The organism is Bradyrhizobium nanningense, from assembly GCF_004114535.1.
GTDB classification, from domain to species: Bacteria; Pseudomonadota; Alphaproteobacteria; order Rhizobiales; family Xanthobacteraceae; genus Bradyrhizobium; species Bradyrhizobium nanningense.
The window spans coordinates 1-53,597 of the sequence record NZ_LBJC01000075.1; the positions used below are offsets into that span (position 1 = coordinate 1).

General features: G+C 64.1%; 47 protein-coding genes and 1 pseudogene. 29 read left to right on the forward strand and 19 right to left on the reverse strand.

Annotated elements, in window-relative coordinates:
• Nucleotides 1-743: 743 nt before the first annotated feature.
• Complete coding sequence (locus XH84_RS33775; RefSeq protein ID WP_128918289.1) at nucleotides 744-950, reverse strand: hypothetical protein; 207 nt, start codon at nucleotides 948-950, stop codon at nucleotides 744-746.
• 459 nt (nucleotides 951-1,409) lie between these two features.
• Nucleotides 1,410-2,633 carry a phenylacetate--CoA ligase family protein gene (locus tag XH84_RS33780; RefSeq protein WP_128918288.1) on the reverse strand — a complete coding sequence of 408 codons (1,224 nt, stop codon included), beginning with the start codon at nucleotides 2,631-2,633 and terminating at the stop codon, nucleotides 1,410-1,412.
• 86 nt (nucleotides 2,634-2,719) lie between these two features.
• On the opposite strand from XH84_RS33780, the gene XH84_RS33785 reads away from it, so the two are divergent.
• Complete coding sequence (locus XH84_RS33785) at nucleotides 2,720-3,871, forward strand: AGE family epimerase/isomerase (protein WP_164936109.1); 1,152 nt, start codon at nucleotides 2,720-2,722, stop codon at nucleotides 3,869-3,871.
• Between the two features lie 60 nt (nucleotides 3,872-3,931).
• On the opposite strand, the gene XH84_RS33790 is transcribed toward XH84_RS33785, so the two are convergent.
• The 6 genes from XH84_RS33790 to XH84_RS33815 form a co-directional block, all read right to left on the reverse strand.
• A complete protein-coding gene (locus tag XH84_RS33790) occupies nucleotides 3,932-4,771 on the reverse strand; it encodes an ABC transporter ATP-binding protein (RefSeq protein WP_128918286.1) in 840 nt (279 codons plus the stop codon).
• A 160-nt stretch (nucleotides 4,772-4,931) separates the two neighbouring features.
• Nucleotides 4,932-6,215 carry an ABC transporter substrate-binding protein gene (locus XH84_RS33795; protein ID WP_128918285.1) on the reverse strand — a complete coding sequence of 428 codons (1,284 nt, stop codon included), beginning with the start codon at nucleotides 6,213-6,215 and terminating at the stop codon, nucleotides 4,932-4,934.
• A 44-nt stretch (nucleotides 6,216-6,259) separates the two neighbouring features.
• Complete coding sequence (locus tag XH84_RS33800; RefSeq protein WP_128918284.1) at nucleotides 6,260-7,333, reverse strand: branched-chain amino acid ABC transporter permease; 1,074 nt, start codon at nucleotides 7,331-7,333, stop codon at nucleotides 6,260-6,262.
• A 3-nt stretch (nucleotides 7,334-7,336) separates the two neighbouring features.
• The gene (locus XH84_RS33805) at nucleotides 7,337-8,230 is read right to left on the reverse strand and encodes a branched-chain amino acid ABC transporter permease (protein WP_128918283.1); all 894 of its coding nucleotides are present in this window, start codon (nucleotides 8,228-8,230) and stop codon (nucleotides 7,337-7,339) included.
• A 286-nt stretch (nucleotides 8,231-8,516) separates the two neighbouring features.
• A complete protein-coding gene (locus tag XH84_RS33810; RefSeq protein WP_128918282.1) occupies nucleotides 8,517-10,448 on the reverse strand; it encodes a long-chain fatty acid--CoA ligase in 1,932 nt (643 codons plus the stop codon).
• Entirely contained in the window at nucleotides 10,445-11,266 is an 822-nt protein-coding gene (locus XH84_RS33815; protein ID WP_128918281.1) for an ABC transporter ATP-binding protein, read from the reverse strand. Before XH84_RS33815 ends, XH84_RS33810 begins: the two co-directional genes overlap by 4 nt.
• A gap of 336 nt (nucleotides 11,267-11,602) precedes the next feature.
• On the opposite strand from XH84_RS33815, the gene XH84_RS33820 reads away from it, so the two are divergent.
• A complete protein-coding gene (locus tag XH84_RS33820; protein WP_128918280.1) occupies nucleotides 11,603-12,277 on the forward strand; it encodes a Crp/Fnr family transcriptional regulator in 675 nt (224 codons plus the stop codon).
• 7 nt (nucleotides 12,278-12,284) lie between these two features.
• Here the strand turns inward: XH84_RS33820 and XH84_RS33825 are convergent, their stop codons facing one another.
• Entirely contained in the window at nucleotides 12,285-13,547 is a 1,263-nt protein-coding gene (locus tag XH84_RS33825; protein ID WP_128918279.1) for an MFS transporter, read from the reverse strand.
• Nucleotides 13,548-13,838: 291 nt separating this feature from the next.
• On the opposite strand from XH84_RS33825, the gene XH84_RS33830 reads away from it, so the two are divergent.
• Both XH84_RS33830 and XH84_RS33835 read left to right on the forward strand, forming a co-directional pair.
• Nucleotides 13,839-17,156, forward strand: coding sequence for an adenylate/guanylate cyclase domain-containing protein (locus XH84_RS33830; protein WP_128918278.1), 3,318 nt, complete (start codon nucleotides 13,839-13,841; stop codon nucleotides 17,154-17,156).
• A gap of 21 nt (nucleotides 17,157-17,177) precedes the next feature.
• Complete coding sequence (locus tag XH84_RS33835) at nucleotides 17,178-17,858, forward strand: redoxin domain-containing protein (protein WP_128918277.1); 681 nt, start codon at nucleotides 17,178-17,180, stop codon at nucleotides 17,856-17,858.
• A 17-nt stretch (nucleotides 17,859-17,875) separates the two neighbouring features.
• Here the strand turns inward: XH84_RS33835 and XH84_RS33840 are convergent, their stop codons facing one another.
• Complete coding sequence (locus XH84_RS33840) at nucleotides 17,876-18,715, reverse strand: uroporphyrinogen-III synthase (RefSeq protein WP_128918276.1); 840 nt, start codon at nucleotides 18,713-18,715, stop codon at nucleotides 17,876-17,878.
• Nucleotides 18,716-18,899: 184 nt separating this feature from the next.
• On the opposite strand from XH84_RS33840, the gene purU reads away from it, so the two are divergent.
• On the forward strand, nucleotides 18,900-19,763 hold the full coding sequence (gene purU / locus XH84_RS33845; protein ID WP_128918275.1) for a formyltetrahydrofolate deformylase: 864 nt from the start codon (nucleotides 18,900-18,902) through the stop codon (nucleotides 19,761-19,763).
• 61 nt (nucleotides 19,764-19,824) lie between these two features.
• Here purU and XH84_RS33850 read toward each other — a convergent pair whose 3' ends face one another.
• A complete protein-coding gene (locus XH84_RS33850) occupies nucleotides 19,825-20,109 on the reverse strand; it encodes a hypothetical protein (protein WP_128918274.1) in 285 nt (94 codons plus the stop codon).
• 527 nt (nucleotides 20,110-20,636) lie between these two features.
• Between XH84_RS33850 and XH84_RS33855 the strand changes: the two genes are divergently transcribed.
• The 6 genes from XH84_RS33855 (at nucleotide 20,637) to XH84_RS33880 (ending at nucleotide 26,486) form a co-directional block, all read left to right on the forward strand.
• Entirely contained in the window at nucleotides 20,637-21,815 is a 1,179-nt protein-coding gene (locus tag XH84_RS33855; protein WP_128918273.1) for an ABC transporter substrate-binding protein, read from the forward strand.
• A 164-nt stretch (nucleotides 21,816-21,979) separates the two neighbouring features.
• Nucleotides 21,980-22,849, forward strand: coding sequence for a branched-chain amino acid ABC transporter permease (locus tag XH84_RS33860; protein ID WP_128918272.1), 870 nt, complete (start codon nucleotides 21,980-21,982; stop codon nucleotides 22,847-22,849).
• Nucleotides 22,850-22,857: 8 nt separating this feature from the next.
• Nucleotides 22,858-23,886 (forward strand): branched-chain amino acid ABC transporter permease, encoded by a 1,029-nt coding sequence (locus tag XH84_RS33865; RefSeq protein WP_128918271.1) that lies wholly within the window; start codon nucleotides 22,858-22,860, stop codon nucleotides 23,884-23,886.
• A complete protein-coding gene (locus tag XH84_RS33870; protein WP_128918270.1) occupies nucleotides 23,883-24,638 on the forward strand; it encodes an ABC transporter ATP-binding protein in 756 nt (251 codons plus the stop codon). The genes XH84_RS33865 and XH84_RS33870 overlap by 4 nt, the downstream gene beginning before the upstream one ends.
• On the forward strand, nucleotides 24,631-25,347 hold the full coding sequence (locus XH84_RS33875; RefSeq protein ID WP_128918269.1) for an ABC transporter ATP-binding protein: 717 nt from the start codon (nucleotides 24,631-24,633) through the stop codon (nucleotides 25,345-25,347). Before XH84_RS33870 ends, XH84_RS33875 begins: the two co-directional genes overlap by 8 nt.
• Before the next feature lie 20 nt (nucleotides 25,348-25,367).
• Nucleotides 25,368-26,486 (forward strand): cobalamin-independent methionine synthase II family protein, encoded by a 1,119-nt coding sequence (locus tag XH84_RS33880; RefSeq protein ID WP_128918268.1) that lies wholly within the window; start codon nucleotides 25,368-25,370, stop codon nucleotides 26,484-26,486.
• 208 nt (nucleotides 26,487-26,694) lie between these two features.
• On the opposite strand, the gene XH84_RS33885 is transcribed toward XH84_RS33880, so the two are convergent.
• Nucleotides 26,695-28,413 (reverse strand): caspase family protein, encoded by a 1,719-nt coding sequence (locus tag XH84_RS33885; RefSeq protein WP_128918267.1) that lies wholly within the window; start codon nucleotides 28,411-28,413, stop codon nucleotides 26,695-26,697.
• A 173-nt stretch (nucleotides 28,414-28,586) separates the two neighbouring features.
• Between XH84_RS33885 and XH84_RS33890 the strand changes: the two genes are divergently transcribed.
• From XH84_RS33890 to XH84_RS33915, 6 genes are all read left to right on the forward strand, one after another.
• Nucleotides 28,587-29,942, forward strand: coding sequence for a hypothetical protein (locus tag XH84_RS33890; protein ID WP_128918292.1), 1,356 nt, complete (start codon nucleotides 28,587-28,589; stop codon nucleotides 29,940-29,942).
• Nucleotides 29,943-30,003: 61 nt separating this feature from the next.
• Nucleotides 30,004-31,200, forward strand: a complete 1,197-nt coding sequence (gene metK / locus XH84_RS33895) for a methionine adenosyltransferase (protein WP_128918266.1) — start codon at nucleotides 30,004-30,006, stop codon at nucleotides 31,198-31,200.
• Between the two features lie 123 nt (nucleotides 31,201-31,323).
• Nucleotides 31,324-32,745 (forward strand): adenosylhomocysteinase, encoded by a 1,422-nt coding sequence (gene ahcY, locus XH84_RS33900; RefSeq protein WP_128918265.1) that lies wholly within the window; start codon nucleotides 31,324-31,326, stop codon nucleotides 32,743-32,745.
• A gap of 159 nt (nucleotides 32,746-32,904) precedes the next feature.
• Entirely contained in the window at nucleotides 32,905-34,365 is a 1,461-nt protein-coding gene (locus XH84_RS33905; protein ID WP_128918264.1) for a flavin-containing monooxygenase, read from the forward strand.
• 142 nt (nucleotides 34,366-34,507) lie between these two features.
• Entirely contained in the window at nucleotides 34,508-35,170 is a 663-nt protein-coding gene (locus XH84_RS33910; RefSeq protein ID WP_128918263.1) for a ParA family protein, read from the forward strand.
• The gene (locus XH84_RS33915) at nucleotides 35,139-35,702 is read left to right on the forward strand and encodes a phasin family protein (protein ID WP_128918262.1); all 564 of its coding nucleotides are present in this window, start codon (nucleotides 35,139-35,141) and stop codon (nucleotides 35,700-35,702) included. The genes XH84_RS33910 and XH84_RS33915 overlap by 32 nt, the downstream gene beginning before the upstream one ends.
• A gap of 24 nt (nucleotides 35,703-35,726) precedes the next feature.
• On the opposite strand, the gene XH84_RS33920 is transcribed toward XH84_RS33915, so the two are convergent.
• The 3 genes from XH84_RS33920 to XH84_RS33930 are packed head-to-tail and all read right to left on the reverse strand — an operon-like array spanning nucleotide 35,727 to nucleotide 37,953.
• Nucleotides 35,727-36,959: a YbfB/YjiJ family MFS transporter gene (locus tag XH84_RS33920; protein ID WP_128918261.1), complete on the reverse strand. Its 1,233-nt coding sequence runs from the start codon at nucleotides 36,957-36,959 to the stop codon at nucleotides 35,727-35,729.
• 30 nt (nucleotides 36,960-36,989) lie between these two features.
• Nucleotides 36,990-37,226: a tautomerase family protein gene (locus XH84_RS33925; RefSeq protein ID WP_164936108.1), complete on the reverse strand. Its 237-nt coding sequence runs from the start codon at nucleotides 37,224-37,226 to the stop codon at nucleotides 36,990-36,992.
• Nucleotides 37,227-37,242: 16 nt separating this feature from the next.
• A complete protein-coding gene (locus tag XH84_RS33930) occupies nucleotides 37,243-37,953 on the reverse strand; it encodes an SDR family NAD(P)-dependent oxidoreductase (RefSeq protein WP_128918259.1) in 711 nt (236 codons plus the stop codon).
• 213 nt (nucleotides 37,954-38,166) lie between these two features.
• On the opposite strand from XH84_RS33930, the gene XH84_RS33935 reads away from it, so the two are divergent.
• The 5 genes from XH84_RS33935 (at nucleotide 38,167) to XH84_RS33950 (ending at nucleotide 42,423) form a co-directional block, all read left to right on the forward strand.
• Nucleotides 38,167-39,090 (forward strand): LysR family transcriptional regulator, encoded by a 924-nt coding sequence (locus tag XH84_RS33935; RefSeq protein WP_128918258.1) that lies wholly within the window; start codon nucleotides 38,167-38,169, stop codon nucleotides 39,088-39,090.
• 147 nt (nucleotides 39,091-39,237) lie between these two features.
• Nucleotides 39,238-39,393: a hypothetical protein gene (locus XH84_RS40220; protein ID WP_164936107.1), complete on the forward strand. Its 156-nt coding sequence runs from the start codon at nucleotides 39,238-39,240 to the stop codon at nucleotides 39,391-39,393.
• A 145-nt stretch (nucleotides 39,394-39,538) separates the two neighbouring features.
• Entirely contained in the window at nucleotides 39,539-40,468 is a 930-nt protein-coding gene (locus XH84_RS33940; RefSeq protein ID WP_128918257.1) for an aspartyl/asparaginyl beta-hydroxylase domain-containing protein, read from the forward strand.
• 11 nt (nucleotides 40,469-40,479) lie between these two features.
• Nucleotides 40,480-40,938 carry a YybH family protein gene (locus XH84_RS33945; RefSeq protein WP_128918256.1) on the forward strand — a complete coding sequence of 153 codons (459 nt, stop codon included), beginning with the start codon at nucleotides 40,480-40,482 and terminating at the stop codon, nucleotides 40,936-40,938.
• Between the two features lie 144 nt (nucleotides 40,939-41,082).
• Nucleotides 41,083-42,423, forward strand: a complete 1,341-nt coding sequence (locus tag XH84_RS33950) for an MFS transporter (RefSeq protein ID WP_128918255.1) — start codon at nucleotides 41,083-41,085, stop codon at nucleotides 42,421-42,423.
• Nucleotides 42,424-42,487: 64 nt separating this feature from the next.
• Here the strand turns inward: XH84_RS33950 and XH84_RS33955 are convergent, their stop codons facing one another.
• The 3 genes from XH84_RS33955 to galE form a co-directional block, all read right to left on the reverse strand.
• Entirely contained in the window at nucleotides 42,488-43,189 is a 702-nt protein-coding gene (locus XH84_RS33955) for a fumarylacetoacetate hydrolase family protein (RefSeq protein WP_128918254.1), read from the reverse strand.
• A 34-nt stretch (nucleotides 43,190-43,223) separates the two neighbouring features.
• Nucleotides 43,224-45,029, reverse strand: a complete 1,806-nt coding sequence (locus XH84_RS33960) for an ABC transporter ATP-binding protein (protein WP_128918253.1) — start codon at nucleotides 45,027-45,029, stop codon at nucleotides 43,224-43,226.
• A gap of 118 nt (nucleotides 45,030-45,147) precedes the next feature.
• On the reverse strand, nucleotides 45,148-46,161 hold the full coding sequence (galE, locus tag XH84_RS33965; protein ID WP_128918252.1) for a UDP-glucose 4-epimerase GalE: 1,014 nt from the start codon (nucleotides 46,159-46,161) through the stop codon (nucleotides 45,148-45,150).
• 126 nt (nucleotides 46,162-46,287) lie between these two features.
• Here galE and XH84_RS33970 point away from each other — a divergent pair, with 126 nt between their 5' ends.
• The 3 genes from XH84_RS33970 (at nucleotide 46,288) to XH84_RS33980 (ending at nucleotide 48,185) form a co-directional block, all read left to right on the forward strand.
• Nucleotides 46,288-47,325 carry a glycosyltransferase family 4 protein gene (locus tag XH84_RS33970; protein ID WP_128918251.1) on the forward strand — a complete coding sequence of 346 codons (1,038 nt, stop codon included), beginning with the start codon at nucleotides 46,288-46,290 and terminating at the stop codon, nucleotides 47,323-47,325.
• A gap of 180 nt (nucleotides 47,326-47,505) precedes the next feature.
• Nucleotides 47,506-47,802, forward strand: a complete 297-nt coding sequence (locus XH84_RS33975) for a type II toxin-antitoxin system HigB family toxin (protein ID WP_128948624.1) — start codon at nucleotides 47,506-47,508, stop codon at nucleotides 47,800-47,802.
• On the forward strand, nucleotides 47,802-48,185 hold the full coding sequence (locus XH84_RS33980) for a helix-turn-helix domain-containing protein (protein WP_347338727.1): 384 nt from the start codon (nucleotides 47,802-47,804) through the stop codon (nucleotides 48,183-48,185). Before XH84_RS33975 ends, XH84_RS33980 begins: the two co-directional genes overlap by 1 nt.
• Before the next feature lie 45 nt (nucleotides 48,186-48,230).
• On the opposite strand, the gene waaF is transcribed toward XH84_RS33980, so the two are convergent.
• Nucleotides 48,231-49,301 (reverse strand): lipopolysaccharide heptosyltransferase II, encoded by a 1,071-nt coding sequence (gene waaF / locus XH84_RS33985; RefSeq protein ID WP_128918249.1) that lies wholly within the window; start codon nucleotides 49,299-49,301, stop codon nucleotides 48,231-48,233.
• Nucleotides 49,302-49,455: 154 nt separating this feature from the next.
• Between waaF and rfaD the strand changes: the two genes are divergently transcribed.
• The 4 genes and pseudogenes from rfaD to XH84_RS34005 all read left to right on the forward strand — a co-directional run.
• Nucleotides 49,456-50,436: an ADP-glyceromanno-heptose 6-epimerase gene (gene rfaD, locus XH84_RS33990; RefSeq protein WP_128918248.1), complete on the forward strand. Its 981-nt coding sequence runs from the start codon at nucleotides 49,456-49,458 to the stop codon at nucleotides 50,434-50,436.
• Nucleotides 50,437-50,448: 12 nt separating this feature from the next.
• A complete protein-coding gene (gene rfaE1, locus XH84_RS33995) occupies nucleotides 50,449-51,933 on the forward strand; it encodes a D-glycero-beta-D-manno-heptose-7-phosphate kinase (protein WP_128918247.1) in 1,485 nt (494 codons plus the stop codon).
• A complete protein-coding gene (locus XH84_RS34000) occupies nucleotides 51,930-53,216 on the forward strand; it encodes an O-antigen ligase family protein (protein ID WP_128918246.1) in 1,287 nt (428 codons plus the stop codon). Before rfaE1 ends, XH84_RS34000 begins: the two co-directional genes overlap by 4 nt.
• Nucleotides 53,217-53,300: 84 nt before the next feature.
• A pseudogene (locus XH84_RS34005) lies at nucleotides 53,301-53,597 on the forward strand (capsular biosynthesis protein); the annotation flags it as partial.

Sequence of the window (53,597 nt, forward strand, 5' to 3'; positions counted from 1 at the left end):
TCAGTCTTCCGGCTATCGCCAGCTGACCGGCCCGGCTCTTGCCGGTGAACGCGGTGACCCGCCGCCAGCTACACCACGCCACGGGACACGATCGTCTCAAACGCGTGAAGCTGGACAACGGGTGAGGACCTTATGCGATGCTGCGGCCATATTTGCACCGATCTCGGCCGGCCGATGAGATCCCTCACTGGGCCCGATTCAAGTCTGAGGTAGGCTCTTTGGGTTGGTGGGCGACAGCAAAATAAGCCGGTGCCGGCTAGGCGTATCGAAAAAACCGAAATGGAACTTGCATCGTCGGGCAAAACACTGGTTTATGAGGTGCTGGTCCACTCGCAAATGGAGCCCAGCCAATGGCCGAGGAATGCAAGGTTTTATCGGATCTGCCGGAAATAGCGAAGCTCAACGGAGAATTTCGAAGGAACTACGGGAAGCTTCTCGGAGCATTCTTGTATCTGCGCTCTATTAGCGCCGTCCGTGGACGACCCTGGCTTTGGACTACCTTGCTTTCAGCTGCTTGCTCCGCAGCGCTGGCGTGGCTGGATAGGCGGGGTGTATCGTTGTGAACTGCAGACGACAGATCGGAAGGCAATTGGCCGTATCGACGCGCATGACTTCTGCAGCGTTCCCGCCGTTCTTGAAAAATCGCAAAGGGTATTGGGCCTCACGAGGGCTGAACAATTTTTTCGCTGCGGCTAGTTCTCGCGCGCAACGTACGGAAGCATCGTATCGATGGCGCAGCCGGCCTAAACCATTCCGCCGAAGTCTATGCCTTCCTTGGCGAGCTCCTCGGCTTCCTCGGCGGACGCGGCCGGCTTCGTATCAAGGTAGGGACGTTCGGAAGCCGGTAAGATGGTGCGGATGTTCTGGCCATCGGCTCGCGTGATACGGGCAGTCCAGCGCTTATGGCCGTGCTCAACTCGCTGGATGTGGTACTGTTTGTACGTAATCATGACCCTTGAACATCATGACCCTTGAACGCAACTGACTTTGAAGCTGCCCCCTTTTACCCAGAAGGGATGCCGCCGCACAATAGATCTTAAAATTTGGTTAAGACCCACCGATCCGGCTCCCCCCTTTGACCAAAGTTCCGGCAGTGCGCTGGACCTGAACGTAGGATACGCTCGGCGGGGCCTTCCGAAGGCTCACAAAGTCGCCACGGCTCTTGTTATCTTATAAATGAGTTCAGCCGCCGAGAGCGAGCAAGATCTGCCAAAGTTTGCCGAGCACCCAAATCGCAATGGCGAAACCGCCCAGCGCGACGACGAATGTTAGGGTCGAGTAGGCGCTTCTCACGCTCCTTGGGGGCCCCTGGTTGCCGGCTGGGAGGTCCGCCCACGCTGTCGTACGCTCTACTTCGCCGTTGAGCCGATCCTGGACCATCTCTGGAGGCGTTTTCAAAGCAAGTCTCCTCACCGTTCGTCCGCGATCACCTTGCCGTCATTCGGCAGCACGCCGGGGCTGAGCAGTTCGACGGTGCCACCGAGCTTCGTCACGGCGCGCAAAGTACCGGCGATCTCTTCGCGGAGCGCGTCGCTCGCGGTCGACGTTTCCGCTCTCAACGTCATCGCGTCGGTCTCGCCCTGTCGTGTGACGACGAGGCGCAGTCTTCCGAGCGAGGAATGACGCTTGCCGATCTCGGCGATCTGCTCGGGACGGACGAACATGCCCTTGACCTTGGTGGTCTGGTCGGCACGGCCCATCCAGCCCTTGATGCGCATATTGGTTCGTCCGCATTTGCTTGGCCCTGGCAGAGCGGCGGTGAGGTCGCCGAGCGCAAGACGGATCCAGGGATGATGCGGGTCGAGCGACGTCACCACGATCTCGCCGACGTCCCCGGGCGCTACGGGATCACCGGTGCCGGGCTTGACGATCTCCAGGATCAGGTCCTCGTTCACGACCATGCCCTCGCGCGCGCCGGTCTCGAACGCAATGAGGCCGAGATCGGCGGTGCCAAAGGCCTGGTAGGCGTCGATGCCGCGCGCCTTGATCTCGACCTGGAGCGACGGCGGGAACGCGGCACCCGAAACTAATGCGCGCTTGATCGAGGAGACGTCGCGGCCCGAGCTTGCTGCGGCATCGAGCAATATCTTGAGGAAGTCCGGCGTGCCGCTGTAGCCAACCGGGCGGTAGGCCTCGATCAGCTCGAATTGCTGCTCGGTATTGCCGGGCCCCGCCGGGATCACGGCGCAGCCGAGCGCTCGCGCGGACGCGTCGAAGATGAAGCCGCCGGGGGTGAGATGGTAGCTGAAGGTGTTGAGGACGATGTCATCGGGCCGGAATCCGGCCGCGAACAGCGCCCTTGCGCCGCGCCAGGGATCGGGCTGCCGTCCCTCCGGCTCGAAGATGGGGCCGGGCGAGGTGAAGAGGCGGGCAAATGAGCCGGGGGCCGCCGCCACGAAGCCACCGAAGGGCGTAGAGGCGTTGTGCAGAGCGGGCAGTTCCGATTTGCGCAACACCGGCAGGCCCGCCAGCGCGGTCCTGGAGGTCACGGAGGCGGGATCAAGACCGCTCAACCGCTCGGCGTAGGCCGGCGCGGCCATCGCGGCTCGCAGGACCTCCGGCAGGCGGGAGAACAGATCGGCCTCGCGGGCTGTCGGGTCACGCGTCTCGCGGGCGTCGTAATGGGCGGTCATGGCTGTTCTTTCCGTGTTGGCATCCGTTGCGCGCCGCCACCGGCATGGGTATCAGACCGCCATTGGTGAGGCCTGGAGAGGACCCGGTGGCGGACATGGGAAACATTGCGGCGGATGAAGCTGCGGACGTCGTCGCGCGCCTGAAGCGCCGCATGATCGACGAGGCGCTGCCGCTGTGGTCGACGGTCGGCTGGGATCAGGCCACGGGCGGCTTCATCGACCGGCTGCACCGCGACGGTACCGCAGATACAGCCGCGCCGCGGCGCGTGTTCGTGCAGGCCCGCCAGATCTATTGCTACGCCAAGGCGGCGCAGATGGGCTGGTATCCTGAGGGGCGTGCCATCGCGCTGAAGGGACTGGAACATCTGGTGGCCAAAGCCAAAGCGCCCGACGGCCGGCCGGGCTTCGTGCACCGGCTGTCGCCGGAGGGGACCGTGCTGGACGGCCGGCGCGATGCCTACGACCACGCCTTCATCCTGTTTGCTCTCGCGACCGTCTACGCGCTCGACCAGGACGCGCAGGTTCGAGCCGAGATCGACGCGCTGCTCGCTTTCCTCGACGGCCATCTCCGTTCGCCGCATGGGGGCGTGCACGAAGGTCTTCCGGTCTCGTTGCCGCGCCGGCAGAACCCGCACATGCATCTGTTCGAGGCGATGATCGCCTGTTTCGACGCGACCCACGATCTGGCGTTCCAGAACCGCGCCGGCGAATTCTTCGCGCTGTTCCTGGCCAATCTCTACGACAAGCAGAAGCGCATCCTGACGGAGTATTTCGAGGAGGACTGGTCGAAGATCGAGCCGGTCAGCGTCGAGCCGGGCCATCAGGCGGAATGGGTCTGGCTGCTGAAGGGGTTCGAGCGCATCACGGGCTGCCCGACCGGGCAGCGGCGCGCCGAACTCCTGGCGACCGCGCTGCGCTATCGCGATGAGGCTACGGGCTGCCTGATCGACGAGGGGGACGACAGCGGCAACATCCGCCGTCACTCGCGCCGGCTGTGGCCGCAGACAGAGATCGCAAAGGCGTGGATCGCGCAGGCCGAATCCGGCGAGACCGGCGCGCCCGACGAAGCGCGCGCGGCGCTGGCGCGGCTCGAACGGCATTATCTCAGCCATCCCGTGAGAGGCGGCTGGTACGACCAGTTCGATCGCGACGGCAAATCGCTGATCGACACCATTCCTGCGTCGTCGTTCTATCATGTTCTCTGCGCGGTCACGGAAGCGGAGCAGGTGTTGGGTTAGAGCCATCTTGCTTTGACGCGTTTTCTTCACGCGAACCGGTTCCCACTTCGCTTGAAAACGCTATAGCCACCGCTTGCGCCGCTTGAAGCTCTTGAGGTTCTTGAAGCTCTTGCGCTGGTCGCCGGCGCCGCCGAGATAGAATTCCTTGACGTCCTCGTTGTCGCGCAATTCGTCGGCGCTGCCGTCGAGCACGACCTTGCCCTGCTCCATGATGTAGCCGTGGCTCGCCACCGACAGCGCGGCGCGCGCGTTCTGCTCCACCAGGAGGATGGTGACGCCGAGGTCGCGGTTGATCTTCTGGATGATCGAGAACACCTCTTTCACCAGCAGCGGCGACAGGCCCATCGAGGGTTCATCCATCAGGATCATCTTCGGGCGGGCCATCAGCGCGCGGCCGATCGCGAGCATCTGCTGCTCTCCGCCGGAGAGATAGCCGGCGAGACCGGTGCGCTCCTTCAGGCGCGGGAAGTAGCTGAAGACCATTTCGAGGTCGGCATCGACCTCGCGGTCCCGTCGCGTGAACGCGCCCAGCCTGAGGTTCTCCAGCGAGGTCATGTCGGCGACGATGCGCCGTCCCTCCATCACCTGGAAGATGCCGCGGCGGACGATCTTGTCGGGGTCGATGCCGTTGATCCGCTCGCCTTCGAACAGGATTTCGCCACGCGTGACCTCGCCGTCCTCGGTCTTGAGTAGCCCCGAGATCGCCTTCAGTGTCGTCGACTTGCCGGCGCCGTTGGCGCCCAGCAGCGCCACGATCGCTCCCTTGGGCACCTCTAAGCTGAGGCCGCGCAGCACCAGGATGACGTCGTCATAGACGACCTCGATGTTGCGCACGGCGAGGAGGGGAGGCGCGGGCACGATGCTGGGGGAGGGACGAACGGCTTCTGCGGTTTCGGTCATGCTTTGTTACTCCGCTGTCGTGGCCCGGCTTGACCGGGCGACCCAGTATTCCAGAGACACCGAAGCATTACTGAGAAGCCACGGCGTACTGGATCCCCCGCTCCAGTGCGCGTTGCGCACAAGGCGGGGGATGACCGTTGTGTGTGGGGGACAGCGAGGCTCACCAGCCCAGCAGTTCCGGCTTGCGCGGCAGCTCGACGGTCTTGACCTTCTCGAGCTTGATCGTGCCCTTGGCCATGAGATCGTTGAGGTCGCCGTCGGTCGCGCCCGAGATCTTGGTGCGATAGAGATCGACCTTCAGGGTGCCGCGATGGTCCTTGTCGGTCCAGGTCGAGGGATTGCAGACGCCTTCCATTCCGGCGGGCACCCAATCCTTCTTCTGATAGAAGCCCTTGGCGACGTTCTCACCGGTGGCGCCGCCGTTCTTGGCAGCCCAATCGATCGCTTCCTTCATGTACAGCGCCGAGCAGACAGCCGCGACGTAGTGCACGGGGCGATAGACCTTGCCGGTCGGGTCGGAGATCTTGGAGATTTCCATCACCGTCTTCATGCCGGGCGCATCGCCGCCCCAGCTCACCGCCGTGCGCAAGGGGAAGATCACGCCGTTGGCGGCATCTCCGGCCGTCTTGGCAGCGTTCTCGTCCATGCCCCAGACGTTGCCGAGGAACTGGATTTCGACGCCGGCAGTCTTGCAGGCCTTCATCACGGAGATGTTCGAAGCGGCGGTATTGCCGAGATAGGCGTAGTTGGCGCCCGAGGATTTCAGGCTCAGGCACTGCGCGCTGTAGTCACCCGGCGTGAGCGCGAACACCAGCGGCGGCAGCACCTCGAAGCCGAGCTCCTGCGCCATCGCTTCACCGGCGGCCTTCGGCGCGTTCGGGTAGGGATGGTTTGCACCCATGTGCACGAATTTCGGCTTGCCGGACTTGCCCTTGGCCTTCCAGTCCTCGGCGGCCCACATCAGCATCGCGCGCAGCGAGTCCGAATAGCTCGGGCCATAGAAGAAATTGTAGGGCGCGGGCTTGGCCTTGCCGCTGACACCTTCGGGATCGGTGAGTGCGGCGGCATAAGAGCCGGACATGTCGGGGATCTTGTCCTGAGCGAGGAAGCCGGTCAGCGCCTCGGTGTCGGCGGTGCCCCAGCCCATGATCGCGGCGACCTTGCTGTCCGGCGCGGACCATTTCTTGTAGAGCGCGATCGCGCGCGGCACCTGGTAGCCATAGTCGTTGGTGTCGACGTTGAGCTGCTTGCCGCCGACGCCGCCGTTCTTGTTGACCCAGGCGAAGGTGTCGGCGACGGCCTGGCCAAAGGGCGTACCGACGTCGGAAGTGCCGCCGGAATAGTCGGCGAGGTGTCCGATCGCGATCTGCGCCTGCGCGCCGGCCGAAAATGCGGCGATCGCGAGCGCGAGCGATGCGGTGCTCAAAAGGGACTTCATCGTCATGGGTCGGTTCCTCCTGTTTATTGTTTAAGTGAAGTTGCCCGCGCTCAATGCGAGAACGGGTAGAGTTTCCAATACGCCTTGATCTGCCGCCAGCGATGCGCGAGCCCGTCGGGTTCGAACATCAGGAACGCGATGATGATCACCCCGATCGCGATCTCGCGCAGGAAGGTGATGTTGGTGTTGAGCGACAGCGCCTTGTCGATCGCGCCGCCCTTCAAATACAGGCTGATGAATTCCATGGATTCCGGCAGCAGCACCACGAAGGCGGTGCCCATCAGCGTGCCCATGACAGAGCCGGTGCCGCCGATGATGATCATGGCCAGGAACAGGATCGAGCGCTCGATGCCGAAACCTTCCTGCGACACCACGAGCTGGTAGTGCGCGTAGAGCGCACCGGCGATGCCGGCGAAGAAGGCGGCGAGCCCGAACGACAGCGTGCGGTACTTCGTCAGGTTGATGCCCATGATCTCGGCGGAGAGATAATGGTCGCGGATCGCCACCAGCGCGCGGCCGTCGCGGGTCCGCATCAGATTGGTGACGAGGATGTAGCTGAGAAGCACATAGGCCAGCACGACGTAGAAATACTGTTTGTCGCCGCGCAGCGTGTAGCCGAAGATCGCGAACGGCTCCGCGCTCGCCGGCACCGAGCCGCCCGAAAACCATTCGGCGCGGGAGAAGAAGTCGAGCAGGATGTATTGCGCGGCCAGCGTCGCGATTACGAGATAGAGGCCCTTCAGCCGCGCCGCCGGGATGCCGAAGATCAGGCCGACCAGCGCGGTGACAACGCCAGCGAGCGGGATTGCGAAGAACACCGGGATCGGTGCGTTGTTGGAGATGTAGGCCGAGGTGAAAGCGCCGAGCAGGAAGAACGCGGCGTGCCCGATTGAGATCTGGCCGGTGAACCCGACCAGGATATTGAGGCCGAGCGCGGCGATCGAGAAGATGCCGATCTGGATCAGGATGCTGAGCCAGTATCCGCTGAAGAATTGCGGTGCGAAGCACAGCAGCAACACGCCCGCGATGGCGAAGTTGCGGCTGGTCGCGGTCGGGAAGATCGTGGTGTCCGCCGCGTAAGAGGTGCGGAAATCACCAGCAGGGATGAGGGCAGGGCCGGCCATGGGTCAGATCCGCTCGATGTCGTGAGTGCCGAACAGCCCGTAGGGCTTGATCATCAGCACGATGATGAGGACGTAGAACGGTGCGATCTCGTAGAGATTGCCCCAGTGCAGATACTCGCTGTCGACATATTGGGCGACGTTCTCGAGCAGGCCAATGATGATGCCGCCGAGCACGGCGCCGCCGACGGAGTCGAGCCCGCCGAGGATCGCCGCCGGGAACACCTTGATGCCGTAGCCGGCAAGGCCCGACGACACGCCGTTCACGACCGCAACGACGACGCCCGCGACCGCCGAGACCGTCGCCGAGATCGCCCAGGCCATCGCGAACACGCTCTTGACGGAAATGCCGAGCGATTGCGCGACCTGCTGGTTGAATGCGGTGGCGCGCATCGCAAGACCATACTTGGAGGCACGGAAGAACCAGGCCATGCCGATCATCATGGCGACCGACACTACGAGGCTCATGACATAGACGGTCTGGATCTGCAGCCCGAACAGGCTGACCGACTGGCTCTCGAACACGCGCGGGAACGGCTGCGGATTGACGCCGAACATCCATTTCAGCGTTGCCTGCAGCACGGTGGAGAGGCCGATCGTCACCATGATCACCGAGATGATGGGCTCGCCGATCATCGGCCGCAGGATCAGGACCTGGACCGCGATGCCGAACACGAACATGAACACCAGCGTCATCGGCATGCCGATCCAGAACGGCACCTGGTATTTCGCAAGCAAGGCCCAACACACCCAGGCGCCGACCAGCAGCAGCTCGCCTTGCGCGAAATTGACGACCTGCGTCGCCTTGTAGATCAACACGAACGACATCGCGACCACGCCATAGAGCGTGCCGACCACGAGGCCGTTGACCAGGAGCTGGATGAGGAAGGCGGTGTTCATGTGATATGCTGTCCTTGGCCTCTCCCCGCTTGCGGCCGGGGCAGTTCGATATGACCTGACAATTTGAGCGGAAAAGCCTCCACGGCGTCATGGCCGGGCTTGTCCCGGCCATCTACGCTTAGCCACGCGGAACGAAGAACGTGGATGCCCGGGACAAGCCCGGGCATGACGACTTCTTGCCAAACCCCAATTGTAAAGGCCCTCACCCGGATCGCTGACGCGCTCCGGCCTCTCCCCGCAGGCGGGGAGAGGAGAAGGGCAGCAGCGTGCGCGGCGATAGACTGTATCACTCCGCAGCCTCCGCCATGTGCCCATGTCCGCCGAGATCCACCACCCGCAGTGTCGTCCGCACGCGCTGCGTGGTGCCGTCCTGGAAGCGGATCACGGTGTCGACGGGGATGTCGGAATCGCCGCGGTAGATGGCGTCGATGATCGCAGCATATTTCTCGTTGATGACGCTGCGGCGCACCTTTCTCGTGCGGGTGAGCTCGCCGTCGTCGGCGTCGAGTTCCTTGTAGAGCAGGAGGAAGCGCGAGATGCGCTGCGCCGGTGGCAGCGTGGCGTTGACGGTCTCGACCTCCTTGCGAAGCAGCGCATAGACCTCGGGCCGCGAGGCGAGATCGCTATAGGTCGTGAAGGAAAGGCGGTTCTTCTCCGCCCATTTCGAGATGATGGAGTAGCGGATGCAGATCATCGCCGCGAGCGCGTCGCGGCCGGCGCCCAGCACCACGGCTTCGGCGATATAGGGCGAGAATTTCAGCTTGTTCTCGATGAATTGCGGCGAGAAGCGCTCGCCGCGCGAGGTCTCGGCGAGGTCCTTGATGCGGTCGATGACAACGAGCTGCTGGTTGGCGTTGAAATAGCCTGCATCGCCCGACAACATCCAGCCGTCCCTGATGTCGGCGACGCTGGCCTCGGGATTCTTGTAGTAGCCGAGGAACATGTTGGGATGCCGCACTACGATCTCGCCGACGCCGTGGACGTCGGGATTATCGATGCGGATCTCGACATTGTTGGCCATCGGCACGCCGGTCGTGTCAGGATCGACCTTACCCTCGGGATGCAGCGTGTAGGCCCCTAACAGCTCGGTCTGGCCGTACAGCGTGCGCAGCGGCACGCCCATCGCCTGGAAGAACTTGAAGGTCTCGGGGCCGAGCGCCGCGCCGCCGGTCGCGGCCGAGCGCAGCCGGGTGAAACCGAGGCGATCGCGCAGCGCGCGGAACAGGATCGCGTCGGCAAGGCCCGAGCGCTTGCCCTGTTCGAGCGCGGCGAGGCCGCTCTTCATGCCGACGTCGAACAGGCGCTGCTTGAGAGGCGTGGCGTCCATCACCTTGGCCCGGACGTCGGCGGCAATGGATTCCCAGACCCTTGGGGCAAAGAGCACGAATGTCGGCGCGATCTCGCGCAGATCGTTCATCATCGTCTCGGGCTCTTCGACGAAGTTGATCTTCATCCGGCACAAGAGGCCTTTGCCGAGCACGTAAACCTGCTCCATGATCCACGGCAGCGGCAGCACCGAGACGTATTCGTCGTCCGGGCCCTTGGGGTCGAAGGCGAGATAGGTCGCGCAGTGACCGAGCACGCGGCCGGCGGCGAGCATCGCGAGCTTGGGATGGGACGTGGTGCCCGACGTGGTGCAGAGGATCGCGACGTCCTCGCCCTTGGTGGCATCAACCAGCCTGTCGTAAAGCCCCGGCTCGCGGGCGGCGCGGGCACGGCCGAGCTCGGCAAATTTCTCCGCCGACATCAGCCTGGGATCGTCGTATTTCCGCATTCCGCGCGGATCGGAATAGATGATGTGCTTCAGCTTCGACACGCGGTCGGCGAGGGTGAGCAGCTTGTCGACCTGCTCCTCGTCCTCCGCGAAGACGAGCTGCGCCTCGCCATAGTTGAGGAGATAGGAGGCCTCCTCGTCGAGCACGTCGCGATAAAGTCCGAGGCTGAGGCCGCCAATGGCGTGCGCCGCCACTTCCGCCGCGACCCAGTCCGGCCGGTTATCGCCGATGATGCCGACGACGTCGCCGCGACCAAGGCCCATTTCGACGAGACCGAGCGCAAAGTCGCGCACGCGGGCCTGGTAGTCGTTCCAGGTGAACAGCCGCCAGAGCCCGAGATCCTTCTCGCGCAACGCGATTTCGTTGCCGTGCTCCTTTGCGTTGAGCCGGAGCATCTTCGGATAGGTGTCGGCCTGCGCGACGCGCGCTGCGTAGTCCATCATGCCGCGCACTCCGGAGCAGCGGGCTTGTCGTCGGGATCGACCAGCACCTCGTCTTCTTCACCAAGATAGGCGCGCTTGACGTGAGGATCGGCGAGCACCGCCGCAGGATCGCCCTCGGCGATCTTCTTGCCGAAATCTAGCACCATGACGCGATGGGAGATGTCCATCACCACGCCCATGTCGTGCTCGATCATCACCACCGTCATCCCGAACTCCTCGTTGAGATCGACGATGTAACGGGCCATGTCCTCCTTCTCCTCGAAATTCATGCCGGCCATCGGCTCGTCGAGGAGGATGAGGCGCGGCTCCAGCGCCATGGCGCGGGCGAGCTCCACGCGCTTGCGCAGACCGTAGGAGAGGGTGCCGGCTTGCGCTTTCCGCACCGACTGCAGATCGAGGAAGTCGATGATCTCCTCGACCTTGCGGCGGTGCTCGAGTTCTTCCTTGCGTGCGCCGGTCAGCCAGTACAGCGAGCCCGTCAGGAAATTGTTCTTCAGGAGGTGATGGCGGCCGACCATGATGTTGTCGAGCACGCTCATGTGGTGGAACAGGGCCAGGTTCTGGAAGGTGCGGCCGATCCCGAGCGAGGCACGGGCATTCGGCGTCAGGCCGGTGATGTCGCGATCCCCATAGAGGAGCTGGCCTTCAGTCGGCTTGTAACGACCGGAAATACAGTTCACGATCGAGGTCTTGCCGGCGCCGTTGGGACCGATGATCGAGAACAGCTCGCCGTCCTTGATGGCGAAACTGACATCGGTCAGCGCACGGACGCCGCCGAATCGCAAGGACACGCCGCGGACTTCAAGACTGGTAGCCACCAAACGAATCCCTCCCGGTGATGGCGCTTTTTAGCGGCGCTCTTCGTCCGTTCTGTCGCGCGATCCTAGTACGGTGGTGCCGGTGAGGCCATGCAGCAGATGGTCTCGACCGGAGCCGCGCCACTCTCGTTCCCGCTTGGGATCGAAAGCCGCATCGCCCGAGGTGGTCCTCAATAGGGGAAACCGCTATTTTTAAATGTCTCCCGGCTGACAATTCTGCGACAAAGTTTGCCGGGCGGCAGCGGCCTTCATCTTTCGTCGGATGGCGGTCGTAATAATCATGTTGCAATGCAACAGAAGGTGGAGTGACGAAACGGTGCGGCTGGCCGCGAGATCATGATTTCAGAAGATCATCTGAAGCGCGTCGCCGCCTGGTCGCGCGAGCTCACGCAAGCGGAGATCGAGGTCGCGCGCGCCGGAATCACGGAGCGGTCCTACGGCACCGGCGAGACCGTGTTCATGCGCGGCGATATCTTTGCCTATTGGGCCGGCATGGTCGGCGGTCTTGCCCGCATGGGCGGAATCTCGCGGGACGGCAAGGAGACCAGCCTGGCCGGCCTGACCGCGGGGGCTTGGTTCGGCGAGGGCAGCGTGCTCAAGAACGAGCCGCGCCGCTATGATGTGGTCGCGCTGCGCGACAGCCGCGTCGCATTGATGGAACGCAGCGCATTCATGTGGCTGTTCGAGAACAGCGTCGGCTTTAACCGCTTTCTGGTGCGCCAGCTCAACGAACGGCTCGGCCAGTTCATCGGCATGCTCGAGGTCAACCGCACGCTGGATGCCACCGCGCGCCTTGCCCGCAGCATCGCCTCGCTGTTCAACCCGGTCCTCTATCCGGAATCGACGGCGCATCTGGAGATCACCCAGGAGGAGATCGGCGCGCTCTCCGGTATGTCCCGCCAGAATGCCAACCGGGCGCTGAACCGGCTGGAGAAGGAGGGCTTGCTGCGGCTGGAATACGGCGGCGTCACCATCCTCGATATCGAGCGGCTGCGCGGGTACGGAGAATAAGGCGGCCTCACCGCGCATTGGCGGGCGCGTGCACCGGCCATAGATCGGCGCGCCAGCGGATCGCGATTGCCAGCATCGCGATGAGGCCTGCGGCGGCATAGAGCGAGCCGGTTGCGGAATAGCCGATGACGTCGATCAGGCTGCCAGCCGCGAGCAATCCGATCGGCAGGCCGTAGATCACCATCATGCGCACACCCATCACGCGGCCGCGCAGGTGCGCACTGGCGGTCCGCATCAGGATCACGGCTGCCGAGATCATCGACATGCTTTGGGCGATACCGGCGAGAACGAGGCAGGCCATCGCCACCGGCATGGTCCTGACTTCGACGAACACCAGCAGCATGGCGTACCAGGCCAGCGTCGCGCCGATCAGAAGCCGGGCAATGCGCAGTCCGCTGACGAGGCTGAGCGTGATCGAGCCGGTCAGCGAGCCGACCGCGAAGCTCGCCGAGAGGTAGCCGAGGCCGGTCTGGTCGGTATGAAAGATCTCGCGGGCGATGTAGGGCAATAGTCCGCCCGTGAAGGGAAATGCGGTGAGATTGGCCAGGAAGGCGACGCAGAGCGCGGCGCGCATTCCCGGGCCATTCCAGGCATAGACGATCCCTTCCTTGAGGTCGCCCAGCAGTCGCGACACCGCATGGCTGTTTGCCGGAATGTCGCTCGTGATGACGGTTCTCTTGGGCCGGGTCAGGCAGAGCATGAGAAGCGCGGCCGCGAAATAGAGGCAGGCGATCGCCACATAGATGAGGCCGATGCCGAGGACCGCGAACAGCCCGGCGCCGGTCAACGCGCCGGCGATACGCGCGCTGTCCTGGGTGGTGCGCGCAACGCTGATGGCGCCCACCAGCTGCTCGGCCGGCATGATCTCGGCGAGCAGCGCGCCCCGGACGCCGAGATCGGAGGGACGAATCAGGCCCATGATCGCAACGATGATCATGACACTCAGCGGCGACAGATGACCGGTCAGTGCCAGGACCATGATGGTTGACGACAGCACCGTATAAGCAAGACGCATCACGACCAGGAGATCGCGATGGCCCATGCGATCGCCGATCATGCCGAATACCGGCGCGACCAACGTTCCGACGAACTGGAGCGAGGCAAGCACGGTCAGCAGCAGCACCGAGCCGGTCTCGACCAGGATGTACCAGCCGAGCACCAGCGTCTCCACCTCGAACGCCCAGGAGGTGAGCAGATCGGCTGGCCACTGGAAGCGATAGTTGCGGATGCGGAATGGTGCGAGCGCTGAAGGTCGCGCGGATGTGCTCAAGATGCGATGACGGGTTTCACGGCGATTCCCTGCCCTTATTTTTGTTCTTCTGGTCGGCAGGGTAGCCCCGGCGATGCCCCTGTCAATTGGCGCCACCGCATGCCGCCATGCTTGCCGACGACGTGCGGTGAGCCGGTGCGCCCGCAGCATTGCTTCGCTGCCAGCCGATACGGAGAGGTAGATTAGCCCGCTTGCTCTTCCGGCGCGCAAAGCCCATTCTGGTCTGCATCCTGGGCCCATTCGGCAGGTCCGGTAGATCGCGCCGTCGCGGCTTCCGCGAGGTCTTGACCCATGAACTGCTCTCGCTGTGGTTTCGAGGTCCAGAGCGGCTTTGCCTTCTGTCCGAAGTGCGGCACGAAGCAGCCGAACCCGTGCCCTGGCTGCGGCTTTCCATGCGCACCGGATTTCGCCTATTGCCCGAAATGCGGCGCCTCCGTCTCCGAGGTCCCCCCGGGCGGCGGGCAGGCGCCGACGAGCCTGACGACGCTTCCGATCCGGCCGTCCTCTCCGCCGCTCGTGCCAGCGGATGCGGCTCAGGTCGCATTTGGATTTCAGTCGGACAAGATCGACAGCGAGGCGAACCGCCGTACCATCACCGTGCTGTTTGCCGACCTCAGCGGCTTCACCGCGATGAGCGAGCGGCTCGACCCCGAAGTCATGCAGACGCTTCAAAACGAGCTGTTCGAAGAGTTGACGGCCGCGGTGCAAAGCTTTGGCGGTTTCGTGGATAAATTCATCGGCGATGCGCTGCTTGCTCTGTTTGGTGCCCCGGCAGCGCACGAGGACGACCCGGAGCGGGCGGTCCGCGCTGCCCTCGACATGATCGGCCGGACAGCGCGTCTCAGCGAACGCGCGAAGGCGTACGCAGGTTCGCCGCTGCTGCTCCATGTCGGCATCAACACCGGGCACGTCGTCGCGGGCGGGCTCGGTGTGGGCGTTGCCAAATCCTATTCGGTGACCGGCGATACAGTGAATACCGCCCAGCGGCTACAATCGATGGCGGCTCCGGGCGAGGTGCTGGTCGGGCCATTGACCCACCGTCTGACGCGGCATGCGTTCTCCTATGACTCGCTTGGCGAGGTCTCGCTCAAGGGCAAGATGGGCAGCGTGCTGGTGCACCGCCTGAAGGAGCCGCTCGACACGCCCCGCGCGGCACGCGGCCTCGACACGCTGGGCCTCAATGCACCGTTGATCGGGCGCGACGCCGAGCTTGCGCGCATCATCGGCTGTCTTGATCTCGCATGCGGCGGCGCGGCTCAACTGGTGCGGCTGGTCGGTGAAGCCGGCATCGGGAAAACGCGCCTGGTCAGCGAATTCGCCGCCCGTATCCGCGACGAGGACCGATTTGCACGCGTGGCGATTCGGCGGGTGGCGTGCTCGCCGCTCGGTGAACAATCCTACGGCACACTCGCCGCCGTGTTGCGCAGCGCCTACGGCATCGCGCAGAAGGCTGGCGCCGCAGAGGCGGAGGCGAAGGTCGCCGAAGCGCTGTCGGAGCTCGGCCTCACGACTGACGAGGCCGACCGACTGATGCCCCTCTACCTGCACGTACTCGGCCTCGGCGACCCCAACGCCGTGCTCAGGCATGTCGAGCCCGAACAGCTCCGCCGGCAGATATTCTTCGCGATCCGCACCGTCTTCGAACGCCGCCTGGCACTGTCGCCGCTGCTGATCATCGTCGAGGATCTGCATTGGGCGGATGCGGTATCTCTCGAAGCGTTGCGGTTCCTGATGGACAGAATGGAGCGGACGCGGCTGATGTTGCTGTTTACGCATCGGCCGATGCTGGAACTGGACCAGTTCGGTTCGAGCAAGATCAGTCACACGACCCTTCGGCTGCCCCCGCTCGACGACGCCGAGGGACAGAGGCTACTCGCGGCCTACTTCAGTCGCGTTTGGCGTGACCCACCGGGACGCCTGTTCAGCCGAATCCTCGACCGCGCCGGCGGCAATCCGCTTTTTCTCGAGGAGATCATACGGGGCCTCATTGAAGCCGGCACGCTGGAGCGCGACGGCGCGCAGTGGCGGATGACGTCGGATGAAGCCGCCGCCGATATTCCGCCAAGCATTCAGGCGTTGTTGCTGGCGCGCCTCGACCGGTTGCCACCTCAGGTACGCCGGCTGGCACAGGAGGCCGCGGTGATCGGCCCGCGTTTTGATGCGGCGGCTCTCGGTGCGGCGGCAACCGAACCGGCTGGGGTTGAAGCAGGGCTGGAACGTCTGTGCGACGCGGAGATCATCGAGGAGGTCGCGGGCTCGAACTCGATTTCGCTGCGGATCTACCGCTTCACGCAAACCATGCTTCAGGACGTGATCTATCAAAACCTGCTTCTGCAGCGCCGGATCGAGCTTCATGGACGGATTGGTGGAGCGCTCGAGAGGCTCTATGGCAACGAGCCCGAGCGCCTCGAAGATCTCATACTGCTCGGACATCACTTTAGTCTGAGCGCGAGCAAGCCGAAGGGCGCACGTTATCTGCGCGCGGCCGGCGATCGCGCACGCGCTAGCTATGCCAATGACGATGCCATCCGTCTCTACCAACAGGCCCTCGCCGTGCTGTTGACCGGCGGCGAACTGGAGCCGGAACGTCTGGTCCTGTATGAGCGGATTGCGGACCTCTGTGGTGCGGCTGGCCGCCGGAACACGGCCGAGGAGCACTATCAGAGCGCGTTGGAGGGTCATCGCGCCAGACAGGACCGGATCGGCGAAGCGCGGATTGTTCGCAAGCTAGGCCGATTGTTGTGGGACGCCGGCAAGCGGATCAAGGCAGAGACGCATTACGCCGAGGCGGCCAAATTGCTCGGAGGGACCGACGCGCCCATCGAGTGGGCGCATCTCTTGCAGGAGCGCGGCCGTCTCGCGTTTCGGACGGGCGATCACGTGGCAGCCGCAAAATGGGCAGACGAGGCGCTCGGCTATGCACGCTCAGTACCGGCGGACGGGGACGAGCAGGCCGGGCTCGAGGCGGCACGGGCCATTGCCGAGGCCCTCAACACCAAGGGGGTTGCGCTGGCGCGGCTTGGACGACACGAGGAGGCGGTCCGTGAGGTGGAGCAAAGTGTCGCGACCGCCGAAGCGGCCGGGCTCCTTAACGTAGCGTGCCGCGGCTACACCAATCTCGGCGTGCTCTACACGATCGTTGACCCGGCGAAAGCCGTGGAGGTCTGCCGACGTGGACTCGATGTCGCGCGTCGGATCGGGGATCTCGGCTTCCAGGCGCGTCTGCTTGCCAATTTTGCCGTTGCCTGTTGCACCTTCACGGACAGATGTACCGAGGAAGGAGTGCCGGCTGCCGAAAGGGCAATCGAAATCGACCGTGCGCTCGATCAGCGCGAGCATCTCTCCGTGCCCTTGATTGTGCTTGGGCAGATCCATCAATGCCATTTCCGCCCGGATCTGGCCGCCCTCTGCTACAATGAAGCAATCGAGGTGGCGAACGAAACCGGCGAACCGCAGCAGCTCTTTCCATGCTATGATGGTCTCGCGACGCTGAGCCTTGATCGAGGCGACATGCCCGAGGCCGACCGATATTTCGCGCTGGCCCATGATGTCTGCGCCCGCCACGGGCTTGATCCCGCCGGGCTGATCGTGCTGCCATTTCTTGACTAGGTCATATGAAGGAGTTCAACCATGTCAGAACTTCATGCCGATGGACCGCTTCAACCTGGCGATCGCGCACCGAACATCGTGCTGGACGCCATCACACGCGATGGAACGATCGCGCTCCAGGATTTTCGCGGACATAGTCCGATATTGATCGGCTTGTTTCGAGGGCTGCACTGCCCGTTCTGTCGGCGCCATATCGCGGCACAGGCGCAACTCGACGCAGCCCTGCGCGACAAGGGCGTCGAAAGTCTCACGGTCGTGAACACGCCCATCGAGCGCGCGCGGCTTTACTTCCGCTATCATCCATTGCCCAATCTGCTCGCCGCGTCCGACCCCGAGCGGGTGTCGCACCGCGCGTTCGGTCTGCCCACTCTCGAGTTCACGGATAAGGAGACCGAGTGGCCGCGCAAGGTGGGTATGGACGTCGTCATGAGCATGCAGGTCGATATATCCGGCGAAACGCCGGGGTCGATGAATCGGTTGGCGGCTGCCGAGTACCTCAACAACAAGGACGGCTACGAGATGACGGAGGCCGACCAGCGGATGGCGGCAACCGGTCAGGGTCAGCTGTTCGGCCAGTTCCTGCTCGATCGTGAGGGAATTGTGCGTTGGAGCTTTACCGAGGTTCCTGACGGTGGCCAGCGCATGTTCGGGGCTCCGAGCCCTCAGGAATTGATGTCGGCCGCCTCGCAGGTGGCAAGCTAGGCATCGTCGCGTGGTGATTAACCCGCTACCTTCGGCCGTTTCTCGGCGAGCGCTGCCGCCATCGCCGAGATCAGCGGGCGCATGAAATAGTGGTCTTCCGCCGGTGCGATGTCCGTGCGCAGGCCATGCGCGGCGAGCTCCCCTGACACCGCAGGGCCCACCGACGCAATCAGCGTCCGCTCCAATCCGGCGCGCAGCTTGGCCTCGCTGCCATGCGCCTTCGCGGCCTCGATCAGGCGGCGGACCTGGCCGAGATTGGTCAGCGCGAGGGCATCGATTCGTCCCGCGGCCATGTCGTCGATCGCCGCGACGATGTTGGCATCGGCTGCCCTGGAATCGTAGGCATAGGGCAGCACGGTATCGACTGCGGCGCCTTGCGCGGTGAGCGCGCCGGTCAGCGCGCTATGGTCCTTGTCCGGATAGAGCTGCAGGCCGAGGCGCCGGCCGCGAAGGTCGAGCTTACCCAGCATCTCGATGACGCCTTCGGTGGTCGGTTTCTCGGTGGTCTGCTGCGCCTCCAGACCGACCTCGCAGAGCGCCTTGCCGGGCTTTGGGCCGCGGGTGAATTTCCGCGCCTTGGCGAGCACCGCGACAAGGTCAGCGTCGACCCCGCGGGCGCGGGCGAGCTTCATGATCCTCCGCAGGCCTTCGCCGGTCATCAACACGAGGTCGTCAAGCGGCTTCTCAATGGCGCGGCGGATCCAGGCCTCGACCGGGGCCGGATCCGGCGCATCGTGGATGGTGAACATCGGGCATTGCACGACCTCGGCGCCTTGCTCGGCCAGCAGCTTGGAAAACTGCGCTTCCTCGCGCGTTTCCAGGATCAGGATGCGGTAGCCGTTCAGGCGGTCGGCCATGGGGATGCTCCGGTGAGAATTCGCAATCGTCCGTTCATCCTGACTCCGCGCATTATGTTGAAGCAAGTCTTGTTGAGGCAGTCTTGGGATTGGCGCAAGGGCGGGGTCGGTGCTAGAGCAGGGCGCAAATCGCGGATCGTTCCGCTGCACAAACCTTCATCAAGAGCCAAGCCTGTTCATCAACATGCCCAATCATCAATATGTTCTGACCTTGTCCTGTCCGGATCGGCCCGGCATCGTCTCGGCGGTGTCGACGTTCCTCGCTCACAATGGACAGAACATTCTCGACGCCCAGCAGTTCGACGACATCGAGACCAAGAACTTCTTCATGCGGGTGGTGTTCACCGCGGCCGATCTTGCCGTGGAACTGTCGGCGCTGCAGACCGGCTTTGCGGCGATCGCCGAGCGGTTCGGCATGGAATGGCAGATGCGCGACCGTGCCGCGCATCGCAAGGTGATGCTGCTGGTGTCGAAGTCCGACCACTGCCTGGTCGACATCCTCTATCGCTGGCGTACCGGCGAGTTGCCGATGACGCTGACTGCTATCGTCTCCAACCATCCGCGCGAGGTCTATGCCGGGCTCGATTTCGGCGGCATTCCGTTCCACCACCTGCCGGTCACCAAGGAGACCAAGCGCGAGCAGGAAGCGCAGATCATGGACCTTGTCGGCAAGACGAAGACCGATCTCGTCGTGCTCGCTCGCTACATGCAGATCCTGTCAGATGATCTGTCGGCGAAGCTTTCGGGACGCTGCATCAACATCCATCACTCGTTCCTGCCGGGCTTCAAGGGCGCAAAACCCTATCACCAGGCCCATGAGCGCGGCGTCAAGCTGATCGGCGCCACGGCGCATTACGTCACGCGCGATCTCGACGAAGGCCCGATCATCGACCAGGACGTCGAGCGCATCAGTCATCGCGACACTCCGGAAGATCTCGTCCGCAAGGGCCGCGACATCGAACGCCGCGTGCTCGCCCGCGCGATCCGCTACCATCTCGACGACCGCGTCATTCTCAACGGCCGCAAGACCGTGGTGTTCGTGGATTAGCGAATGGGGAGTGGCGAGTTGCGAATGGATGAGAGCATATTCGCCACTTCCTATTCGCCCTTCAGCGCACCGCGCCGGCTGACGTGGTACCCGTCGCGCCCTTCTGCGCCTGCTCTTCCTTCTCGCGATCCGCCGCCGGCAGCAGCCGCTTGCGTTCGCGTTCTTTCATGTAGGCATCGTATTGCGGCGTGCCCGGTCGCGGCGGGGCGTCGGCCGGCAGGCCGCCGGCCCATTGCGGGACGTAGTCGCCCATGCCGGCGGAGAGCTTCTCGTTGACCGTCCCGCAGCCGGACAGTCCCGCAGCGATCACAGCGAGGGCGAGGGCGGAACGAAAAGTCTTGGACATTGTGTGGGCGCGCACGCATTCGGTCATTGGACGCCGGCTCGGGCCGGCAGGACGAAGACTAGCCTTCAACAAGGTAAAATAGACTTATTCGAGATAGGTAATTTGTTACCGAGTTGCGGCCGGCCAGAGCGCACAGATGTCCGAATCCTGCAAGCGAAAGACGAAATCCTCCATCCCCGCGATCCCTGCCGTTTCTAGACTGCGATGCGAGGCTCGCGACAACATGGCGTGGTTGGTGGCGGGGGTTTTCGTTGACAAGTCCATTTTATTTGTACATTCGTACAAATGAGGGTGCGCCGGCGAGTTACCGGGTAACCCCAATGTAACCCACTGCGCCACTTTCGGTCGGTAGGTCATCGGAATGCGCCGCTTGCGCCGAACGGTCGCCAAACGTCCGATTGACAAGAAGGGCGCGAAAGACGCCCATGTGGCCTGCGATGATTGCTCGCGCGTGGGCTAAGTTTGAGGCAAGGGCCGGGTACTCGGTCCAGGGCACAAGAGTCAGGAATGAAGGGGAGGGACATTTGATGTTCGAACGCAAGACTTTTTCGCGGGCTGCAGCAGCGGCCGCCATCGCAAGCCTTGCGGCCGTCGCGCCCGCCAAGGCCGAGGACAGCGTCAAGGTCGGCCTGATCCTGCCGATGACCGGCGGCCAGGCCTCGACCGGCAAGCAGATCGAGAACGCGATCAAGCTTTACATGCAGCAGAAGGGCGACACCGTCGCCGGCAAGAAGATTGAGATCATCCTCAAGGACGATGCCGCGATCCCGGATAAGACCAAGACCGCCGCGCAGGAGCTGATCGTCAACGACAAGGTCAACTTCATTGCCGGCTTCGGCGTGACGCCGGCCGCGCTCGCGGCCGCGCCGCTGGCAACCCAAGCCAAGATCCCGGAAGTCGTGATGGCGGCCGGCACCTCCATCATCACCGAGCGCTCGCCCTACATCGTGCGCACCAGCTTCACGCTGGCGCAGTCCTCGACCATCATCGGCGACTGGGCGGTAAAAAACGGCATCAAGAAGGTGGCGACGCTGACCTCGGATTATGCGCCGGGCAATGACGCGCTCAACTTCTTCAAGCAGCACTTCACCGCGGGCGGCGGCGAGGTCGTCGAAGAAGTCAAGACGCCGCTCGCCAATCCCGACTTCGCACCGTTCCTGCAGCGTATGAAGGACGCCAAGCCCGACGCGATCTTCGTGTTCGTGCCGGCCGGCCAGGGCGGCAACTTCATGAAGCAATATGCCGAGCGTGGCCTGGACAAGGCCGGCATCAAGGTGATCGGACCGGGCGACGTCACCGACGACGACCTGCTCAACAACATGGGCGACGCCGTGCTCGGCACGGTCACCGCGCATCTCTACTCCGCGGCGCACCCCTCGCAGATGAACAAGGATTTCGTCGCCGCCTACAAGAAGGCGTTCGGCAACCGTCCGGGCTTCATGGCGGTGAGCGGCTATGACGGCATCCACCTGATCTACGAAGCGCTGAAGAAGACGGGCGGTGACACCGACGGCACCAAGCTGGTCGAAGCCATGAAGGGTCAGAAGTGGGAGAGCCCGCGCGGCCCGATCTCGATCGATCCCGAGACTCGTGACATCGTGCAAAACATCTACATCCGCAAGGTCGAGAAGGTCGACGGCGAGCTCTACAATGTCGAGTTCGCAACCTTCGAGGCGGTCAAGGATCTCGGCAAGACCAAGAAGTGACGCGCGAAAGCGCGTCATCCCGGAGCGCGCTTAGCGCGAATCCGGGATCTCGCCAGCCGCTCCGCGTCATGCCCGGGCTTGTCCCGGGCATTCACGCAAAGCCCAGATAAGAACGTGGATGGCCGGGACGAGCCCGGCCATGACGGACAACGCAAGCTGAGACGATGACCTCAATCCTCACCAACCTGTTCGATGGCGTTGCCTACGGCATGCTGCTGTTCGTACTCGCCTGCGGGCTTGCGGTCACGCTCGGCCTGATGAACTTCGTCAACCTCGCGCACGGCGCCTTCGCCATGGCCGGTGGCTATGTCTGCATGGTGCTGGTCAACCGAATGGGCTGGCCGTTCTTTGCCGCACTGCCGCTCGCTTTCGTCTCCTCGGCCGCGATCGGCATCGCGCTCGAGCAGATGCTTTACCGCCACCTCTATGCGCGCAGCCATCTCGATCAGGTGCTGTTCACCATCGGCCTGACCTTCATGTCGGTCGCCGCCGTCGACTACATCCAGGGATCATCCCGGGTGTTCATCAATCTGCCGGCGGCGCTTCAGGGACAGTTCGACCTGTTCGGCGTCGGCATCGGCCGCTACCGCCTGATGATCATCGTGATCTGCGGCCTGCTCACCATTGGTCTACAGATGGTGCTGGCCAAGACCCGCTTCGGCAGCCGCCTGCGCGCCGCCGTCGACGATCCCCGCGCCGCGAGCGGCCTCGGCATCAACGTGCCGCAGGTGTTCGCCTTCACCTTTGCCTTTGGTTGTGGGCTCGCCGGTCTCGGCGGCGCGCTGAGCGCGGAGATCCTCGGCCTCGATCCGTACTTCCCGCTGAAGTTCATGATCTACTTCCTGATCGTGGTCACCGTCGGCGGCTCCTCCTCGATAACAGGCCCGTTCCTGGCCTCGCTCCTGCTCGGCATCGGCGACGTCGCCGGCAAATATTACGTGCCGAAGATGGGCCCCTTCGTGATCTACACCATGATGATCGTGATCCTGATCTGGCGACCGAACGGCCTGTTCGGCCGCACGGCCGCGCGTTGAGTTTGCCGATGAACGCTGCTTCCGACGTCGGATATCACGCCCAGCGCCAGGCGCGCTGGCACTACGGCGAAGTTGTTTTCTGGCTGATCGTGCCGGCCTGCGGCTTCGCCTTTCCCACGCGCTATTTGATCATGACCGACATCCTTCGGCTCGCGTTGTTCACGATGTCGCTCGATCTCATCCTCGGCTATGCCGGCATCGTCTCGCTCGGCCACGCCGCCTTCTTCGGCGTCGGCGCCTATGCGGCGGGACTTCTCGCGCTTCATGGCATCATCAACGAGCCCGTGCTCGCGCTGATCGTCGCAGGCCTGGCCGCGATGGTGCTCGGCTTTGCCACCAGCTTCCTTGTGATCCGCGGCGTCGACCTCACGCGGTTGATGGTGACGCTCGGCATCGCGCTGCTGCTGGAAGCGCTCGCCGAGCGCTTCTCCAACATCACCGGTGGCACCGACGGCCTGCAGGGCATCGAGATGCAGGCGATCTTCGGCGTGATCCCGTTCGACATGTTCGGCAGGACCGGCTTCTTCTATTCGCTGACTGTCCTGTTCCTGCTGTTCCTGTTCGCCCGCCGCGTGGTGCATTCGCCGTTCGGCCTGTCGCTGCGCGCGATCAAGAACAACCCGCTGCGCGCCGCGGCGATCGGCATTCCCGTTAACCGCCGCCTGATCGCCATCTACACGCTGGCGGCCTTCTATGCCGGCATCGCGGGCGCGCTGTTCACCCAGACCACGGCGATCGCCTCGCTCGACGTCTTCGCCTTCGAGCGTTCGGCCGATCTGATGCTGGTGCTCGTCATCGGCGGCACCGGCTATCTCTATGGCGGGCTAATCGGCGCGGTGGTGTTCCGCATGCTCCAAGAGCTGTTTTCCACCATCACCCCGCAGTACTGGCAGTTCTGGATCGGCCTCGTGCTGGTCGTGATCGTGCTGGTCGGCCGCCAGCGCCTGCACCGCTGGGTGCTGTACGTGCCGAACCTGGTCATCAGGCAGGTTGCGGGACGCAAGGCCATCGTCGCCGTGCCGGAGAGCGATTCATGACCATCGCGCTCGAAACCCAGAATCTCGAAAAGCAGTTTGGCGGCTTGCGCGTCACCCGCGATCTGTCCTTGAGGATCGAGCAGGGGGCCCGCCACGCGCTGATCGGCCCGAACGGCGCCGGCAAGACCACGGTCATCAACCAGCTCACCGGGGTGCTCAAGCCGAATTCGGGCCGCATCCTGCTCGAAGGCCAGGACATCACCGATCTGCCCGTGCACAAGCGCGTGCTGCGCGGCCTGTCGCGCACCTTCCAGATCAACCAGCTCTATCCCGACCTGACCCCGCTCGAAACCATCGGCCTTGCCGTCTCCGAACGTCTTGGCCATGGCGGCGATTGGTGGCGGCGAATGGGCACGCGCAGCGACGTCAACGGCGAGATTGCCGATCTGCTCTCGCGGTTCCATCTGCTCGACGTCATGAACGAGCAGACGGTGACGCTGCCTTACGGCAAGCAGCGCCTGCTCGAGATCGCGGTCGCGATCGCGGCCAAGCCGCGCGTGCTGTTGCTCGATGAACCCGCCGCCGGCGTGCCCGAGAGCGAACGCCACGACATCCTCGCCGTGGTCGGCGCGCTGCCGCGCGACGTCACCGTGCTCTTGATCGAGCACGACATGGACCTCGTCTTCTCCTTTGCCGACCGCATCTCGGTGCTGGTCTCCGGCGCGCTGCTGACCGAAGGTCCGCCCGAGCAGGTCGCGCGCGATCCGCAGGTCAAGGCGGTCTATCTCGGCGAGGAGGCGGTCAATGTCTGACCTGCTCGCGATCGAGGCATTGCGCGCCGGTTATGGCGAAGCGGTGGTGCTGCCCAACATGTCCTTGCGCCTCGCCGAGGGGCAGGTGCTGGCCCTGCTCGGCCGCAACGGCACGGGCAAGACCACGCTGATCAACTCCATCGTCGGCGTCACCCGCCGCTTCTCTGGCTCCATTGCGCTTGCCGAGACCGATGTCACCTTGCTTCGGCCCGACCAGCGCGCCCGCGCCGGCATCGGCTGGGTGCCGCAGGAGCGCAACATCTTCCGCTCGCTCACGGTCGAGGAGAACATGACCGCGGTGGCTCAGCCGGGCCCGTGGACGGTCGAGAAGGTCTACGAGATGTTCCCGCGGCTGAAGGAGCGGCGGAGCAATTTCGGCAACCAGCTCTCCGGCGGCGAGCAGCAGATGCTGGCGATCGGCCGCGCGCTCACCCTCAACCCGAAAGTGCTCCTCCTGGACGAGCCGACCGAGGGCCTTGCCCCCATCATCGTCGAGGAGCTCTTGAAGGCGATCGGGACCATCACCCGGGCGGGCGGCATCTGCTCGATCATCGTCGAGCAGAATGCCCAAAAGATTCTGGGGCTGGCCGACCGCGTTGTGATATTGGAGCGCGGAACGATCGTCCACGACGCCCCGAGCGCCGCGCTGAAGGCCCACCCCTCGGTCCTGGAGCGTCATCTCGGCGTCGCCGGGGCGGCGGCCCATTAAGAATAATCCGGGAGTAACACATGCAGCGAACCAAAGCCCCCTTCCGCGCCGACGAGGTCGGCAGCCTCCTGCGTCCGGCCAAGATCAAGGAAGCCCGCACCCGGCTCGAGAAGGGCGAGATCTCGGCCGCTGATCTGCGCAAGATCGAGGACATGGAGATCGAGAAGGTCGTGCACAAGCAGGCCTCGATCGGGCTCAAGCTCGCGACCGATGGCGAATTCCGCCGCTCCTGGTGGCATTTCGACTTCCTGGCCAAGCTCACCGGCTGCGAGCTGTTTCACCCCGACACCGGCATCCAGTTCGCGGGCGTGCAGACCCGTCACGACGCGGTGCGCGTGATCGGCAAGCTCGACTTTCCCGACAACCACCCGATGCTCGACCACTTCCGTTTCCTGAAAAAGGTCGCCGATCAGGCCCACGTCACCGCCAAGATGACGATTCCGTCGCCCGCTGTGTTGCACTTCCGCGGCGGCCGCAAGTCGATCTCCAAGGACGTCTATCCCGATCTCGACGCCTTCTACGAGGATCTCGGCAGGACCTATCGCAAGGCGGTGAAGGCATTCTACGACGCCGGCTGCCGTTATCTCCAGTTCGACGACACCGTGTGGGCCTATCTCTGCTCGCAGGAGGAATTGCAGAAGGCCCGCGAGCGCGGCGACAATCCGGACGGCCTGCAGCAGATCTATGCGCGCATCATCAACTACGCGTTGGCCGAGAAGCCTGCCGACATGGTGGTGACGACCCATGTCTGCCGCGGCAATTTCCGCTCGACCTGGATTTCTTCGGGCGGCTATGAGCCCGTGGCCGAAACCATGCTCGCCGGCACCAATTACGACGGCTACTTCCTCGAATACGATTCTGACCGTGCCGGCGGCTTCGAGCCGCTGCGCTTCCTGCCCAAGGGCAACAAGGTCGTCGTGGTCGGCGTCATCACCTCGAAGTTCGGTGAGCTCGAGAAGAAGGACGACATCAAGCGCCGCCTGGAGGAGGCCTCAAAGTTCGCCCCGCTGGAGCAGCTCGCGCTCTCCCCGCAATGCGGTTTCGCTTCGACGGAAGAGGGCAATATCCTCTCCGAGGAAGAGCAGTGGGCCAAGCTCAGCCTCGCTGTCGAGATCGCGAAGGAAGTGTGGGGTAACTAAGCCTCGCACTGTCCGTTGCGTAGGTAGAGGCGAGGCCTCTCCACACACTCACTGTCATTCCCCGCGAAGGCGGGGAATCCAGTACACCGCGGCCTCTCGATAGGCCGCAGCCGTCACGGAGTACTGGATCGCCCGATCAAGTCGGGCGATGACACCGAGCATGTGACTGATAGCTCCGCGATCCTGACGTCACGACGCAAGGCCCATCTCACTTCTCCGCCAGGTAAACCTCGCCCAGCAGCGAGGAGTTCGACCACGGCACCTGCTTGTTCTTCGTGCTCGACACCACCTCGGCCCGCACCCGCGTCAGCATCTGCTGCACCTCCAGCCCCGGCGTGCCGATATGGCGGGACAACGCGGCGGAGAACGGCGAATTTGCGCCCTCGCCGTCGAGCGCGACCTGGCCCGGCGCGGTGGCGAACGCGATCAGCGTACCTGCCCCCAGTGTCGCGCCGCTACCGAGGCTCGTTGGAGCTGCGAGACCGGAGGCGCCTTCGATGCCGCGATTGGTGCCGGCTGCCGCGACCTGCTGCGCCATCGGATTGTTGCGGCAAGCATCGAAGATCAGGATGTTGGTGCGCACCTGGTCGTCGAGGCCGGCCATGATCGTGTCCATGTCGATCATCGCGTCCGTCATGTTTGCGCCCGGCTTGAGCGCGACGTCGACGGGGATGAGATAGTTGCGGCCGTCGACCTGGACGCCATGGCCGGCATAATAGACCACCGCAACCTGCGCCCGGGCCGCCTCGCGCAGGAAGTCGCGCGTCATCTTCTGCATCGCGGCGCGATCGAGGTCGATGCCCTCCGACACCGTGAAGCCGATGTCGCGCAGGCTCCTGGCGACGGAACGTGCGTCGTTGGCCGGATTGGGCAGCGCTTTGACATGCGCATAGGCGCCGTTGCCGATGATCAGCGCCATGCGCGCGCCGCGAGCGGCCGGAGCGGGCGAGGCGGCTGGTGTCGCGCCGGTCTGCTGCGGGGAAGGAGCAGTCGCCGGCGGCGTTGTGGGTGAGGGCGCATCGCGCGGGATCGGCGCGCTCGCGTCCGTCACCAAAGACAGCCGCACCTTCGCGGTGGCCTGGTTGGCTTTGCTGCCGGCGTCGGACGCCATGATCGCCAGCGTCGCATTATAGTCCTCGCGGGCGCGTGCGTAATCGCCCTTGGCCTCGTAGGCCAGCGCGCGATTTGTGTAGCCGGAAATCAGCACGCTGTTCGGCGGCGTCATGATATTGGCCGGCGGCTTTTCCTTGGCGAGCCGGATCGCCTCGCTGCCATCGGCGATGGCACGATCGAGATCGCCCTTGGCGCGCCAGATCGCGGTGCGGTTGATCAGCGGCTGCGGCAGCGAAGGATCAAGCCGGATCGCCTGGTTGATGTCGGCGAGCGCACCGTCGAGCTCGCCGAGCGCCTGTTTCGAGATGCCGCGATTCTGGAACGAGAATGCCGATTTCGGATCGGCCTTGATCGCCATGTCGTAGTCGGCAATGGCCTTGGCGTAGTCGTGCTTGCCGCGCCAGGCGTTGCCGCGATTGTGGAAGATGGTGCCGCTGGGCGGTCCGAGCTTCAGTGCGTCGTCGAAATCATTGATCGCGATCTCGTAGTCGCCCTTGTCGTAATAGGCCGATCCCCTGAGATTGTAGGCCGCCTGGCTCGGCTGCAGCCGGATCGCTTCGGTGGCATCGGCGATGACCTTCGAATAGTCGCCCTTCTTGTTCCAGCCCACCGCGCGCCAGAAATGGATCGTCGCAAGCTGCTCGCCCCGAAATACCTTCAACGCGATGATCTTGTTGCAGGCATCGATCATCTTGTCCGCCGAGGTCGTGTCGGTGGTGCAGAGCGGCCCAAGCTGGTTGCGCGCCTGCGCCGCCGCGGGCGCGGACCACAGAATTGCGGCGAGCAGGCTGAGCGCGACGAGCAGGCGGCGCATGGCGAAAATCCCCATCCAGCGAAGAGCGCTTGTTTGTTGCTCAGGCTGGTGCGGGGGTTCATGGCCCGGTGGTGGTGGGAACGGACGGGAAATGTCTTGAGCCAGTATTCCCTTGGTGGGCAGATTTTGCTAAGAGGCGTGGGCCCAATCGTTCTGCCCACCGCATCCCACTTATGAAAAACGACGAAATCCTGAGCCAGATCACGGAGTTCTGCCGCAAGGCGGACATGGCGGAATCGACGTTCGGCCGGCGGGCGGTGAACGATGGGAAGCTGGTGCATCGTCTGCGCGAGGGCAAGCGCATCACCATCGACACGCTGGAGCGGATCCAGACCTATATGGCGGCGTCGATGGCCGGCGGTGTGCCGCCGCCGCGGGGACTTCAGGTGCCGCCCGAAAAGCGCGACCCGCGCGGCAATTTCCGCTTCTTCGAGAATCGTCAGAAATACCTGCTGTTCGTGCACACCTGCAGCGAAAAGCGGGTGATCGCGGACAGGGTCGCGCTGGAGCTCGCCTCGATCCATCCGCGCCCACCGGCGCTGCGCCTGTTCGACGCCGGTGTCGGCGACGGCACGGTGCTGGCGCGGGTGCTGCGCGCAACGCACCAGCGCTATCCTCACATGCCGTTCTACGTCGCCGGCAAGGAGCTCAGTCTGGAGGATCTGCGCCTGACGCTGGAGAAGGTGCCGGACCGCATTTTCGAGCACCCGGCGTCGGTGTTCGTCTTCACCAACATGTTCTATTCGGAGGCGCCCTGGCTCACGCCGGCATCGCCCGCGGCGGCGGCTGCGACGGTCTGGCACGAGGTCCCGCTGCGGGGCGCCTCATCGGGCGAGTTCGAGCAGCAGATCGCCGAGCTCCGGCCATTCCTGGAGCAGAACTGGCGCGCCGCGATCAGCCCGCGCACGGCCATGCCGCTGTATGAACGGCCCGTCGTTCTGGTGCTGTATCGCGAGGATCACAGGTTCCTGCTGGATTCGACCATTCCGCGGCCGGGTCAGACCGAAGCCAATTTCGACCTCGTCATCGCGTCACAGCCGTACCGTGCCCTGTCCTCGGTCAACTTCCGGGCCAAGCGGATCATCGCACCTCTGGCGCGGGCGCTTCGCCCGGGCGGGCGGCTGATCGGAATCCACTCCCACGGCCAGGATCCGGGCATGGAAATGATCCAGGCGATCTGGCCTGGAGAAAATCCTTTCGCGGTGAGCCGTCATGAGCTATTGCGCGCCGTTAAGTATGAACTCGGATCGGTGGGCCGCGACTTAAATTTTAATGCATATGCGGATAACCGCTCGATCTTCAGGTATGATATGGAAGCGCTGCCCAACGAGGTGACCGGTACGATCGGAACCTCGACGGCCTTTGCAGCGTGGAATGCGGCGGTGTATGTCGCTCAGATTGAGGACGACCGATTGACAGAAATGACTCAAAACGGCCGCACTCTGGATGCCGCCAGGGACGTGCTGCGAAAGTACAATGGGCTCTGGTTTCTCGACGAATCCTACGTCATCTCGCGCCGGCGTGATTGACATCTCCATAGGTAAACATTGCAAACGCCCGCCGGCTTAGCGGCGGAACAAGGGGTTACTGATGCGCGCGTCCTATCTCTTCACCAGCGAGTCCGTGTCCGAGGGTCATCCGGACAAGGTCTGCGACCGCATTTCCGACGAGATCGTCGATCTGTTCTACCGCGAAGGGCCGAAGGCCGGCATCGACCCCTGGCAGATCCGCGCCGCCTGCGAGACGCTCGCAACCACCAACAAGGTGGTGATCGCCGGCGAGACGCGCGGTCCGAAGTCGGTGACCAACGAGCAGATCGAGGGCGTCGTCCGCGGCGCGATCAAGGACATCGGCTACGAGCAGGAAGGCTTCCACTGGAAGACCTGCGACGTCGAGATCCTGCTGCATCCGCAGTCGGCCGACATCGCCCAGGGCGTCGATGCGCTTCAGCCGGGCGAAGTCAAGGAAGAGGGCGCGGGCGACCAGGGCATCATGTTCGGTTATGCCACCAACGAGACGCCCGATCTGATGCCGGCGCCGATCTTCTATGCCCACAAGATCCTGCGCCTGATCTCCGAAGCCCGTCACTCCGGCAAGGAGAAGGTGCTCGGTCCGGACTCCAAGAGCCAGGTCACCGTGCAGTACGAGAACGGCAAGCCAGTCGGCGTGCGCGAGATCGTGGTTTCGCACCAGCATCTGATCGAGGACATCTCGTCCAAGCAGATTCGCGACATCGTGGAGCCCTATGTGCGCGAGGCGCTGCCGAAGGACTGGATCACGCCGAAGACGATCTGGCACATCAATCCGACCGGCAAGTTCTACATCGGCGGTCCCGATGGCGATACCGGCCTGACCGGCCGCAAGATCATCGTCGACACCTATGGTGGTGCGGCCCCGCATGGCGGCGGCGCGTTCTCCGGCAAGGATCCGACCAAGGTCGACCGTTCGGCGGCTTACGCCGCGCGCTACGTCGCCAAGAACATCGTCGCCGCCGGTCTTGCCGACCGCTGCACGCTGCAGCTCGCCTACGCGATCGGCGTGGCGCGTCCGCTTTCGATCTACATCGACACCCACGGCACCGGTAAGGTGCCGGAGGAGCAGCTCGAGAAGGCGGCGGCGCAGGCGATGGATCTGACGCCCCGCGGCATCCGCAGCCATCTCGACCTCAACCGTCCGATCTACGCGCGCACCTCGGCCTACGGCCATTTCGGCCGAACGCCCGACAATGAGGGCGGCTTCTCCTGGGAGAAGACCGATCTCGTCGAGCAGCTCAAGCGCGCGCTCTAATTCATTTGCGTCATTCCGGGGCGCCGCAACAGCGGCGACCCCGGAATCTCGAACTGCTGGATTCCAGGTTCGCGCGTTTCACGAGCGCCCCCGAATGACGAGCTAAACAAACAGGAACACCCAATGAACGCGAAGCCCGGCTTCACCGATTACATCGTCAAGGACATTTCGCTCGCCGATTTCGGCCGCAAGGAGCTCTCGCTCGCCGAGACCGAGATGCCCGGCCTGATGGCCACCCGCGAGGAGTATGGCCCGAAGCAGCCGCTGAAGGGCGCGCGTATCGCCGGCTCGCTGCACATGACGATCCAGACCGGCGTGCTGATCGAGACCCTGGCGGCGCTCGGCGCCGACATTCGCTGGGTCTCCTGCAACATCTATTCGACGCAGGACCACGCTGCCGCCGCGATCGCGGCCGCCGGCATTCCCGTCTTCGCCGTCAAGGGCGAGACGCTCACCGAATATTGGGACTACACCGCAAAGCTGTTCGACTGGCACGGCGGCGGTCACCCGAACATGATCCTCGACGACGGCGGTGACGCCACCATGTACGTCCACCTCGGCCTGCGCGCCGAGAACGGCGACGCCGCCTTCCTCGACAAGCCCGGCTCCGAGGAAGAGGAAGTCTTCTTCGCGCTTCTGAAGAAGCAGCTCAAGGAGAAGCCGAAGGGCTACTTCGCCGGAATTGCCAAGAGCATCAAGGGCGTGTCCGAAGAGACCACCACGGGCGTGCATCGTCTCTACGACATGCAGAAGGCGGGCACGCTGCTGTGGCCGGCAATCAACGTCAACGACAGCGTCACCAAGTCGAAATTCGACAATCTCTATGGCTGCCGCGAATCGCTGGTGGACGGCATCCGCCGCGGCACCGACGTCATGCTGTCGGGTAAGGTCGCGATGGTCGCCGGCTTCGGCGACGTCGGCAAGGGCTCGGCCGCCTCGCTGCGCCAGGCCGGCTGCCGCGTCATGGTGTCGGAAGTCGATCCGATCTGCGCGCTGCAGGCCGCGATGGAAGGCTACGAGGTCGTGACCATGGAAGACGCCGCGCCCCGCGCCGACATCTTCGTCACCGCGACCGGCAACAAGGACATCATCACCATCGAGCACATGCGCGCGATGAAGGATCGCGCCATTGTCTGCAACATCGGCCACTTCGACAACGAGATCCAGATCGCCTCGCTGCGTAATCTGAAGTGGACCAACATCAAGCCGCAGGTCGACGAGATCGAATTCCCCGACAAGCACCGCATCATCATGCTGTCGGAGGGCCGCCTCGTGAACCTCGGCAACGCGATGGGCCATCCGTCCTTCGTGATGTCGGCGTCCTTCACCAACCAGACGCTGGCGCAGATCGAGCTGTTCGCCAACAACAAAGACGGCAAGTACGAGAAGAAGGTCTACGTTCTGCCCAAGACGCTCGACGAGAAGGTCGCCCGCCTGCACCTCGCCAAGATCGGCGTCAAGCTCACCGAGCTGCGCAAGGACCAGGCCGACTACATCGGCGTGAAGCAGGAAGGTCCGTACAAGAGCGACCACTACCGCTACTGATCGGCCGATCACATCGATCTTCGACGCGAAGCCCCGGAGCAATCCGGGGCTTCGCTATTTCGGCGCATGGAATTCAACTCGCTTTGCAGTTGCTGCACGGCTGATTGCCAATTGACGGCCAGCCGCACCGGGCGGACAATCCGCCCGGCGGAGGAAACCATGCAACAAGAACATTTCGACGTCCTCATCGTCGGAGCCGGGCTATCCGGCATCGGCGCGGGCTATCATTTGCAGACCAAGTGCCCGGGCAAAAGCTACGTCATCCTGGAGGGGCGCGACTGCATCGGCGGCACCTGGGACCTATTCCGCTATCCCGGCATCCGTTCCGACAGCGACATGTTCACGCTCGGCTATTCCTTCAAGCCGTGGACCGATCCGAAGGCGATCGCCGACGGGCCGCAGATCCTGAACTATGTGCGCGAGACCGCCAGCGAGAACGGCATCGACAAGCACATCCGCTTCCGCCATCGCGTCAAGCGCGCGGCGTGGTCGACGCCAGATGCGCGCTGGACCGTCGAGGTCGAGCGCATCACCGGCGAGGGCGCGACCGAGCTGGTGCGCTTCACCTGCAATTTCCTGTTCATGTGCTCGGGCTATTACAAATACGAGGCGGGCTACACGCCGGAGTTCAAGGGTGTGGCGGATTTCGCCGGCCGCATCGTCCATCCGCAGAAATGGACCGATGACATCGACTATGCGGGAAAACGCGTCGTCGTGATCGGCTCGGGCGCGACCGCGGTGACGCTGGTGCCGGAGCTCGCCAAGAAGGCGGCGCAGGTCACCATGCTGCAGCGTTCGCCGACCTATGTGGTGTCGCGGCCGGCGCAGGATCCCGTCGCCAACAAATTGCGCCGCAATCTGCCGGCGCGGTTGGCCTATCATTTGATCCGCTGGCGCAACGTGATGTGGGGGATGTTCTTCTTCCAGCTCAGCCGGCGCAGGCCGGACAAGGTGAAGAACCTGATCCTCGGTGGCGTGCGGATGGCGCTCGGCCCCGACTACGACGTCGCGACCCATTTCACGCCGCGCTACAATCCCTGGGATCAGCGGCTGTGCCTCGTGCCCGACGGCGACCTCTTCAAGGCGATCCGCGAGCAGCGCGCCAACGTCGTCACCAACGAGATCGATACGTTCACGCATGACGGCATCCGCCTGAAGGACGGCAGCGAGCTTGCGGCCGACATCATCGTGACGGCGACCGGCCTGGTGCTCCAGGTCGTCGGCGGCCTCGAGGTCAGTGTCGACGGCCACGCCGTCGATTTTGCCAAGACGCTGACCTACAAGGGCATGATGTATGCCGACGTGCCGAACATGGCCTCGGCCTTCGGCTACACCAACGCGTCCTGGACGCTGAAATGCGATCTCACCTGCGAATATGTCTGCCGGCTCATCAACTACATGGATCGGCACAATTTCCGGCAATGCAAGCCGCACAATGACGATCCTGAAATCACCGCGCAGCCCTCGCTCGATTTCACCTCGGGCTACGTGCAGCGCTCGGTCGCAAAGATGCCGAAGCAGGGTTCGAAGCGGCCGTGGCGGCTGTACCAGAACTACGCGCTCGACATCGTCTCGCTGCGTTTCGGCCGGATCGACGACGGCGTGATGCAGTATTCCTGATCCTGCTACGTAGGATACCGGAATGGCCTCGCGTTCGCTTGAGACGAATCGCGACTTGCGGTAGTATTTTTGCGCTGCAAGAAGTTTATTTCCGACAACGTCTGAGTTCCGCGTCGTTGCCGTCTTAAGGGGAGCGCGGGACATGTACGTCCTTGCCCTGGTCACGCAAAAAGGCGGAAGCGGCAAGAGTACGCTGTCCGTCGGACTGGCGGTGGCATCAATGCAGCGCGCGGAGCGTGTCGCTCTCATTGAGGCGGACGCTCAAGGTACGATCTCGAAATGGAAAGAGCGCCGCGAGAATCCCTATCCTCGCGTCGAGCGCGTTACCGATCCTGCCGAGATCGAACCGTTGATCGCGCGCCTGAGGGCCGAAGGCGTCTGGCTTGCCATCATCGACACAGCTGCCACGACCAACAGCCTGGCGATGCGCGTCATCGCCTGCGCCGATCTCTGCCTCATCCCGGCACGCCCGAGCCCGGCCGATATCGAAGCTGCAATCCCTACACTGATCGCCATTCGCAGGCTCAACCGCCGATTTGCCTTCATCCTCAATCAGACGCCGACGCGGGGGTGCCGGCTGAGCGAAGCTGCCACATCGCTAAGCTCGCTCGGCGTGCTTGCGCTCCCATTTATCGCGCAGCGTAACGATCACCAGGATGCGCTCGGAACAGGGTTGGGCGTGACGGAGTTCGCACCGGCGGGCAAAGCTTCGGACGAAATTGTCAGTTTGTGGGCCTGGATCGCGGCGCACTTGGCCGAGGAGTCGGACGATTATGGGAAAGGCGCGCTCAAAGCTGCCTGCTGACGTTGCACGCGCCGGGCGTCGCTCGCTGCTGGAACTGGCGGCGGAAGTGAGCCGTGCGGTCGACGAAGGCTTGGCCATGACGCCGGCTTCAGTCGCCGAAGCGGCCAGCGTCATCGTTGCAAGACCTGAAGCTCCGGGCAGTACCACCACTGATCTCATCGTGGACATGGCCAAGGAGTATCAAGCCCGCGCGTTGGACGGCATGAGCGCTACGCTCAACTACGCCAACGACCTCGCAAAGTCACGGCTGGCTGGTGTGACATCTGGGACCAACGGAACCGCCGTCGCGGAAAGCGATGGCATCGACGCCATTGGAACGGTAGCCGAGTGTCGCACCGTCGTGCTCGAGCTGATGAAGGTCAATGCGGGAGCGACCTTGGAGTATGCGCGGGAGCTAGGCCGTGCAAAAACGCTGGCGGAGTTGGTTGAGTTGTCGGGCACGCATGCGCGAAAGCAATGTGAGTTGGTCCTGAAGCAAACCGAGTTGCTGAGGTCGCTTGCTCAAAGCATGACAAAGCCCGGTGCCGGGTGATGCCGCTCGCCTGCCATCACGCGCTCAGGATCTGCGCCGAATGACCAGGGCGAGCCTGAGATCGATCGCCAGCGCAAGGACGACCGCGCCGCCACCGAGGCCGAACAGGACCAGATAGTCTCCGCCGGTCTGTGCGTAGATCCAGGAGAAGGCGTACGCTGCTGCGGCCTGGAACAGCGCAAAGCTGGTAGTGACGTGGCTCCACGTCGCGCGCTGCTGTTCGCTCGAATGAGGCACGAGCTCGTGGATGCGTCCGAGCACCAACGGCACGATGCCAGGCGTGAAGCCGCCGGCCACCACGCTCGACACGATCATCGATAGCGGTGCGGTGCTGACGGTCGGGAGCAGCACGGCCGCCGCCTCGATCAGGAACGCCGCGCGCAGCGCCGGGCCGAACCCGGAGCGGTCGCCGAGATGGCCGGTGACGAGCGGGCCGACGATCGCGCCGAGGCCGTACAGCACCCAGTAGCGCGATCCCGCGGCAATGCCCTGGCCGAGCCCCCGCGCCACGAAATCCACGATGAAGACCATGTGCGGCACCAGCGCCACGGCGTTGAGACCGTACTGCACCAGCAGCGCACGGGCGGCCGGCGAGCTGCGAGGGTGCTTCGTGTGATGCGAAGGCGCAGCATCGGTCTTTGCTTCGGCAGGCCAGTTCCACCAGCTCGCGAGTGTGAGCACGGCCGAGAGTACGCCGAGGCCGTGCCAACTCTGCTGCAAACCCTGTTGCAGCAATAGCGGCACCAGCGTGCCCGATGCCGCGACGCCGAGGCCGACGCCGGCGAAGATCACGCCGCCGACGATGCCGCGCCTTGCGGGCGAGGTGTGCGGCAGAATGACGGAGGCCGCCAGCACCATGATGATGCCGCCAGTCAGTCCAGACAGGAAGCGCCAGGCGAAGAACCAGGTGAACGACACCGGGGCCGAGCTCGCAAAGAAGGAGAGGGTGGCGAGCAGCATCATCGCGCGCAGCGCGCGGACCGCGCCGATGCGGCTGGCGACGGCGCGTGCCGCGAGCGCGCCGGCGAGATAGCCGGCAAGGTTCGCAGCGCCGAGATAGACGACGTCGGATGCGCTGAACCATTTTGCGGCGATCAGGGCCGGGATCAGCGGCGTATAGGAGAAGCGGGCCAGGCCGAGTCCGACCAGCGATGCGGACAAGCCTGCTACGGCATATCGCCACGTTGCCTGCGATGTTGATCCCGGCCGCTGCTGCGGCCGGGTCTCGACGTGTCGCTTCGTATCTGCGTTGGTCATGTCATCCTCCTGCGCGCGACGGCGCGCGGATCATCCTGTCTGGGCGGCGCGGCGGCGCCTGAATTCCTGAACGGGCAAGCCGCCCCAGCCCCAATTGTCGGTGTCGACTTCCTCGATCACGACGAAGGTGGACTCGAGCGGCTTGCCGAGCACGTCGAGCAGAAGCTGGCTCGAACCCTTGATCAGCGCGGCCTTCTCCTCCGCCGTGAGCGACGCCGTACCCGGCGTCGTTCCCTCGCGGGTCACTTGAATGGTGACGATGGGCATTGTGCTTCTCCTCGGCTCAGTGGCCGGCACTCTGGCCGCCGTCGACATGCAGGATCTCGCCGGTGACGAAGGAGGCACGTTCGAGATAGAGTACGGCATCGACGATGTCGGACATCTCGCCCATGTGGCCCAGGGGATGCATCGCGCCGTACTGCGCATGCGTCGCGACGGGGTGCATCGGCGACTTGATGATGCCGGGCGCCACGGCATTCACGCGGATGCCGCGCCTGGCGTATTCGATCGCGAGCGACTTGGTCGCAGCGTTCAGCCCGCCCTTGCTCAGCGAGGCCAGCACCGAGGGCACGTTGGAATTCGCGTGGTCGACCAGCGTGGTCGTGATCTGGACGACGTGACCGGACCCCTGCTTCTCCATCTCGGCGATCGCGAGCTGTGTGATGTTGAAGAAGCCCGCGACATTGGTGCCCATCACTGCCGCGTAATCCTCGGCCGTGTACTGGGTGAACGGCTTGGCGACGAAGATGCCGGCATTGTTGACCAGCGTGTCGACCCGGCCGAAGCGGGCCACGGCCTGCGAGGCCACGCGCTCGGCGGTGGACCGGTCGGAGATGTCGCCGGGGACGGCGAGGACGTCGTCGTCACCCGACGGCTTGATGGAGCGCGCCGTGGCGACGACGCGATAGTTGCGATCACGAAAACCCTGGACCAGGGCGGCGCCGATACCCTGCGATGCACCGGTGATGATGGCGACCTTCTGCTCGATACCCATGACGGGCTCCTGTTGTTGGCTTGAGGACCTGCGCCAGCAGCGGCTGGCTTGCCCGCTGAGTTACGCTGCGGCGGCTTGCCTGCGAATATCCGTCGTCCGGCAGACACTCTTTCGCGCGGCGAACGAATGCCGGATCATCGCCCGGCGACGGTTGTCGCGGCCGCGGCGAACGCCTAGCCTGCAGCTGAAATCTCGGGGGACGGCGGGACGCGCATGGATCGTCTGGATGCGATGAATGTGTTCGTGCTTGCGGTGGACGAGGGCAGTCTGGCGGCGGCGGGACGCAAGCTTGGCCGCTCGCCGGCGGCGGTCAGCCGCGCCATCGCCTTCCTGGAGGAGCGCGTCGGCGTCGAGCTGCTGCACCGGACGACGCGCTCGATCAGGCTGAGCGAGGAGGGCGAGCGCTATGTCGCGATCTGCCGCCGCGTGCTCGCCGAGCTCGAGGAGGCCGAGGACATCGCGGCCGGACCGCGCACGGCGCCGCGCGGCCTGCTCACGATCACCGCTCCGGTGGTCTCGGGCGAGATGGTGCTGCGGCCGATCCTCGACGCATTCCTCGACGCCTATCCGACCGTGTCGGCCAAGCTGCTGCTGTTCGACCGTGCGGTCAATCTGATCGAGGAGGGCGTCGACGTCGCGCTTCGCATCGGTCCGCTGGCGGATTCGGCGATGGTGGCGATGCGGGTCGGCGCGATCAGTCGCGTCGTGGTGGCGGCTCCCCGCTACCTGAAACAGCATCCGCGCATCACGGAGCCGGGCGATCTTGCCAAGCACCAGATCGTCGCGATGGCGCATCTGCCGAATTCCTGGACCTTTGCGCCGCAAGCCGGCTCATCGGCGCCGCGCACCGTGCAGTTCACCCCGCGGCTCGTCGTCAACAGCACCTATGCGGCCGTGGCCTCCACCGTGGCCGGGCGCGGCGTGGCGCGGATGTATTCGTACCAGGTGGCCGAGGAGGTCGCGCGCGGCGAGCTAGAGATCGTGCTGGCGGACGATGAGGATCCGGAGATGCCGGCGCACCTCATCTGCCCGCAGGGGCGGCTTTTGGTGCCCAAGTTGCGGGCCTTCACCGACTTCGCCGTGCCCCGGCTGAAGAAGCAGTTTGCACAGCTGAAGAAGAGCATTGGTGCGCGCTGAGCCGCTTCGCGCCGTCCGCAATGCGTTGTTTTGCGTATACGGCGGGTCGGCTGAATCGGCGATGGATCCAAAACGGTTAACGCCGATTTAACGGATGAGTCCTAGCCTGTCTCGGCCGGGGTTACTCGCAAGGCCGAGGTGAGCCCAATGGAAGCCCAGAAGATCGCGGTCGACGCCGTCGTCGCGCTGACCGATTGCGATCGCGACGCCGTGATCGCGTTCATCCGCCGGCTCTATCTCGCCGGCGTCACCGACCCCAAGCGCCTGATCTTCAAGGGCCTGCAGGCGCTGTCGCGGGCTTGATTCATCTCGTTTCGGCCGGTTTGGCCCCAAGTTCCATCCCCATGCTCTCCCCGGCGTGATTGCAACCCACCGGTGAATATCTTGCTGCTCGGGTCGGGTCGGAGTAGATGACGTCCCCGGCTGGGTCACTTGGGAACTTGGGGAAATGCTGAAACAGCTTTTTGCGCCGCAACTCGTCATTTTGTATGTGCTTGCGGCCTCGACGATTTACGTTCACTTCCGCGGCAAGCAGCGGCTGCGCTTCGCGCGCCAGCTCGGCGACCACTCGACCTATCTCGCGCCGTACAACGTGCTGATGTACGCCGGCTCGGCCGTGCCGAACAAGCCGGTGATCTCGGTCGAGCAGTTTCCGGAACTGAAGCCCCTCAGCGAGAACTGGGAGACCATCCGCGACGAGGCCGTGCGCCTGTTCGATGAAGGCTTCATCCGCGCGGCCGCGAAGAACAACGACTGGGGCTTCTACTCGTTCTTCAAGAGCGGCTGGAAGCGGTTTTACCTGAAATGGTATGACGACTTCCTGCCCTCGGCGAACACGCTGTGCCCGAAGACGGTGGAGCTGCTCAAGTCGATCCCGAGCGTGCACGGCGCGATGTTCGCAATGCTGCCGCCGGGCGGCAAGCTGGGCGCGCACCGCGATCCCTTCGCGGGCTCGCTGCGCTACCACCTCGGCCTGGTCACGCCGAACTCGAACAAGTGCCGAATCCTGGTCGACGGCGTCGAATGCGTCTGGCGCGACGGCGAAGCCTTCATGTTCGACGAGACCTTCATCCACAGCGCCGAGAATGCGACCGACGTCAACCGCATCATCCTTTTCTGCGACGTCGAGCGTCCGATGAAGTTCGGCTTCATGACCGCGATCAACCGCTGGGTCAGCCATCACATCGTCAAGGCGTCCGCAACCCAGAACGTCGAGGGCGAGAATGTCGGCGTCCTCAACAAGGTGTTCGGCAAGCTCTACGAGATCCATCTCGGCAGCCGCAAGGTCAAGGAGTGGAACCGGAGCGTCTACTACACGCTGAAGTACTCGCTGACGGCGCTGGTCCTTGGTCTCATCGTGTATTCGGCGCTGCGGTGACTGATCCCTTAATGGCATCCTTGCCGACCGCGAACACGGAGATCGCGGCGTTCTTTCGCGCGTGGCTGGAGACCTTCGCGGGCTATGTCCGCGAGGTCGACTACGCCTCGGCGCGGCCGCTCTTCCATCCGGACGTGCTGGCCTTCGGCACCTACAACGATGTCATCCCCGGTCTCGATCCGTGGGTCTCGACGCAATGGGACAATGTCTGGCCGAAGACGGCCGACTTTCGTTTCGTACTCGATCAGACCTCGGTCCTGGCATCGCCCGACGGCGCGATGGCGACGGTGATCGCGCCGTGGACGAGCACGGGCTATCATCAAGACGGCAGCACGTTTGCACGCCCCGGCCGGGCGACGATGGTGTTCTCGAGACATGGCGATGGGTGGCTGTGTGTGCATTCCCACATGTCGCTCAATCGCGGTGTGCCGCAGACTAGCCACGCCAATCGGCCGGTGAAGGCCTGGTAGCGCCTCATCGCTGGGCTTATCGACCGACTAAAGTTTTAGCCTCTCATTCCACATTGGCTGGAACTCTTGGAACCCAGCATCGTTTGTTCAATACTGACAGGTGAAACCTACGCAAGCGGGGGGCCTATCCGAGGATGCGCTCCCATGGCAACACTTGACCTCGACGCCACCCGACTTACTGCATCCGAGCATCAGCGCCAGCTTCGCCGCGCTGTGATCGCCTCTACGATCGGGACTGCGATCGAATGGTATGACTTCTTTCTCTACAGCACCGTCACGGGTCTGGTTTTCGCAAAGCTCTTCTTTCCGCACTCGGACCCCTGGGTCGGCTCGCTGGAGGCGTTTGCGATCTATGCGGTTGGATTCGTCGCGCGGCCCATTGGCGCGGCAATCTTCGGCCACTATGGTGACCGCATCGGACGCAAATCGACGCTGATCGCGACGCTGCTCTTGATGGGACTGGCGACCGCCGCGGTGGCCGTGGTACCGACCTATGCCAGCATCGGTATCTGGGGCGCCGTGATCCTGACCGTGCTGCGGTTCATTCAGGGCGTCGGCGTCGGCGGCGAGTGGGGCGGCTCGGTACTGATGTCGATGGAATGGGCCCGCGATGACCGATCGCGTGGATTGATCGCGTCATGGCCGCAGTTCGGCGTGCCCTGCGGGCTTTTCCTCGCCAATCTCGCGGTGCTGGCCTTCAGCCAAATGGCGGGCGATCAGTTCCTGGCATGGGGCTGGCGTATTCCGTTCGCGCTCAGCATCATCCTGGTCGGCGTCGGCCTCTATATCAGGCTCGGCATTCTCGAAACGCCGGTGTTCTCGAAGCTCGTGGCCGAGCGTCAGGTCGACCGCACACCGATGCTGACGGTGATCCGGGAATACCCGAAGGAGATTCTACTGTCTGCGTTTGCGCGCATGTCGGAGCAGGCGCCGTTCTACATCTTCACGGCCTTCGTGTTCTCCTATGGCATCGGCACCCTGCACGTATCGCGCGACTTCCTGTTGACCGCGGTGCTCTCGGCCTCGGTGCTGTCGTTCGTGTCGATCCCGCTGTGCGGACATATCTCCGATCAGATCGGCCGCAAGAACATGTACATGCTCGGCGCTGCTGTGACGGGCATCTTCGGATTCGTCTATTTCGCCATGCTCAATACGGGGTCGCTGACCATCATCTTCCTCGCGATCATCCTGTCGCTGATTCCGCATGACATGCAGTATGGACCGCAAGCCGCCTTGATCGCCGAGAGCTTCACCGGACGCCTGCGCTACAGCGGCTCCTCGCTCGGCTATCAGCTCGCGTCCGTGATCGCTGGCGGCCCCGCGCCCCTGATCGCCACCTGGCTGTACGGCATGTTCCACTCGGCGACCGCGATCGCGGTCTACATCGCGATTTGCGCGGTCGTGACGCTGGTCGCGACTGCGATGATGACCGATTACACCGGAAAGGACATCAACGCGGCGGGGGCGCATCAGCGGCGAACTTGAAGCCGCAAAAAGCCCCGGACGCGACGCCCGGGGCTTTTGCCTTCCCGTGATCTCGAGCTCAGCCTTATTCCGACTGACCGATGCTTACCTTCAGCGTGCCGACACCGTCGACGCCGCACTCGAGTTTATCGCCGGGCTGCAGCTGCGACACGCCGGCGGGAGTGCCGGTCATGATGATGTCGCCGGCGGCGAGCTTCACCTGCTGCGACAGCTGCCAGATGATTTCGGGCACATTCCAGATCAGCTCGGTGAGGTCGCCTTTCTGGGCTTCCTTGCCGTTGACGGTGAGCCAGATCTTGCCCTTGGCGGGATGGCCGATCTTCGAGGCCGGCTGAATCGCGGAGCACGGAGCGGAGCCGTCGAACGACTTGCCGATCTCCCAGGGGCGCTCCTTCTTGCGCGAGGCGATCTGGAGGTCGCGGCGGGTCAGGTCGATGCCCACGGCGTAGCCGTAGACGTGATCGAGTGCCTTGTCGGCTGGGATGTTGAGGCCGCCGCTCTTCATCGCCACGATCAGCTCGACCTCGTGATGCAGATCCTTGGTCAGCGGCGGATAGGGAATCGTGGCGCCGTCGGGCACCAGCATGTCGGCGTGCTTGGCGAAGAAGAACGGAGGAGCGCGCTCGTCATTGCCCATCTCGCGGATGTGCTCGAGATAGTTGCGGCCGACGCACCAGATGCGGCGGACCGGATAACGGCCGCTTTCCCCCACGACGGGAAGCGAAGCCTGGGGCGGAAGCGGGATGACGTAGGAGGCGGCGTTCATGAAGCGGTCTCGCTGCTCTTGAGGTGGACGAACTCTATGCGGTTGCGCTGATCGGCGCCAGGGCGCCGGAATCGTGGTGGTGTTGCAGGCGGAAGAACGAGGCATAACGCCCGCCGCGGCGAAGCAGATCGTCGTGCCGGCCCTGCTCGACGATCTCGCCACCCTCGACGACCAGGATGCTATCTGCGTGCATGATGGTGTGCAGACGGTGCGCGATCACGATGGTGGTGCGATTCTGGCAAAGATGCTCGATCGCCTCCTGCACCTGCCGCTCGGACTCCGAATCCAGCGCCGCGGTGGCTTCGTCCAGCAGAATGATCGGCGCGTTCTTGATCAATGCACGCGCGACCGCAATGCGCTGGCGCTGGCCGCCGGATAGCTGCGTGCCGTGCTCGCCGACCGGCGTGTCGTAGCCGAGCGGGAAGCCCATGATGAAATCATGCGCGCAGGCCGCCTTCGCCGCCTCGATGATCTCGTCCTCGCCCGCGCCCGCTTTGCCGAAGGCGATGTTGCTCCGGATGGTGTCGCGGAACAGATAGACGTCCTGGCCGACATAAGCGGTCTGCGAGCGCAGCGATTTGCGCGAGACCGCGCCGATCGACTGGCCGTCGATCACGATGTCGCCTTGCGTCACTTCATGGAAGCGCAAGAGCAGCGCCAGCACGGTCGATTTGCCGCCGCCGGAGGGGCCGACCAGCGCGGTGACCTTGCCGGGCTCGGCCACGAAACTCATGCGGTTGAGCACGGTCTCGCCGGCGCGGTAGGCGAAGCTGACGTCACGCAGCTCGATCCGCGCGTCGGAGAGCTTCAGCGCCGGCTTGTCGTCGTCGGAATGCTCGCTCGCCGGGCTGTCGACGACTTCGAGGAGCATGCGGGCGCCGACGAGCTGGCTGTTCAAGTCGATGTTGAGCCGCGCCAGCCGCTTGGCCGGCTCGGTCGCCATCAGGAAGGCGGTCATGAAGGAGAAGAACGCGCCGGGCGTGGCGTTGAGCGCGACCACGCTGTAGCCGCCGTACATCAGGCAGCCCGCGACCGCAAAGCCGCCCAGCATCTCCATCAGCGGGTTGGAGCGGTTGGCGACGCGCGCCATCTTGTTGGCGTTGCGCTCGACGATCGCGATGTTCTCGTCGATGCGATTCTGCATGGTCTCTTCCAGCGTGAACGCCTTGACCGTGCGGATGCCTTGCAGCGACTCCTGCATGGTCTCCATGATGTCGGCGGTGCCGGTGAACTGGTTGTAGGCGAGGCCCTTGATGCGCTTGACCAGTTTGCGCAGCACCAGCATCGCCGGCGGCACCGCGACGAGGCCGATGAACGACATCAGCGGATCCTGCCACACCATCACGCCGATCATGGCGAGCAGCATCAACAGGTCGCGCCCGATGGCGTTGACCAGCATGTTGAGCACGTCGGTGATCGACTTGGCGCCGGCCGTCAGCCGCGCGAGGAATTCGGAGGAATGGCGCTCGGAAAAGAAGCCGACGCTCTCACGCATCAGCTTGGCGAAGAGCTGGCGCTGGTTGGTGGCAAGGATCGCGTTCGAGATCTTGGTCAGGATCACCATGTGGCCGTAGGTTGCCACGCCCTTGATGAAGAGCAGGATCACCGTGATCGCTGAGAACATCGCAATGCCGGGGATGTTCTTGTCGACATAGGCCTGGTTGATGACCTGGCCGAGCACGTAGGTCGCGCATGCGGTCGCGCCCGCGGCCACCGCCATCAGCGCGAAGGCAACGAGGTAGCGCCGCCAGTAGACAATCCCCTGTTCCGTGACCAGGCGGCGCACGAGGGCCATTGCCGCATAGGGATCGTCGGTGATTTTCTTTGGAAACTGGGCCATCCGGTGTCCATTGACGGCGCAGGACAAAGCCTGCCCGCGCGTCAGGGATCGATGGGCCTCTGTGCCCGCTCAAGCGGGGTTTTTCAAGCCCAATTAAGGGCTTGCGCTTGGGATGATTCTAGGCCGAGGCGGCGTGGCGAAGCTCGCCGTGGCGCTCGCGGAACAGCTTGTCCTCCCACGCCAAAGCGTGGGCCGCGATGGTCTCGAGGTCCTCGTATTGCGGCTTCCAGTCCAAGAGTCCGCGGATGCGGCTGGTGTCGGCGACCATGGTCATGATGTCGCCCGGCCGGCGCGGCGCGTATTGCACGGCAAAGCTGCGGCCCGACACGCGGCGCACGGCATCGATGGTCTCCAGCACCGAATAGCCGCGGCCATAGCCGCAATTCAGCGTCGTCGAGGCGCCGCCATTGCGCAAATAAGCGAGGGCCGAGCGATGCGCCTGCGAGAGGTCGGTGACGTGGATGAAGTCCCGGATGCAGCTGCCGTCGGGGGTCGGGTAGTCGGTGCCGAACACGTCGATCTTGGCGCGCTGGCCGGTCGCGGCTTCGACCGCGATCTTGAGCAGATGCGTGGCGCCGACGGTGGCAAGGCCGATGCGGGCCTGCGGATCGGCGCCGGCGACGTTGAAATAGCGCAAGGTCACGTATTGCATGCCGTAGGCGGCGGCGACGTCGTGCAGCATGATCTCGGTCATCAGCTTCGACGAGCCATAGGGCGACAGCGGCCGCGTCGGCGCGTGCTCGGGCACCGGGACCTGGTCCGGATTGCCATAGACGGCGGCGGTCGAGGAGAAGATGAAGCGATTGATGCCGCGCTTGACCGCCACGTTGAGCAGGTTGCGCGCGGTCATGAAGTTGTTGCGGTAGTAGCCGAGCGGATCGCGCATCGAATCCGGCACGACGACGGAGCCGGCGAAATGGATGATGCTTTCGATGTTGTGCTGGGCGATCACGCCTTCGAGCAGGTTCTCGTCGCCGGCATCGCCGATGAACAGCGGCACGCCCTCAGGCAGATAGGCGGAGAAACCGGTCGAGAGATCGTCGATCACGACGACGTCCTCGCCGGCTTCCGCCAGCGCGAGGACCGTGTGACTTCCGATATAGCCGGCACCGCCGGTGACTAGCACAGTCATGATCTCACCCGTCTTCGATCAACGCGCAAAGCTAGCGCTTGCGTGGTGAAGAGGGGGTATCGGTGCGGCCGAACTGGTCACTATGCTTAATGTTGCGTATAGGGTGCCTGTCAAACGGAGCGTGACGTGGCCCATTCCCCCAGCGATCTCGAAGTGATCGTGCCAAATCTGCACAGGCGCTATTCCGGGGTCACCGCGACCAACCGGATGGTGGCGCCGCGGCTGGCGAAATTGTATCGCGCCGCCTGGTTCGGCTCCGACGCGCCGGCCGGCATCGCGCGCCTCGGCGTTGCCGATTTTCTCAAGTTATGGCGTCGCAAGGCGCCGCTGATCTGGCACGCGCGGCGCAACAACGAGATGATCGCCGGTGTCGCGCTGCGTGCGCTCGGCTGGCCACTGAAGCTCGTGTTCACCTCGGCGGCGCAGCGGCATCACAGCTGGATCACGCGCTGGCTGATCCGGCGCATGGACGCGATCATCGCGACATCAGATCTCTCGGCCTCGTTCCTGAAGGTGAAGGCGACGGTGATCCCGCACGGCGTCGACACCGATGTCTACGCGCCCCCGACCGATCGCACTGCTGCCTTCGCGGAAGCCGCGCTGCCGGGCCGCTATGCGATCGGCTGCTTCGGCCGCGTGCGCGCGCAGAAGGGCACCGATGTGTTCGTCGATGCGATGTGCCGCCTGTTGCCGCGCTATCCGGATTTCACCGCTGTCATCGTCGGCCAGGTCACGGCCGAGCAGACGCCCTTTGCCAACGATCTGAAAAAACGGATCGAGGCCGCCGGCCTGCAATCGCGCATCGTTATCACCGGCGAGCTGCCGATCGAAGCGGTGCAGCGCTGGTACCAGCGGTTGACGATCTACGCCTTCACGTCACGCAATGAGGGTTTTGGGCTGACGCTGATCGAGGCGATGGCCGCGGGCAGCGCGCTCGTCGCCGCGCGCGCCGGCGCGGCCGAACTCGTGGTCGAGGATGGCTTAAGCGGCGTGCTGATCCCGACCGGCGATGTCGATGCGCTCGCGACGGCGCTGGAGCCGTTGATGCGCGACGTGACGCTTGCGACGGCGATGGGCGAGCGGGGGCGGGCGCGGGTGTTGGCAAAGTTCAGCCTCGATGCGGAAGCGGCGCGGATCGGCGAGGTTTATCGGCCGCTGCTCTGAGCAACACGGGGAGGGCCGAAAATAAAACCGCGAAAACAACCCCATGCACAATAGGCGGCCGTAGCGAAATCAATGGCTTGGCGGCCGGTGCACCGCCTCTGCGGATTGCGTTGGCGTTACAATCATGTTCCCATATTGGGAATTTTGCGTTGATCCCGAAGTGGGAACAATGCTATGGCTATGAACGTAATAGCTGGAAAGGCGCTCAAGATCTTTTGGGAGCGATACCCCCAAGCGGAGACCCCCTTGGGTACCTGGCACGAAATCGTTTCCAAGGGTGACTGGAGTTGCCCTGCAGACCTGAAGAGAGCGTTTGGAAACAACATCGACTTTGTTGGCGACAACAGGGCCATCTTCGACGTAGGCGGCAACAAGTATCGCCTTGTGGTTCACTTCTCCTCCAAGTTCAAAACAGCTCTCATCAAGTTTGTCGGCACGCGCGCAGAGTACGACGGAATAGACGCGGAGACCGTGTGATGATGGACGTAAGGCCTCTTCGCAATGAACAGGATTACGATTGGGCTATCCGGGAAGTATCCCGCTATTTCGAGGCCGAGCCCGCTCCAGGCACGCCTGATGGTGATCGCTTCGAAGTCTTGTCTTCGCTCATCAGGGAGTACGAGGACAATCACTTCGCGACCACTCACGGCGATCCAATCGACGTTCTCCATTTCGCAATTGAATCCATGGGGCGATCGCAGACAGAATTGGCGACTCTGATCGGACGCAATCGGGCATCCGAAATTTTGAATCGCATCCGTCCACTGACGCTGGACATGATCCGGATCATCAGCAAGGAATGGAGCATTCCAATTGGCGCTTTGACTGCTCGATATGAGCTGTCGCGTGCGCATGCTTGATCGTACTGGTGCCGCGGCGCTGCGGACCGCGTTCGCCAGCGGCGTTTAATTCTCCGCCTTCGCACCAGCCTCGCCCAGCACCCGCTGCGCAATCTCCACCACCTCGCTCGCCGCGATATTCCGCATACACCTGTGGTCGTTCATCTTGCAGACCGTGCTCTGGCAGGGCTGGCAGGACAGCACTTCCTTGCCCTGGACCAGGGTGGCGGCGAGGCCGTTGAGGGGGGCCCAGAGATAGGGGCTGGTCGGACCGAAGATGCCCATGGTGGGCGTGCCCAGGGCGGCCGCGATATGCATCAGGCCGGAATCGTTGGAGATGGCGACGCCGGCGGCCGCCATGGCCAGCACGCCGTTGCGCAGATCGTTGCCGGTGAGGTCCCGCACGCCGGGGCCGCCTGCCGCCGCGATCTCCTGGGCGAGGCCCTTTTCCGCGGGGCCGCCGACTACCCAGACTTCCAGCCCGCGCTCGGCCAGCAGGCGGGCGGCCTCCGGGTAGTACGTCCAGCGTTTTGAGACGCCGACCGAGCCGGGAGCGAGCGCCACCGCAGCCCCGCCGCTGAGGCCGTTGGTCTGCCGCCAGCGGACGATGTCCTCGGCCGGAACCCGTAATTGCGGCACCGGCCATTCCGGGGGCAGGGGGGCGCCGTCGGGCTGCGCCAGGGCGGCGTTCTTGTCGATGAAACGGGGCAGCTTCTTTTCACCCCAGCGCCAGCGGTTGATCAGCCCGAACCGGAACTCGCCGACGAAGCCGACCCGTTCAGGAATACCGGCCAAGGCGGGCGCGATGGCAGCCTTCCAGGTGCGCGGCAGCACCAGGGCGGTGCCGTAGTTCTGCTCGCGCAGGAGCTTCGCCAAGGCCAGCTGACGGCCCACGGCGAGCCGGCCGCGCGGCAGGTCCCAGACGATCCCAGCGCGCACGCCGGGCATGTAGTCGACCAAAGGGGCGCACAGCGAGGTCGTGAGGAGGTCGACCGGCCGATTCGGCCAGCGCTCTTTCAGGACTCGCACGACGGTGTGATTCCGGACGAAATCACCGATCCACATGTAGGGAATGATCAGAATCGGGCGCGTGTCGCTCCGGTCTGCATCTCCGTTAAGTTGTGAATTCTGGTTCATTCGTTAGACGGGACCGCAATGATTTGGCGGTTCGGTAGCCGCTCCCGGCGGGCAGGTAAAGCCGGCAGACCGCTCAATCCCAAAACCGCTTACACTTTGGCGGCTCATGCGCTAGGGCAGGATCGGGACGTAAAAAATCGGGCAGGTAGGTGGAATGTTGCTGGTGACCGGCGGGGCCGGTTTTATCGGGTCGAATGTCGTGGCCGCGCTCAATGACGCGGGCCGCAGCGACGTGGTGGTGTGCGATCTGCTGGGCACCGACGGCAAGTGGCGAAACCTCGCCAAGCGCCAGCTTGTGGATATCGTTCCGCCGGCCGAGCTGGTGGACTGGCTGAAAGGCCGCAAGCTCGATGCCGTGATCCATCTCGGGGCGATTTCCGCGACCACCGCGACCGACGGCGACCTGGTGTTCGAGAGCAATTTTCGCATGTCGATGCGCCTCCTCGACTGGTGCACGGCCGGCACGGTGCCGCTCATCTACGCCTCCTCGGCGGCGACTTATGGCGACGGCGAGACAGGTTTCGACGACGACGCCTCGATTCCCGCATTGAAGAAGCTTCGGCCGATGAATCTCTACGGCTGGAGCAAGCACATGTTCGATCTTGCGGTCGCCGGGCGCGGCGCGAACGGCGATCCGCTGCCGCCGCAATGTGTGGGCTTGAAATTCTTCAACGTGTTCGGCCCCAACGAATACCACAAGGGTTCGATGATGAGCGTGCTGGCGCGCCGCTTCGACGACGTCAAGGCCGGCCGCGTCGTGCAATTGTTCAAATCGCATCGCGAGGGTATCGCCGACGGCGATCAGCGCCGCGATTTCATCTATGTCGACGACGTCGTGCGCGTCGTCATGTGGCTCCTGGCGACGCCATCCGTGTCCGGCCTCTTCAACGTCGGAACCGGCAAGGCGCGCAGCTTCAAGGATCTGATGCTGGCTGCCTATGCGGCGCTCGGCACCAAGCCCAACATCGAATACATCGACATGCCCGAGCAGATCCGCGGGGCCTACCAGTACTTCACCCAGAGCGAGGTCGATCGGCTCCGCCGCGCCGGCTATAACGGCGGCTTCACGACGCTCGAGGATGCCGTGAAGGCCTATGTCGGGGACTACCTCGACCGGCCCGACCGCTTCCGCTGAGGCTCTTTGACCATGCCGACGCCCATTCTCGATTTCGACGCCCTCGCGCAAGCCATCTCAGGCCGCACGGTGCTGTGCATCGGCGATATCATGCTGGACGAGTTCGTCTATGGCGAGGTGTCGCGGATTTCGCCGGAAGCGCCGACGCCTGTCATCACGGCCCAGCGCAGCCAGATCCATATCGGCGGCGCCGGCAACGTCGCGCGCAACGTCGCTTCTCTCGGCGCGCGCTGCATCTTCGTCGGCCTCGTCGGCGAGGACGACGCCGGTGCACGGCTCGAGACGGCGCTGGACGAGCTCTCTGCGATCGAAAGCGTGCTGGTGTGCGATCCCTCGCGGCCGACCACGCGAAAGGTCCGCTTCGTCTCCGAACATTTTTCCACGCACATGCTGCGCGCGGATTGGGAACAGACGGCGCCTGTATCCGATGAGATCGAGACGAAGCTGATCGAGGCGATCCTGCCGCAGATCGCGCGTGCAGACCTCGTGCTGCTTTCGGACTACGCCAAGGGCGTGCTGACGGCGCGCGTCATCCGCCACACCATCGACGCCGCGCGAAAGCTCGGCAAGCCCGTGATTGTCGATCCCAAGAGCCTAAACTGGGCGATCTATCGCGGCGCCACGCTGCTCACGCCCAACCGCAAGGAATTTTCGGAAGCGACCCGCAGCCGCGCCGACACGCCGCAGAGCATCGTCGAAGCCAGCGAGGACGTGATGCGGCTCGCCGATTGGGAGGCGATCCTGGTCACCCAGGGCGAACATGGCATGACGCTGGTGCCGCGGGGCGGCGAGGCCGTTCACGTTCCGGCTTTCCCGGTGAAAGTGCGCGACGTCTCCGGTGCCGGTGACACCGTCGCCGCCGCGCTCGCGGTGTCGCTCGCGGCCGGCGCGGACTGGGACACGGCATTGCGCATGGCCAACGCCGCCGCTGCCGTCGCGGTCGGCAAGCAAGGCACCGCCAGCGTGAGCGCGGCCGAGCTGCGCCGAAAGATCCTGCCGCATGCCACTCTCGCGGCCGAGGAGAAGATCGTGCTCGAGCCCGATACGCTCGATGCCCAACTCGCCGAATGGCGCCGGCAGGACCTGCGTGTCGGCTTCACCAACGGCTGTTTCGACATCCTGCATCCCGGCCACGTCAAGGTACTGACCGCGGCGCGCGCCGCCTGCGACCGCCTGATCGTCGGCCTCAACAGCGATGCCTCGGTGCGGCGCCTCAAGGGCGCCGAGCGGCCGGTTCAGGACGAGCGCGCGCGTGCCGAGGTGCTCGCCGCGTTAGAGGCCGTCGATCTCGTCGTCATTTTCGAAGAGGACACGCCGATCGACCTGATCAGGCGGATCAAGCCCGGCGTGCTGGTGAAGGGCGGCGACTACACCCGCGAGCAGGTGGTTGGCCACGAGGTCGTCGAGGAAGCGGGCGGGGTGGTCGTGCTGGTCGACATCCTCCAGGGCTTCAGCACGACGGCGCTGGTGCATCGCGCCCGAGGAGGGGGCAAGTGACGGCGCTCGCACGCGAGACGACCGGCGAAATGTTGCTTCGCCGTCTGCGCAGCCCGGCGGCCTGGCGCGAGACCGTCGATATATTCGCGGTCCTGACCGCGGCCTCGTTGCCCTGGTCGACGTCGCTTGCGGGGATCTTCAACGCGCTGATGCTGCTCTGCATGGTGCCGTTCCTCGACGTCCGCGACTTCCTGCAATCCTTGAAGCGTCCGATCTGTGCGGCGCCGATCGCGCTGGTCCTGCTCGCGCTGGTGGGGACACTCTGGTCGGACGCGACCTGGGGCGCGCGCTTCTATGCGGTCAATCCGACCGTGAAGCTGCTCGTGCTGCCGGTCCTGATCTATCATTTCGAGCGATCGCCGCGCGGCCACTGGATCTTCATCGCCTTCCTGGCGTCCTGCGCCTTGTTGTCGGTGATGTCCTGGCTGGTCGCCTTCTACCCGAACCTCGCGTTCAAGACCGATTCGCCCGAGCGCGGCGTCTTCGTCAAGAACTACATCGACCAGAGTCAGGAGTTCGCGCTTTGCGCGGTCGCGCTGGCCTATCCGATCGTGACGCTGCTGCGCGAGAAGCGATACGGGCTCGCCGGACTGCTCACGGCGCTGGCGCTGAGCTTCTTCGCCAACATGGTTTTCGTGGTGGTGTCGCGTACCGCGCTCGTCACCATTCCAATCATGCTCGGCGTGTTCGCACTGCTCCACCTCAAATGGCGCAGCATCGCGATCGTCTCCGCCGCTCTGCTCGCCGGCTCCGTGCTGGCCTGGCAGGTCTCGCCGCATCTGCGTCAGACGACCGAGAGGTTCACCCGCGACTACACGGGCTATGTGGAAAGGGGCGAGTCGACCTCGATGGGCATGCGGCTCGAATTCTGGCGGAAATCGCTCGGATTCTTCGCGGAGGCACCCATCGTCGGGCACGGTACCGGCTCGACGCGCGGATTGTTCGAGCGCGTCGCGACGCCTCAAGGCCACAACCAGGCATCCGCCGAAGTGATCGGCAATCCGCATAATCAGACGCTGAACGTCGCCGTGCAATGGGGCTTGATCGGCGTCGTCGTTCTCTACACGATCTGGATCCTGCATCTGCTGTTGTTTCGCGGCGACGGTCTTGCCAAGTGGATCGGGCTGCTGGTCGTGGTGCAGAACGTCTTTACCTCGCTGTTCAACTCGCATCTGTTCGACTTCCACGAGGGCTGGATGTACGTCATCGGCGTCGGCGTCGCCGGCGGCATGGTGATCCGGGCACAACAGGCCGAGGCGAAGATGAGGGAAGCCGGTTCCTGAGCGTCCGCGCCGCTGGCAAGTCTGGTCCAGATGGGCTATCAGCGCGGTCAGGTTGCATGTAACTGGATTTTCATCGGTCGGCGAATGACGCGTCTTACGCATCTCACCTCGCGCAATTTCCTGATCGCGCTGCACGACGTGCTTGCGACGACGGCGGCACTCTTTGCCGCCTTCTATGTGCGATTCGAAGGTGGCGATGGCTTCTTCCAGCGCCTGCCGGTGCTGTTCCAGATCCTGCCTTACTTCCTTGCGCTCAGCGTGGTCGTGTTCTTCCTCTTCAACCTGACCACGACGAAGTGGCGCTTCATCTCGCTGCCGGATGCGCTGAACATCATCCGCGCCGCCACCGTGCTGACGCTCGCTCTGCTCGTGCTGGACTAC

Excerpts from the sequence above, each read along its gene's own strand:
- XH84_RS40220 (WP_164936107.1), top strand. The coding sequence starts at position 39,238 with ATGGAAGCCCAGAAGATCGCGGTCGACGCCGTCGTCGCGCTGACCGAT.
- ahcY (WP_128918265.1), top strand. The coding sequence starts at position 31,324 with ATGAACGCGAAGCCCGGCTTCACCGATTACATCGTCAAGGACATTTCG.
- XH84_RS33950 (WP_128918255.1), top strand. The coding sequence starts at position 41,083 with ATGGCAACACTTGACCTCGACGCCACCCGACTTACTGCATCCGAGCAT.
- XH84_RS33810 (WP_128918282.1), bottom strand. The coding sequence starts at position 10,448 with ATGATGGACTACGCAGCGCGCGTCGCGCAGGCCGACACCTATCCGAAG.
- purU (WP_128918275.1), top strand. The coding sequence starts at position 18,900 with ATGCCCAATCATCAATATGTTCTGACCTTGTCCTGTCCGGATCGGCCC.
- XH84_RS33820 (WP_128918280.1), top strand. The coding sequence starts at position 11,603 with ATGATTTCAGAAGATCATCTGAAGCGCGTCGCCGCCTGGTCGCGCGAG.
- XH84_RS33905 (WP_128918264.1), top strand. The coding sequence starts at position 32,905 with ATGCAACAAGAACATTTCGACGTCCTCATCGTCGGAGCCGGGCTATCC.
- XH84_RS33910 (WP_128918263.1), top strand. The coding sequence starts at position 34,508 with ATGTACGTCCTTGCCCTGGTCACGCAAAAAGGCGGAAGCGGCAAGAGT.
- XH84_RS33865 (WP_128918271.1), top strand. The coding sequence starts at position 22,858 with ATGAACGCTGCTTCCGACGTCGGATATCACGCCCAGCGCCAGGCGCGC.
- XH84_RS33980 (WP_347338727.1), top strand. The coding sequence starts at position 47,802 with ATGATGGACGTAAGGCCTCTTCGCAATGAACAGGATTACGATTGGGCT.
- XH84_RS33955 (WP_128918254.1), bottom strand. The coding sequence starts at position 43,189 with ATGAACGCCGCCTCCTACGTCATCCCGCTTCCGCCCCAGGCTTCGCTT.
- XH84_RS33870 (WP_128918270.1), top strand. The coding sequence starts at position 23,883 with ATGACCATCGCGCTCGAAACCCAGAATCTCGAAAAGCAGTTTGGCGGC.
- metK (WP_128918266.1), top strand. The coding sequence starts at position 30,004 with ATGCGCGCGTCCTATCTCTTCACCAGCGAGTCCGTGTCCGAGGGTCAT.
- XH84_RS33925 (WP_164936108.1), bottom strand. The coding sequence starts at position 37,226 with ATGCCCATCGTCACCATTCAAGTGACCCGCGAGGGAACGACGCCGGGT.
- XH84_RS33835 (WP_128918277.1), top strand. The coding sequence starts at position 17,178 with ATGTCAGAACTTCATGCCGATGGACCGCTTCAACCTGGCGATCGCGCA.
- XH84_RS33940 (WP_128918257.1), top strand. The coding sequence starts at position 39,539 with ATGCTGAAACAGCTTTTTGCGCCGCAACTCGTCATTTTGTATGTGCTT.
- rfaD (WP_128918248.1), top strand. The coding sequence starts at position 49,456 with ATGTTGCTGGTGACCGGCGGGGCCGGTTTTATCGGGTCGAATGTCGTG.
- XH84_RS33855 (WP_128918273.1), top strand. The coding sequence starts at position 20,637 with ATGTTCGAACGCAAGACTTTTTCGCGGGCTGCAGCAGCGGCCGCCATC.
- XH84_RS33975 (WP_128948624.1), top strand. The coding sequence starts at position 47,506 with ATGAACGTAATAGCTGGAAAGGCGCTCAAGATCTTTTGGGAGCGATAC.
- XH84_RS33880 (WP_128918268.1), top strand. The coding sequence starts at position 25,368 with ATGCAGCGAACCAAAGCCCCCTTCCGCGCCGACGAGGTCGGCAGCCTC.
- XH84_RS33830 (WP_128918278.1), top strand. The coding sequence starts at position 13,839 with ATGAACTGCTCTCGCTGTGGTTTCGAGGTCCAGAGCGGCTTTGCCTTC.
- galE (WP_128918252.1), bottom strand. The coding sequence starts at position 46,161 with ATGACTGTGCTAGTCACCGGCGGTGCCGGCTATATCGGAAGTCACACG.
- XH84_RS33920 (WP_128918261.1), bottom strand. The coding sequence starts at position 36,959 with ATGACCAACGCAGATACGAAGCGACACGTCGAGACCCGGCCGCAGCAG.
- XH84_RS33800 (WP_128918284.1), bottom strand. The coding sequence starts at position 7,333 with ATGGCCGGCCCTGCCCTCATCCCTGCTGGTGATTTCCGCACCTCTTAC.
- XH84_RS33875 (WP_128918269.1), top strand. The coding sequence starts at position 24,631 with ATGTCTGACCTGCTCGCGATCGAGGCATTGCGCGCCGGTTATGGCGAA.
- XH84_RS33935 (WP_128918258.1), top strand. The coding sequence starts at position 38,167 with ATGGATCGTCTGGATGCGATGAATGTGTTCGTGCTTGCGGTGGACGAG.
- XH84_RS33930 (WP_128918259.1), bottom strand. The coding sequence starts at position 37,953 with ATGGGTATCGAGCAGAAGGTCGCCATCATCACCGGTGCATCGCAGGGT.
- XH84_RS33890 (WP_128918292.1), top strand. The coding sequence starts at position 28,587 with ATGAAAAACGACGAAATCCTGAGCCAGATCACGGAGTTCTGCCGCAAG.
- XH84_RS33915 (WP_128918262.1), top strand. The coding sequence starts at position 35,139 with ATGGGAAAGGCGCGCTCAAAGCTGCCTGCTGACGTTGCACGCGCCGGG.
- rfaE1 (WP_128918247.1), top strand. The coding sequence starts at position 50,449 with ATGCCGACGCCCATTCTCGATTTCGACGCCCTCGCGCAAGCCATCTCA.
- waaF (WP_128918249.1), bottom strand. The coding sequence starts at position 49,301 with ATGAACCAGAATTCACAACTTAACGGAGATGCAGACCGGAGCGACACG.
- XH84_RS33775 (WP_128918289.1), bottom strand. The coding sequence starts at position 950 with ATGATTACGTACAAACAGTACCACATCCAGCGAGTTGAGCACGGCCAT.
- XH84_RS33795 (WP_128918285.1), bottom strand. The coding sequence starts at position 6,215 with ATGACGATGAAGTCCCTTTTGAGCACCGCATCGCTCGCGCTCGCGATC.
- XH84_RS33780 (WP_128918288.1), bottom strand. The coding sequence starts at position 2,633 with ATGACCGCCCATTACGACGCCCGCGAGACGCGTGACCCGACAGCCCGC.
- XH84_RS33790 (WP_128918286.1), bottom strand. The coding sequence starts at position 4,771 with ATGACCGAAACCGCAGAAGCCGTTCGTCCCTCCCCCAGCATCGTGCCC.
- XH84_RS33945 (WP_128918256.1), top strand. The coding sequence starts at position 40,480 with ATGGCATCCTTGCCGACCGCGAACACGGAGATCGCGGCGTTCTTTCGC.
- XH84_RS33850 (WP_128918274.1), bottom strand. The coding sequence starts at position 20,109 with ATGTCCAAGACTTTTCGTTCCGCCCTCGCCCTCGCTGTGATCGCTGCG.
- XH84_RS33840 (WP_128918276.1), bottom strand. The coding sequence starts at position 18,715 with ATGGCCGACCGCCTGAACGGCTACCGCATCCTGATCCTGGAAACGCGC.
- XH84_RS33805 (WP_128918283.1), bottom strand. The coding sequence starts at position 8,230 with ATGAACACCGCCTTCCTCATCCAGCTCCTGGTCAACGGCCTCGTGGTC.
- XH84_RS33860 (WP_128918272.1), top strand. The coding sequence starts at position 21,980 with ATGACCTCAATCCTCACCAACCTGTTCGATGGCGTTGCCTACGGCATG.
- XH84_RS33960 (WP_128918253.1), bottom strand. The coding sequence starts at position 45,029 with ATGGCCCAGTTTCCAAAGAAAATCACCGACGATCCCTATGCGGCAATG.
- XH84_RS33885 (WP_128918267.1), bottom strand. The coding sequence starts at position 28,413 with ATGCGCCGCCTGCTCGTCGCGCTCAGCCTGCTCGCCGCAATTCTGTGG.